Source organism: Maridesulfovibrio ferrireducens, from assembly GCF_900101105.1.
Lineage (GTDB): Bacteria > Desulfobacterota > Desulfovibrionia > Desulfovibrionales > Desulfovibrionaceae > Maridesulfovibrio > Maridesulfovibrio ferrireducens.
Genome location: NZ_FNGA01000007.1, coordinates 1 through 57,671, shown reverse-complemented (window position 1 = coordinate 57,671; position 57,671 = coordinate 1). Strand labels below are relative to the sequence as shown.

General features: G+C 41.9%; 50 protein-coding genes and 1 pseudogene (1 of these 51 running past the window's edge). 32 read left to right on the top strand and 19 right to left on the bottom strand.

Going from position 1 to position 57,671, the window contains the following annotated elements:
- The 4 genes from BLT41_RS16800 to BLT41_RS16785 all read right to left on the bottom strand — a co-directional run.
- Nucleotides 1-548, bottom strand: partial view of a Y-family DNA polymerase gene (locus tag BLT41_RS16800; RefSeq protein WP_092163278.1) — the 5' end (the start) only. It extends 724 nt beyond the left edge of the window; the window shows 548 of its 1,272 coding nt (coding positions 1-548); its start codon is at nucleotides 546-548; its stop codon lies off the left edge, out of view.
- Nucleotides 545-985 carry a LexA family protein gene (locus tag BLT41_RS16795; protein WP_092163274.1) on the bottom strand — a complete coding sequence of 147 codons (441 nt, stop codon included), beginning with the start codon at nucleotides 983-985 and terminating at the stop codon, nucleotides 545-547. The genes BLT41_RS16800 and BLT41_RS16795 overlap by 4 nt, the downstream gene beginning before the upstream one ends.
- Before the next feature lie 155 nt (nucleotides 986-1,140).
- Entirely contained in the window at nucleotides 1,141-2,055 is a 915-nt protein-coding gene (locus BLT41_RS16790) for a DHH family phosphoesterase (protein WP_092163271.1), read from the bottom strand.
- Between the two features lie 164 nt (nucleotides 2,056-2,219).
- Nucleotides 2,220-2,642 carry a universal stress protein gene (locus BLT41_RS16785; RefSeq protein ID WP_092163268.1) on the bottom strand — a complete coding sequence of 141 codons (423 nt, stop codon included), beginning with the start codon at nucleotides 2,640-2,642 and terminating at the stop codon, nucleotides 2,220-2,222.
- A gap of 770 nt (nucleotides 2,643-3,412) precedes the next feature.
- On the opposite strand from BLT41_RS16785, the gene BLT41_RS16780 reads away from it, so the two are divergent.
- The 3 genes from BLT41_RS16780 to BLT41_RS16770 all read left to right on the top strand — a co-directional run bounded on the left by BLT41_RS16780 (nucleotide 3,413) and on the right by BLT41_RS16770 (nucleotide 7,395).
- Nucleotides 3,413-3,985, top strand: a complete 573-nt coding sequence (locus tag BLT41_RS16780) for a TetR/AcrR family transcriptional regulator (protein ID WP_092163266.1) — start codon at nucleotides 3,413-3,415, stop codon at nucleotides 3,983-3,985.
- A gap of 375 nt (nucleotides 3,986-4,360) precedes the next feature.
- Nucleotides 4,361-6,463: a transporter substrate-binding domain-containing protein gene (locus BLT41_RS16775; RefSeq protein ID WP_092163265.1), complete on the top strand. Its 2,103-nt coding sequence runs from the start codon at nucleotides 4,361-4,363 to the stop codon at nucleotides 6,461-6,463.
- Between the two features lie 29 nt (nucleotides 6,464-6,492).
- On the top strand, nucleotides 6,493-7,395 hold the full coding sequence (locus BLT41_RS16770) for a TIGR01777 family oxidoreductase (RefSeq protein WP_092163264.1): 903 nt from the start codon (nucleotides 6,493-6,495) through the stop codon (nucleotides 7,393-7,395).
- Between the two features lie 49 nt (nucleotides 7,396-7,444).
- On the opposite strand, the gene rsgA is transcribed toward BLT41_RS16770, so the two are convergent.
- The gene (gene rsgA / locus BLT41_RS16765; RefSeq protein WP_092163263.1) at nucleotides 7,445-8,494 is read right to left on the bottom strand and encodes a ribosome small subunit-dependent GTPase A; all 1,050 of its coding nucleotides are present in this window, start codon (nucleotides 8,492-8,494) and stop codon (nucleotides 7,445-7,447) included.
- Between the two features lie 219 nt (nucleotides 8,495-8,713).
- Between rsgA and BLT41_RS16760 the strand changes: the two genes are divergently transcribed.
- The 18 genes from BLT41_RS16760 to BLT41_RS16675 all read left to right on the top strand — a co-directional run bounded on the left by BLT41_RS16760 (nucleotide 8,714) and on the right by BLT41_RS16675 (nucleotide 28,486).
- Nucleotides 8,714-9,679, top strand: coding sequence for a serine/threonine protein kinase (locus BLT41_RS16760; RefSeq protein ID WP_092163262.1), 966 nt, complete (start codon nucleotides 8,714-8,716; stop codon nucleotides 9,677-9,679).
- Nucleotides 9,680-9,719: 40 nt separating this feature from the next.
- On the top strand, nucleotides 9,720-10,208 hold the full coding sequence (locus BLT41_RS16755; protein WP_092163261.1) for a universal stress protein: 489 nt from the start codon (nucleotides 9,720-9,722) through the stop codon (nucleotides 10,206-10,208).
- A gap of 24 nt (nucleotides 10,209-10,232) precedes the next feature.
- Nucleotides 10,233-11,219: an ABC transporter substrate-binding protein gene (locus tag BLT41_RS16750; RefSeq protein ID WP_092163256.1), complete on the top strand. Its 987-nt coding sequence runs from the start codon at nucleotides 10,233-10,235 to the stop codon at nucleotides 11,217-11,219.
- A 40-nt stretch (nucleotides 11,220-11,259) separates the two neighbouring features.
- Nucleotides 11,260-11,589, top strand: coding sequence for a DMT family transporter (locus BLT41_RS16745; RefSeq protein WP_092163253.1), 330 nt, complete (start codon nucleotides 11,260-11,262; stop codon nucleotides 11,587-11,589).
- Nucleotides 11,590-11,679: 90 nt separating this feature from the next.
- On the top strand, nucleotides 11,680-12,123 hold the full coding sequence (locus BLT41_RS16740; protein ID WP_092163251.1) for an arsenate reductase ArsC: 444 nt from the start codon (nucleotides 11,680-11,682) through the stop codon (nucleotides 12,121-12,123).
- Between the two features lie 46 nt (nucleotides 12,124-12,169).
- Entirely contained in the window at nucleotides 12,170-13,360 is a 1,191-nt protein-coding gene (gene arsB / locus BLT41_RS16735; RefSeq protein WP_092163250.1) for an ACR3 family arsenite efflux transporter, read from the top strand.
- Nucleotides 13,361-13,555: 195 nt separating this feature from the next.
- Nucleotides 13,556-14,767: an L-serine ammonia-lyase gene (locus tag BLT41_RS16730; RefSeq protein ID WP_092163249.1), complete on the top strand. Its 1,212-nt coding sequence runs from the start codon at nucleotides 13,556-13,558 to the stop codon at nucleotides 14,765-14,767.
- Between the two features lie 77 nt (nucleotides 14,768-14,844).
- Nucleotides 14,845-15,879, top strand: coding sequence for a metallophosphoesterase (locus BLT41_RS16725; protein WP_244512319.1), 1,035 nt, complete (start codon nucleotides 14,845-14,847; stop codon nucleotides 15,877-15,879).
- A 203-nt stretch (nucleotides 15,880-16,082) separates the two neighbouring features.
- Nucleotides 16,083-17,201 carry an FIST signal transduction protein gene (locus tag BLT41_RS16720; RefSeq protein ID WP_092163247.1) on the top strand — a complete coding sequence of 373 codons (1,119 nt, stop codon included), beginning with the start codon at nucleotides 16,083-16,085 and terminating at the stop codon, nucleotides 17,199-17,201.
- On the top strand, nucleotides 17,198-20,137 hold the full coding sequence (locus BLT41_RS16715) for a PAS domain-containing hybrid sensor histidine kinase/response regulator (RefSeq protein WP_092163246.1): 2,940 nt from the start codon (nucleotides 17,198-17,200) through the stop codon (nucleotides 20,135-20,137). Before BLT41_RS16720 ends, BLT41_RS16715 begins: the two co-directional genes overlap by 4 nt.
- Before the next feature lie 627 nt (nucleotides 20,138-20,764).
- Nucleotides 20,765-21,241 (top strand): cytochrome c3 family protein, encoded by a 477-nt coding sequence (locus tag BLT41_RS16710; protein WP_092163239.1) that lies wholly within the window; start codon nucleotides 20,765-20,767, stop codon nucleotides 21,239-21,241.
- 5 nt (nucleotides 21,242-21,246) lie between these two features.
- Nucleotides 21,247-22,386, top strand: coding sequence for a 4Fe-4S dicluster domain-containing protein (locus tag BLT41_RS16705; RefSeq protein WP_092163238.1), 1,140 nt, complete (start codon nucleotides 21,247-21,249; stop codon nucleotides 22,384-22,386).
- A gap of 71 nt (nucleotides 22,387-22,457) precedes the next feature.
- Entirely contained in the window at nucleotides 22,458-23,429 is a 972-nt protein-coding gene (locus BLT41_RS16700; RefSeq protein ID WP_092163237.1) for an RnfABCDGE type electron transport complex subunit D, read from the top strand.
- Nucleotides 23,430-23,432: 3 nt separating this feature from the next.
- Nucleotides 23,433-24,002 (top strand): RnfABCDGE type electron transport complex subunit G, encoded by a 570-nt coding sequence (gene rnfG, locus BLT41_RS16695; RefSeq protein WP_092163236.1) that lies wholly within the window; start codon nucleotides 23,433-23,435, stop codon nucleotides 24,000-24,002.
- A 9-nt stretch (nucleotides 24,003-24,011) separates the two neighbouring features.
- Nucleotides 24,012-24,698 carry an electron transport complex subunit RsxE gene (rsxE, locus tag BLT41_RS16690; protein WP_092163227.1) on the top strand — a complete coding sequence of 229 codons (687 nt, stop codon included), beginning with the start codon at nucleotides 24,012-24,014 and terminating at the stop codon, nucleotides 24,696-24,698.
- A 17-nt stretch (nucleotides 24,699-24,715) separates the two neighbouring features.
- Nucleotides 24,716-25,291, top strand: coding sequence for an electron transport complex protein RnfA (locus tag BLT41_RS16685; RefSeq protein ID WP_092163226.1), 576 nt, complete (start codon nucleotides 24,716-24,718; stop codon nucleotides 25,289-25,291).
- Between the two features lie 24 nt (nucleotides 25,292-25,315).
- A complete protein-coding gene (locus BLT41_RS16680) occupies nucleotides 25,316-27,430 on the top strand; it encodes an FAD-dependent oxidoreductase (RefSeq protein ID WP_092163225.1) in 2,115 nt (704 codons plus the stop codon).
- Between the two features lie 3 nt (nucleotides 27,431-27,433).
- Nucleotides 27,434-28,486, top strand: a complete 1,053-nt coding sequence (locus tag BLT41_RS16675; RefSeq protein ID WP_244512318.1) for an FAD:protein FMN transferase — start codon at nucleotides 27,434-27,436, stop codon at nucleotides 28,484-28,486.
- A 246-nt stretch (nucleotides 28,487-28,732) separates the two neighbouring features.
- Here the strand turns inward: BLT41_RS16675 and BLT41_RS17350 are convergent, their stop codons facing one another.
- Genes BLT41_RS17350 through BLT41_RS16645 form a run of 5 tightly spaced genes read right to left on the bottom strand, consistent with a single transcriptional unit; the run spans nucleotide 28,733 to nucleotide 33,932 of the window.
- On the bottom strand, nucleotides 28,733-29,713 hold the full coding sequence (locus BLT41_RS17350) for an ABC transporter ATP-binding protein (protein WP_139167366.1): 981 nt from the start codon (nucleotides 29,711-29,713) through the stop codon (nucleotides 28,733-28,735).
- Nucleotides 29,662-30,591, bottom strand: a complete 930-nt coding sequence (locus BLT41_RS16660) for an ABC transporter ATP-binding protein (protein ID WP_092163223.1) — start codon at nucleotides 30,589-30,591, stop codon at nucleotides 29,662-29,664. The genes BLT41_RS17350 and BLT41_RS16660 overlap by 52 nt, the downstream gene beginning before the upstream one ends.
- Nucleotides 30,591-31,442 carry an ABC transporter permease gene (locus tag BLT41_RS16655; protein WP_092163219.1) on the bottom strand — a complete coding sequence of 284 codons (852 nt, stop codon included), beginning with the start codon at nucleotides 31,440-31,442 and terminating at the stop codon, nucleotides 30,591-30,593. The genes BLT41_RS16660 and BLT41_RS16655 overlap by 1 nt, the downstream gene beginning before the upstream one ends.
- Nucleotides 31,435-32,385 (bottom strand): ABC transporter permease, encoded by a 951-nt coding sequence (locus BLT41_RS16650; RefSeq protein ID WP_092163216.1) that lies wholly within the window; start codon nucleotides 32,383-32,385, stop codon nucleotides 31,435-31,437. Before BLT41_RS16650 ends, BLT41_RS16655 begins: the two co-directional genes overlap by 8 nt.
- Nucleotides 32,386-32,396: 11 nt before the next feature.
- Nucleotides 32,397-33,932, bottom strand: a complete 1,536-nt coding sequence (locus BLT41_RS16645) for an ABC transporter substrate-binding protein (protein ID WP_092163214.1) — start codon at nucleotides 33,930-33,932, stop codon at nucleotides 32,397-32,399.
- Nucleotides 33,933-34,046: 114 nt separating this feature from the next.
- On the opposite strand from BLT41_RS16645, the gene BLT41_RS16640 reads away from it, so the two are divergent.
- Together BLT41_RS16640 and BLT41_RS16635 are read left to right on the top strand one after the other, a co-directional pair.
- Nucleotides 34,047-34,868: a class I SAM-dependent methyltransferase gene (locus BLT41_RS16640; RefSeq protein WP_092163212.1), complete on the top strand. Its 822-nt coding sequence runs from the start codon at nucleotides 34,047-34,049 to the stop codon at nucleotides 34,866-34,868.
- A 101-nt stretch (nucleotides 34,869-34,969) separates the two neighbouring features.
- Nucleotides 34,970-35,452 (top strand): GNAT family N-acetyltransferase, encoded by a 483-nt coding sequence (locus BLT41_RS16635; RefSeq protein ID WP_092163211.1) that lies wholly within the window; start codon nucleotides 34,970-34,972, stop codon nucleotides 35,450-35,452.
- A 77-nt stretch (nucleotides 35,453-35,529) separates the two neighbouring features.
- Here BLT41_RS16635 and BLT41_RS16630 read toward each other — a convergent pair whose 3' ends face one another.
- The 3 genes from BLT41_RS16630 to BLT41_RS16620 all read right to left on the bottom strand — a co-directional run bounded on the left by BLT41_RS16630 (nucleotide 35,530) and on the right by BLT41_RS16620 (nucleotide 37,869).
- Nucleotides 35,530-36,645: a carbon-nitrogen hydrolase family protein gene (locus tag BLT41_RS16630; protein ID WP_092163210.1), complete on the bottom strand. Its 1,116-nt coding sequence runs from the start codon at nucleotides 36,643-36,645 to the stop codon at nucleotides 35,530-35,532.
- Nucleotides 36,646-36,855: 210 nt separating this feature from the next.
- Nucleotides 36,856-37,134: a hypothetical protein gene (locus tag BLT41_RS16625; RefSeq protein ID WP_092163209.1), complete on the bottom strand. Its 279-nt coding sequence runs from the start codon at nucleotides 37,132-37,134 to the stop codon at nucleotides 36,856-36,858.
- Nucleotides 37,135-37,233: 99 nt separating this feature from the next.
- Nucleotides 37,234-37,869 carry a hypothetical protein gene (locus BLT41_RS16620; RefSeq protein ID WP_092163206.1) on the bottom strand — a complete coding sequence of 212 codons (636 nt, stop codon included), beginning with the start codon at nucleotides 37,867-37,869 and terminating at the stop codon, nucleotides 37,234-37,236.
- A gap of 203 nt (nucleotides 37,870-38,072) precedes the next feature.
- Between BLT41_RS16620 and BLT41_RS16615 the strand changes: the two genes are divergently transcribed.
- Nucleotides 38,073-38,327, top strand: coding sequence for a hypothetical protein (locus tag BLT41_RS16615; protein WP_092163203.1), 255 nt, complete (start codon nucleotides 38,073-38,075; stop codon nucleotides 38,325-38,327).
- Nucleotides 38,328-38,400: 73 nt separating this feature from the next.
- On the opposite strand, the gene BLT41_RS16610 is transcribed toward BLT41_RS16615, so the two are convergent.
- The 3 genes from BLT41_RS16610 to BLT41_RS17535 form a co-directional block, all read right to left on the bottom strand.
- Nucleotides 38,401-39,669 (bottom strand): amidohydrolase family protein, encoded by a 1,269-nt coding sequence (locus BLT41_RS16610; protein WP_092163201.1) that lies wholly within the window; start codon nucleotides 39,667-39,669, stop codon nucleotides 38,401-38,403.
- A gap of 49 nt (nucleotides 39,670-39,718) precedes the next feature.
- Complete coding sequence (locus BLT41_RS16605; RefSeq protein ID WP_244512317.1) at nucleotides 39,719-41,632, bottom strand: ankyrin repeat domain-containing protein; 1,914 nt, start codon at nucleotides 41,630-41,632, stop codon at nucleotides 39,719-39,721.
- A 260-nt stretch (nucleotides 41,633-41,892) separates the two neighbouring features.
- Nucleotides 41,893-42,180: a hypothetical protein gene (locus BLT41_RS17535; RefSeq protein ID WP_170830405.1), complete on the bottom strand. Its 288-nt coding sequence runs from the start codon at nucleotides 42,178-42,180 to the stop codon at nucleotides 41,893-41,895.
- A gap of 84 nt (nucleotides 42,181-42,264) precedes the next feature.
- Between BLT41_RS17535 and BLT41_RS17530 the strand changes: the two genes are divergently transcribed.
- Nucleotides 42,265-42,795 carry a formyltransferase family protein gene (locus tag BLT41_RS17530; protein WP_170830404.1) on the top strand — a complete coding sequence of 177 codons (531 nt, stop codon included), beginning with the start codon at nucleotides 42,265-42,267 and terminating at the stop codon, nucleotides 42,793-42,795.
- 2 nt (nucleotides 42,796-42,797) lie between these two features.
- Here the strand turns inward: BLT41_RS17530 and BLT41_RS16595 are convergent, their stop codons facing one another.
- Nucleotides 42,798-44,063, bottom strand: coding sequence for an MFS transporter (locus BLT41_RS16595; protein WP_092163197.1), 1,266 nt, complete (start codon nucleotides 44,061-44,063; stop codon nucleotides 42,798-42,800).
- A gap of 244 nt (nucleotides 44,064-44,307) precedes the next feature.
- On the opposite strand from BLT41_RS16595, the gene BLT41_RS16590 reads away from it, so the two are divergent.
- Both BLT41_RS16590 and BLT41_RS16585 read left to right on the top strand, forming a co-directional pair.
- A complete protein-coding gene (locus tag BLT41_RS16590; protein ID WP_170830403.1) occupies nucleotides 44,308-47,463 on the top strand; it encodes a transporter substrate-binding domain-containing protein in 3,156 nt (1,051 codons plus the stop codon).
- A gap of 320 nt (nucleotides 47,464-47,783) precedes the next feature.
- Nucleotides 47,784-48,269: a hypothetical protein gene (locus BLT41_RS16585; RefSeq protein WP_092163191.1), complete on the top strand. Its 486-nt coding sequence runs from the start codon at nucleotides 47,784-47,786 to the stop codon at nucleotides 48,267-48,269.
- An 18-nt stretch (nucleotides 48,270-48,287) separates the two neighbouring features.
- Here the strand turns inward: BLT41_RS16585 and BLT41_RS16580 are convergent, their stop codons facing one another.
- Nucleotides 48,288-50,141, bottom strand: coding sequence for a tetratricopeptide repeat protein (locus BLT41_RS16580; protein ID WP_092163188.1), 1,854 nt, complete (start codon nucleotides 50,139-50,141; stop codon nucleotides 48,288-48,290).
- A 386-nt stretch (nucleotides 50,142-50,527) separates the two neighbouring features.
- Between BLT41_RS16580 and BLT41_RS16575 the strand changes: the two genes are divergently transcribed.
- The 4 genes from BLT41_RS16575 to BLT41_RS16560 all read left to right on the top strand — a co-directional run bounded on the left by BLT41_RS16575 (nucleotide 50,528) and on the right by BLT41_RS16560 (nucleotide 56,416).
- Nucleotides 50,528-51,511, top strand: coding sequence for a proline iminopeptidase-family hydrolase (locus tag BLT41_RS16575; RefSeq protein WP_170830402.1), 984 nt, complete (start codon nucleotides 50,528-50,530; stop codon nucleotides 51,509-51,511).
- 106 nt (nucleotides 51,512-51,617) lie between these two features.
- On the top strand, nucleotides 51,618-52,862 hold the full coding sequence (locus tag BLT41_RS16570; RefSeq protein WP_092163182.1) for a phosphatidylserine decarboxylase: 1,245 nt from the start codon (nucleotides 51,618-51,620) through the stop codon (nucleotides 52,860-52,862).
- A 471-nt stretch (nucleotides 52,863-53,333) separates the two neighbouring features.
- The gene (locus tag BLT41_RS16565; protein ID WP_092163179.1) at nucleotides 53,334-54,650 is read left to right on the top strand and encodes a hypothetical protein; all 1,317 of its coding nucleotides are present in this window, start codon (nucleotides 53,334-53,336) and stop codon (nucleotides 54,648-54,650) included.
- A 26-nt stretch (nucleotides 54,651-54,676) separates the two neighbouring features.
- Nucleotides 54,677-56,416, top strand: coding sequence for an ATP-binding protein (locus BLT41_RS16560; protein ID WP_211477673.1), 1,740 nt, complete (start codon nucleotides 54,677-54,679; stop codon nucleotides 56,414-56,416).
- 102 nt (nucleotides 56,417-56,518) lie between these two features.
- Here the strand turns inward: BLT41_RS16560 and BLT41_RS17570 are convergent, their stop codons facing one another.
- Nucleotides 56,519-56,737: a hypothetical protein gene (locus tag BLT41_RS17570; RefSeq protein ID WP_211477672.1), complete on the bottom strand. Its 219-nt coding sequence runs from the start codon at nucleotides 56,735-56,737 to the stop codon at nucleotides 56,519-56,521.
- Between the two features lie 374 nt (nucleotides 56,738-57,111).
- Between BLT41_RS17570 and BLT41_RS16555 the strand changes: the two are divergent.
- Nucleotides 57,112-57,671 (top strand): annotated as a pseudogene (locus tag BLT41_RS16555) (hypothetical protein); the annotation flags it as partial.

Sequence of the window (57,671 nt, the reverse complement as noted above, 5' to 3'; positions counted from 1 at the left end):
TCATTCACTGGAATCTGCTTTAGAAAATCTTCGTTTTTATGCGTGTCGCAAAGTTCGAATACACCGTTTGTCCATTTTTCTTTTTTAGCAAATTTATTGGCAGCCTTAGCAAGGGTTTTTGTAATTCCGAAACCTACTGATACGGGGATTCCTGTCCACTTTAAGACTTTTTGTCTTATTTTTTGTCCTATTTCATTTAGATTTTTTAAATCCTCCCCGGAAAACTCCAGAAACGATTCATCTATAGAATAGACTTCCATTGAGGATGCAAAGGTTGAAAGAGTGTTAACAACTCGTTGCGACATATCTCCATAGAGTGCGTAGTTTGATGAGAATACGCGTACTCCGTGTTTTTCAAAAAAAGTTTTATATTTGAATGCAGGCGCTCCCATAGGAACTCCAATAGTTTTTGCTTCTTGTGAACGTGCGATAACACAGCCGTCATTGTTTGATAAAACTACGGTCGGAGTGTTCTGCAATGACGGGATAAAAACTCGTTCACATGAAACATAGAAATTGTTGCAATCAACCAGAGCTAAAATTTTCATGATCCAGCTTTATGAATGATGTAAGTTACAACTCCCCATATTTCGAAAGATGTTTCTTCAGTTACTTCCAATGCTGGGTAATCTTTATTTTCAGGCATGAGGAATAATTTATTTCTCGTCTGCTTCAGTCTTTTGACCGTTAACTCTCCATTATATACTGCAATTACTATGGAATTATTAATTGCGTCCAAAGCTCTATCTACAATCAGTATATCTCCAGATTCAATGTTTGCGTCCTGCATAGAGTCTCCGTATGCGCGGACGAAAAAAGTTGCGGCAGGGTGGTTGATAAGGTGTTCATTCAAGTCCATTTTTTTATCGATATAATCATCGGCCGGAGATGGGAATCCGGCGGCGACTTCCGATAGAAAAAAAGGAAGCGCGGTCTTATTTTTTATTTCAGGAAGAAAAAAATCAGTACTTTTTATATAATTCATAAGGATTAAAGGTTCTCGTTTTTTTGTTTTCTAAAATTAAAAGATGTGTACTTATTATTAACAAAAAGTGCGAATTGTCAATCTTAACTAAACTCTGAGACCAAAAAAAGAGCCGTCAATTATGGCGGCTCTATGTGTAATTAATTTAGCAGTGACTACTTATTCATAAATTTCGCGATCAGTTCTCCGAGAACTGCATCAGCCTGATCGTGGGGGACCTGACATGTTCCAACTTGCTTGTGGCCACCACCGCCGTATTCCAGAAGTGTGCTACCCACATCAACTTTACAGGTGCGCTTAATAATACTGTACCCGATAGAAAATACTGTGTTTTGTTTCAGTTTACCCCAGATAATCTGAATACTTACATCACACTGTGGGAACATCGAGTATACTGTAAATCTGTTACCTGGATAAATTTCATCTTGTTCACGAAGGTCTAATATCAAAACATTTGCAAAGACTTCTGCTCTGGCTACGAGCATCTCCCGGAATTGTTGATCTCTTTCAAGGTAAAGATCTATACGTTCTTTAACATCTGGCAGTTCAAGAATTTCGGTAATGTTAAGAGTCCGGCAATATTCGATTAAGTTTTCCATCAACTGATAGTTACTTACATTGAAATGTCTGTATCGTCCCAGTCCTGTTCTCGGGTCCATAATGAAACCGAGCATGATCCATCCGATTGGGTTTTCGACTTCTTCAGCTGTCAGATCACCACTATCTACTTTATCAACATAGTATAGCATTTCGTCGAATTTATCGTCGAATTTTTCATGTCCGCCGAAGTATTCCCAGATGACTCTTGCAGCACTTTTTGCTTTTCTGGACATTCCCTGAAAATCAAGATCCATTCCAAGTCGCTCTTCTTCACTGGAATGGTGGTCAAACCAGTATCCGCAACCTTCGATATACGGAACGTTTGCAACGATGTCGTTGGGGTCTCCGGGGTATTTGCCGTCCTGAACATCTTTAGGATGGACAAACATCCAGTTATCCATAATTCCGATATCTGTTAGAAGGACTGCACAAGCTAAACCGTCAAAGTCAGATCTTGTCAAAAGCCGCATGCACCTCTCCCTGTGGGTTAGGAAAATATAATTAAATTTTAGTCAGAGATTCAAGTTAAATAGATTATTTTTATTAAATTAAATTAAAAATTATTTAATTACAATCTGATTTTTAGGAGAAAAAAATACATTTAAAAAATAACTGTGTTTAATCGTTAGTGAAGCTATTTTATTATTAAAACAGGGCAATGCGCGGTGTTCAGCACTTTATGTGTAACACTACCAATGAGTAATCCCTCTAGATCTGATTTTCCTTTTGATCCCATTATAATCAAGTCGCATTTTTCAGTTTCTGAGACTGTTATGATTGAGTTAGTTGTATCTCCGCCAATAGTTTTATCACTAAGTGATATTTTTTCCGCCTGAGGGGCGTCCATGTATTTTTGAAGAATAGCGTAAGAGTTACGGGTTGCTGTGTCTATAGCTTTTTGAAAATTAGGTTCACCCAGTCCGGATGGAACAGGAGGGTGGCAGTGTAACAGGATTACTTTCGCTTCGCACATTTCGGCCAGCTCAAAGCCATATTTTACAGCGTTGTCTGAGTGTATTGAGCCGTCAACAGGGATTAATATTTTTGAAAAAATCATGCTTACTGTCCTCCTATAATTTTTTATACATTACTTGAACCTTGAGTGAGGCGCAACCCGGTTAAGACGTTAATAATTACTTTATAATTTTAAATCCGTAGTTTGTAAGTCGACAATATATAGATCTAGGTTGAATGATCAATCAGTGCTTTTTTAAGGCTATAAATTGTATTTTTATTATATATATTTAAGTTTTTATATGATGTAAGCTGTCTAATTGTATTTTATTAGTCAGGTATAAATAGGGTTTATGTGAAAAAAGTATTTTGTTAAATATTTTTTTACAATTTGTTGACAAAAATAAAAACTGAACGTAGATATTGTCTCAGTTGATGCCGATCAAGATTGATCTGAGCGGATTGTGCAAGGTTTGATGTTGTCTTTTGCAGCTGTAGAATTCCTTCAATTAAGACTGTAGGGGTCTTGACATGGAGTGTGAATGGCGGCGGCAAAAAAAGTAGAAATTTTCTACCGCATTTTACAATGTGAAATAGCTTGGATACAACCTTAAAATGCGACCGCATCGTATTTTAAAGTTGTCAGGCATTGATTAGATCATTTAAATATCACTGTTTAGTTAAGATATAATTGTTAGCAGCAGTTTTTTATTGATCAGTTAGTAAACCCACCTTCAGTTTCCATTCCTTAAAGCAGTAGCCCCTCTTACCAGAGGGGCTTTTGTCTTTTTAGTGTAGCGTTGACGTTTACAAGGGATTTACGTAAAAATATTTTTATTATTATAGATATTAAAGTAAAAAAAGAGATTCTTGATGACAAAAAAAGAAATAGTTTTAAAAACAGCTAAAGAAATATTCGGTGAACTTGGATACAGCGGCACAACCTTTAAGAAGATTGCTGACCGGGCAGGTGTTGCGGTCGGACTGCTTTCACATCATTACGGAAACAAAGAAAAACTGTTCAAAGAAGCCGGATTTGATGTAGCTGAAAGACTTAGTTCTACTCTTCAAGACGAGGTTTTACAGGCAGAGAATGGTTATGATGCTGTATATAGGTTCGCTAAACGTTATCTGGAATTTTCAATTGATCCAGATGAAGATTTTCTCGTTCTTGTTCGCTGTTCACCTTTTAGTGATCTTAAAACGGGAGCGGACCGGGATGCTATGGTCCATAAGTTTGCTCAGATCCCTGTTTTGCTGGAAAATTGTGTTGCACGGGGAGTTCGGGATGGTTCCATCCCTAATTTGTTGGTAGCTGAGACAGCTTCTGTTGTTTTGTGTAACCTTGTAGGTGCAGTCCGAACTAAACTTTTAACTCCATACAGTCCTCCCAAATTATACGCTGAGGCTCTTAAATTTATGATGCGCAGCTTGAAAGCCGCTTAGATTTTAAGAAGACCTAATTAAATAATAATTTGCGTTTTCACTAATTCTTTTTCTAAAAAATGATTGATATCAGCCCACACTCTTTAGTGTTTATATCTGCAGGATATATTTACCACTCCCTTTCTTAGAACTTGTTTTATTGTTATTTTATAGCAGCTTATTCTACCGTATTAATTAAAATATTTATAGTAATTAATATGTTATGGAATGAGTCTGCTCTTTTTTTGTGATCTGGACATCATTATAAAAAAATGGTTTATTGTTATTAAGAGTAGAAATTTAGCTATTCTATGATGGTGTTGTTGTATGTGAAAATGGGTGAAGCAAATTCATGGACAGTTCCGTTGGACCTGTAGAAAGTACTCGGAGATTTTAATGACTTCGAATTTTCACGTCAGAGATTTGTTTATAATTTTTACTTTTTTGCTATGTCTTTTTGTTTTTCCAGCCAAAGTATCTGCTGCTCACATTCTTGTTCAGGGAGATTATAATTATCCTCCCTACGAATTTCTCGATAACGGTATTCCTTCAGGGTTTAATGTTGACATAATGCGTGCTGTCGCTGCGGTTATGGGACTGCGTATTAAAATCGATCTCGGGCCATGGAATGAGGTTCTCAGTTCCTTGAAACGTGGAGAAATTGATGCTTTAACAGGTATGTATTATTCTCCTGAACGTGCTAAATTTGTTGATTTTTCTATGCCTCATAATATTGTTTCTCATGCAATTTTTGTTCGCCAAGGCTCTGATATACGTTCTTTAGATGATCTTTCCGGAAAGGAAATTCTTGTTCAGCGTGGCGACATTATGAACGATTACGTTGTGAAAAATTATCCTGACGCTACTATTGTTCCGGTTCGTTCCCAAATTGAAGCTTTGAAACTTTTGGCTTCCGGTAAGCATGACGTTGCTTTGCTCGGAAAATTGCAAAATATTTTTTGGGCTAACAAGGAGAACATTACTAATATCATAACTGTCGGACCTCCTATTGAGCCGGGTGATTACTGTTTTGCTGTACATAAAGGAGATAAAAAACTTCTTGGGCAGCTCAATGAAGGTTTGTCCTTAATCAAAAATTCCGGCAAATATGATGAAATTTATAATAAGTGGTTCGGTGTCTACGAACGTAAATCTGTGTATCGTGAGTACGCTCAATATGCGATATGGATTTTGACTCCTCTTCTAGCTTTTCTCGCATTTTTTATTTTGTGGACATGGATGCTTCGGCTTCGGGTTAAGGAAAAAACAGAGGAATTAACTCTTGAACTGTTTGAACGTCATCAGGCCGAAGAGGAACTTAGAAAAGTTCAAAGTTATTTAACTAATGTTATTAATTCTATGCCTTCCATGCTTATCGGTGTTGATCAAATGGGTATTATTACTCAATGGAATACTGAGGCTGAGCGTGTTACGGGTTTGTCTCCGAAAGAGGTTGTAGGGCGGTCTTTGGAAATAGTCATACCTTATCTGGGAAAAGAAATTGAGCTTATTCGTCAGACTATAAGCACCCGTCAAGAACATGTAACGCGTAAGCGGAATTGGAAGGGGAGTAGTGAAATTCATTATGAAGATGTGACTATTTATCCCTTACTTTCTAATGACGTTCAAGGAGCTGTTATCATTATTGATAATGTAACCGAGCGCATTAATATGGAACAGATGTTAATGCAGACGGAGAAAATGATGTCTTTGGGCGGTCTTGCGGCGGGTATGGCGCATGAGATTAACAATCCTCTCGCTGTGATTCTTGGGTCTGTGCAAAATATTAAAAGGCGTATTTTTACCGACGTTTTGCAGAATGAAGAGGCTGCAAAGGAATGCGAGATTTCACTTGATAATGTTCGTAATTATTTGAAAAAAAGAGAAGTTCCGCGAATGCTGGATGCAATTCAGGATTCTAGCAGTCGCGCAGCTAAGATTGTGAGCAACATGCTCAGTTTTAGTCGTAAAAGTGATAAGAGCTTTAAATATCATAGTATAACTGAAATTATGGATAGAACTTTAGATTTGATTTCGAACGATTACGATTTGGTGAAGGAATATGATTTTCGAAAGATAGAAATTGTTCGCGATTACGCACCTGATCTTTCTGATGTTTTTTGCGAAGGTAATGAAATTCAGCAGGTTTTTCTTAATTTATTTAAGAATGGAACAGAAGCCATGGCTGAAAAAAAATACAATGGCGAATATCCACGATTTACACTCAAAGTGCAGATAGTAAACAGTATGGTCGTCGTTGAAATAGAAGATAATGGTCCTGGGATTGATGAGGAAAAATGTAAAAGAATTTTTGAGCCGTTTTTTACATCAAAGGGCGTCGGGAAGGGGACCGGGCTTGGGCTGTCCGTATCATATTTTATTGTTACTGATCACCACAAAGGGAGTATGGAAGTTTCTTCTTTGCCGGGTAGTTGGACGCGTTTTATTGTTAAACTGCCTGTCTCCGGTAAAATCGAAGAGCGTGAATCTGTAAGATAATTTCGTTTTAAAGTTCAGCAGGGGGGCTTATGCGAGTTGTTATCACGGGCGGAACCGGGTTTATAGGTAAAAAGTTAAGTAAGGCTCTGGCAGTTAAAGGATATCAAGTCTTTTCTTTAACAAGATCGACAAGAGTTTCTGATATTTCCGGCGTAAGAAATGTTGTTTGGGATGGAAAGTCTTCATCAGGTTGGGAAGAATTTGCAGAAGGCGCTACTGCAATAGTAAATCTTGCCGGGGAAAACATAGCTTCAGGTCGTTGGAATAAGGCTAAAAAAAATAGAATTTTAAGCAGTAGATTAGCAGCAGGACAAGCTGTAAGTGAGGCTGTTGCAAGAGCAAAAGTTCGTCCGAAGGTCGTAATACAAGCCTCGGCCACAGGTTATTACGGCCCAACAGGAGCGGAACCGGTTACTGAGGAGTCCCCGGCTGGCGATTCCTTTTTGGCTGAAGTTGCTAAAAAGTGGGAAGCTTCGACCGCCGGAGTCGAAACGCATGGAGTTAGAAGGGCAATTGTTCGAACAGGTATGGTTTTAGGATGTGGCGGAGCTCTGAGTAAAATGATCGTCCCTTTTAAGTTGGGTCTGGGGAGTTATCTCGGGAATGGTCATCAAGGCGTTTCTTGGGTTCATATTGATGATGAAGTTAGGGCAATTATTTATTTGATTGAAAACAAATCTTGTAAGGGTGTTTATAATTTGAGTTCAACGCACCCTGTAACTTCGAATAAGTTTATGGAAACACTTGGGCAGGTTTTAGATAAGCCTGTTTATTTACGGGTGCCTGCATTTTTTCTTAAGATTATACTCGGTCAGATGGCAGAAGAGGTGCTGTTAAACGGTCAGTTTGTATTACCTGAAAGACTGATAACAGCCGGATTTAACTTTGAGCATCTGGATCTTAAAGAAGCGTTAAGTCATTTTATTGATTAAAAAGAAAAAGGCCGCTCCATATTGGGCGGCCTTTTTTTTATGATAAAAGCTAGCCAATCCATTTAGATTTAGCCTGTTTCTTCTTTTTTCCTGAGCTTGATTTTCTTTTAATTTTTTCAGAAATGTTTTCTTTGTTCTGCTGTGTTTCGCTTAATAATTTAAGATAATTTTTAAGTCTTCTGATATCAATTCTATCTTCATCAAGAGCTTTTTTTATTGCGCAACCAGGCTCATTTGTGTGGCTGCAATCTGTAAATTTACATTCTTCAGTCAGTTCAGCAATTTCAGAGAATGCACTATATACCCCGGCTTCGCAGTCGTGAAGTTGTAATTCCCTTATACCGGGTACATCAATCAATAGCGCTCCGGAAGGCATGACATGGAGAGAGCGTGTTGTCGTTGTGTGACGCCCTTTGTCGTCAGCTAAACGTATTGCAGCGGTTTTGTTTTTTTCGGTTTCGTTAATAGTATTCAGCAGGGTTGTTTTCCCTACTCCTGACGAACCCAGCAGAACCAGAGATTCACCTTTGCTGAACCATTTTTGCAAGCAGTCTACACTGTCTTTGTCTTTAGCATCAACAAGCATAATCGGCATAGTTTCATGCAGCTGTCTTGCTTTAGTTTTAAATTCTTCGGGATCATCAGCTAAGTCCGCTTTGGTCAGAACCATCACAAACTCAATTCCGGCATCGAATGCAAGGCATATATAGCGTTCAAGGCGGTTAAGGTTAAATTCCGTATTGCAGGAAGAGACAATCAGTAATGTGTCGATATTCGCTGCAATTGGTTGAAGTTTAACTTCCTGCCCCGGACTCATCCTTTGGAGAAGGCTGGTGCGTGTCAGTAAACGTAAAGGAACTAATGATTCGCCATCCAATAAAAGCCAGTCCCCGACAGTGGGCTGTTCGTTTAAACTGCCAACTCCGGTTTCAGCTATTTGTAAAAGATGTTCATTTTTTCCAGTAGAAACAACGAGGTGGCCTTTGTGAGTTTTTATAACTCTGGCAGGCAGGGAATTAGCCTGTTCATCGGCAGAGAGTTGGTCTCGGAAAGAGTCTTTCCAACCAAGTTCAGCTAAAGAATATTCATTTTGATTCAAAGAAACCTCTTACAAAATACAAAAATGGGGATAATGATTTATTTTCCAAAATAAAAACTTACGTAACAAATAAATAACAAGCAAGAATCATTTTCAGGGAGTTTTTTAAAGATCGCAGAATATCTTTCTTTAGGTTTTATTTTTTAATGTGTTGTGATATGTTTTAAATAGTTGTTATGCGTAGTTTTTGCTGAATAATACACGACATCGGGAGTTGCTATGAGTAGCGAAGTTCGCGACCTGTTGCGCAAATATTTGCCGGATTATAAAAGTACACGTTTCGGCAAAATTTATACTGATACAACTGAATTTATGAATATTGATCATAGTGATGTTATCAAACTTGGTAATCAGCACTTTCTGGTGCTTAAAAATGAAGCAGAAAGAAGATTTGGACTGGTAGATCCCAAGTATTGGGTGAAGCGTGGAAAGCATTTAGAGTCTGGGCAGCCGCAAATATTGAAATTAGCTTTTTATGAAAAATTCCCCATGAATATAGGGCCGTTTAAAATTGAATGTTATAGAAGCCCACGCAAGGAAGCCAGAATTCTTGAGCTTGTTAAGGGTGATATGCGTTTTATGCAGGGATGCTCAAATAATGATGAAGTTGGTAACAATGTCAGGGTATTAGATATAATTCGCGGTAAACGTCTCGACATTGTTGTTTATAATATTTCTGTCGATCATAAGACATATTTTTATGAATATTTCCCTGATATTTTGGAGAAGTATATCGGATCATGTGAGGCTATTAAATTTTTGCATGACCATGATGAAAAGCACGGGGATGTGCGGCGTGATCATCTGTGGGTTGAAAGTGGAACCGGGGATTACAGGTGGATTGATTTTGATTACGCTTTTGAATTGTATGAAAATCCTTTCGGCCTTGATGTTTTCGGACTTGGAAGCATTCTTATCTATCTTGTAGGTAAAGCTAATTTTACGATGCAAACTCTGCTAGATTTAAAAATTGAACACTCAATTCTCGAAACGCTTAACAGCGGAGACTATTCTGTCGTTATAGGAAACAGAGTTGTTAATGTTCGTAAAATATATAGTTATATTCCGGAATCTTTGAATAATATTTTGATGCATTTTTCATCTTCGAGTACAGTGTATTATGAGTCGGTAGATGAACTGCTGTTTGATATGCGAAGGTGTTTGAAAGAAATTCGTGGCTTATAGCTTTCGGTTACCTGTACAAATTTCGTAGGAGGGTTAAACTGTGAAACTTAATAAGATACTTGTTGCTTTTGATGGTTCCGAAAACTCTTTTAAGGCTGTAGAGTACGTAGTTGATATTGTAAAAAACTGTCCTGTCAGCGCAGTTACAATACTTTATGTTGAACGATTGCCTGATAAAGATATTTTCCCGGATGAAAATTCATGGGTTAAACAATGCGAAGAAAATGAAAAAGAGATTAATCAGAAGCTTGCAGAAGCCAAAAAAATTATTCTAAGTGCTGGAATTTCGTCTGAAATAGCTTTCGTTGAATACTTTGCAAGTTGTCAATCTCCTTTTCATGAAACAGATATTTGTACTACAGGACGAAGTATAGGGATGGATATTTTAAGAATCAGAGAAGAAGGTCAATATGACACCCTTGTGGTCGGAAGGAGAGGAGTCAGTAAGGCTCAGGAATTTTTATTCGGTTCTGTTTCAACAAAAGTTGTTCAGTCTGCAATTGATTGCACAGTATGGGTCATAAACTGATTCTTTTATGGCAGGTGGTGATTTATGTTTAATAAGGGCTTAATTCTTTTAGTGGCATTTATATTCTTAATATGCTCAACCAGCGCTCATGCTAAACCTAAAGTTTTAGTTATTGAAAGTTATCATGCTGAGTATCAGTGGGATATCAATTATGAAAGGGGACTTGAGTCAATTTTGAAAGATGTTGCTGATATTTATTATTTCAGAATGGACACTAAGAGAATAAAAGTTGAGCAGTATGAAGAGAGAGCCGCGCTTGCTTGGGAGGCTTATACCACTTTGATGCCGGATGTTGTTGTTTTAGCTGATGATAATGCTATTAAGTTTTTAGGAAGCAAGTTTATTGAAACAGAAACTCCAGTTGTTTATCTTGGGATTAATAATAATCCACGGAGTTACATTCCGCTTAATAAGAATATTACCGGAGTGCTTGAAAGACCGTTGTATAAGCGCTCAGTTAAATATTTAAAGAAAATATTGCATATCGAAGATGGTAAAATTTTAGTGTTATTAGACACAGGAACAACCTCCAAAGTATTGTGTGATTCTGTATTTGAAGGATGTAAAAGTTTACGTATTGGTGATGTTCAGGTAGATATCAAGCTTATTGGTTCCTTTAATGATTGGAAAGATATTGTAAATCGATCTGATGAAAAAGGTTATTCCGCTATCATACTCGGCCTGTTTCAGACTGTTTATGAGGGTAAGAAGTACGTAACCAGTGATGATATTATGGCATGGACTTATAAAAACACACCGATCCCTCTTTTTGCTTTTTGGGAAATGAACGTTGGTAAAAATAAAACTATCGGCGGATTAGTTTTAAGTGGAGAGATTCAAGGTTCAACAGCAGGTAAAATTGTTTTAGATATTTTGAATGGAGTACCCGTTAATAGAATTAAGCCGATTATTCCGACTCAGGGGCTTTTTCTTTTTAGTTCCTCTGAACTTAAAAAATGGAGAATTGTGCTTCCTCGCCAAATCAGGGATAAAGCTACTTTTGTTGAATAAACATAACTATTTTAGATGATTATATGTAACTGGAGAAAGGATGCTTTATAGCTGGATGATTCTTTTTATTTCAATTTTTGCTGAAGTAAGTGGTACTTTGTGTCTGAAATATTCTCATGGTTTCAGCAGGATAATTCCGACTATTTTTGTTTTTATTTTTTACGGTCTCTCCTTTTGGGGGCTTTCAGTTGTATTGAAAAAAATTGAAGTAGGTATTGCGTATGCGGTATGGGCCGGTATCGGAACGGCAGCCGTTGCTCTTATCGGGATTTGCTTTTTAGGCGAACGAGTGTCTGCGATGAAAATAGCATCACTTATGCTTATTATTGTCGGGGTTGTCGGTTTAAATTTTTCAACTTCAACTCAGTAGATTTAATTTTAAGTTCAACCATTCCAGATTTTTTGAAATGTCCGCCTATCACCCCGCTAAATGTTGTCCTAAATAAGGAACTCTTTATAGATGGATAATAAACTGAATATACTTTTTCTTTGTACCGGAAATTCATGCAGAAGCCAGATGGCTGAAGGGTGGGCGCGCCATATTAAAAGTGACATGATTAACGCTTATTCTGCCGGAATTGAGATTCATGGTCTGAATCTGAATGCTGTGAAAGTAATGGCGGAAGCTGGAGTTGATATTTCGGGACATAAATCCCGCCATATCGATGAGTTCAAGGATGTTCCAATTGATGTTGTTGTTACCGTTTGCGGGCATGCGCATGAAACCTGTCCATATTTTCCCGGTAATTGTAAAGTTACGCACGTCGGTTTTGATGATCCTCCAAAGAGGGCTAAGGAATTAGCGGATAAAGGCGCATCAGAAGAAGAACAACTCGATTGTTACAGAAAAGTGCGTGATGAAATTAAAGCTTATGTTGAAACGCTTCCTGAGAGTTTGAAGTGAAATTTATCATTATAACCATGAGCGGATTTGGGAGGTGTCTTTAGAAATGACTAAGAAAACCTGTTCAGCAAATGATCGGAAAATGACCAGCATATTTGAGCGCTACCTGACGGTCTGGGTGGGCTTATGTATTATCGGTGGTGTTTTTCTAGGCAAAGTCGCACCGGGATTAGCCAAGACACTTGATGGCATGTCGATCAATGTTAACGGTGCTCCGGTTGTTTCCATTCCGATTGCGATCTGCCTCTTTTTTATGATGTATCCAATTATGGTAAAAATTGATTTTGCCAGTGTTATCAAGGCAGGAAAGAGCGGTAAGCCTGTATTTCTGACTCTGTTTATCAATTGGTGTATTAAGCCGTTTACCATGTACGCCATTGCGATATTTTTTCTCGGTTACTGTTTTAAAAGTTTTATCGGAGTTGATGCGGTCGATCTTGTAAAAATGCCGTTTGGACTCGATTTGACCGTCGGTTCAATGCACGGCGCAGGGACTGTTGTTTTGCAGGACGGAATCAAGATGCTGCAAATTCCGCTTTGGCGCAGTTACTTTGCCGGGTGTATTCTTCTGGGAATAGCACCTTGTACGGCAATGGTGCTGGTTTGGGGCTATCTTGCGCGAGGTAATGACGGGCTGACGCTGGTCATGGTTGCCATCAACTCATTGGCGATGTTGATTCTTTATGGTGTACTTGGTGGATTTTTACTTGGAGTAGGTCAACTTCCTGTTCCGTGGCAGGCACTTCTTTTATCTGTCACCATTTATGTGGCTTTACCTTTGTTTGCCGGATATTTTTCTCGGAAGTGGATTATCAAGTCGAAGGGTGAGACTTGGTTCAAAGAAAAGTTTTTGCACGTATTAACGCCTATAACTATCAGTGCATTGCTTTTGACTTTGATCCTGCTGTTCAGCTTCAAAGGCGAAGTAATTCTCGCTAATCCATTAACTATTCTCTGGATTTCAATACCGTTGTTTCTACAGACTGTTTTTATTTTTGCATTAGGATATGGCGCTGCTAAATTTATGAAGTTGAATTACGAGGATGCCGCTCCTGCTGCGATGATCGGAGCATCGAATCATTTCGAAGTCGCAATTGCTACAGCCGTTATGATTTTCGGGCTTTCATCCGGTGCCGCTCTCGCCACTGTTGTAGGGGTTTTAATCGAGGTTCCTGTAATGCTTATGCTTGTTGGTGTTTGTAAGCGAACAGCCGGTTGGTTTCCACAGAAAAAATAAATGTTTAGTTGTCCTTTTTTCTAATTACTTAAATTAGCTTTGACCTAATTCATTTTACCGTTATTATACGAACGGATTCGGAGTTAATATGTATAATTTAACCCAATTTATTGCGTATTTATGAATGCATTAATTCTGTTATAGTATACGAAATAATGAAGTTTACGCCTTGCTTAATATTATAAGGAATAGAAAATGGAATCATTAAAAGAACTATATCGCATCGGGGTCGGACCTTCTTCCAGTCATACTATGGGGCCGAGGATGGCTGCTGAGCGTTTTCTTGAAAAACATCCGACAATTCCTTTTTTTCGCGTAACTCTTTTTGAGAGCCTTGCCGCAACAGGAAAAGGACATCTTACCGATTGGGCAGTGATTTCTGTGCTTGGTGAAGAAAAGACAGAAATAGTCTGGAAGGCGGAAGAAAAGATGGTTGAGCATCCTAACGGTATGCTCTTTGAAGCTCTAAATGAAAGTAAAGAAGTCGTTGATTCGTGGAAAGTATACAGTGTCGGCGGTGGAGCCATTCGGGAAGAAGGTAAATGTTCATCCAGCATTGAACCTGTTTATAAGGAGCAGTATATTGCAGCAATCATGGCTCACTGCGAAGATAAAGGGATAACATACTGGGAATATGTCGAGCAGTGCGAAGGTTCTGAAATTTGGTATTTTTTGCGTAACATATGGATTGCAATGGAAAAATCTTTAGAGCGCGGTCTTGACGCTGAGGGCGTACTTCCCGGTTCCATCGGACTTAGGAGACAGGCCAAATCATATTTGCGCCGGACACATCTGGCTAGTCATGATATGCAGTTGACCGGGCTTACTACAGCCTATGCGCTTGCAGTTTCTGAAGAAAATGCTGCTGGCGGTGTAATCGTAACTGCTCCGACCTGCGGCTCCTGCGGTATTGTTCCCGCGACCCTCAGATATCTCAAAGACCTTTACGATTTAAAAGAAAATGATCTTATCCGCGCTTTGGCAACTGCTGGATTATTCGGGAATGTAATTAAAACGAATGCTTCAATATCTGGAGCGGAAGTAGGGTGTCAGGGAGAGGTCGGTTCAGCATGTGCCATGGCTTCCGCAGCGGCAACTCAGTTGATGGGTGGAACTCTTCGTCAGATAGAATATGCGGCGGAAATGGGGCTTGAACATCACTTGGGACTTACCTGTGATCCCGTTGACGGATTGGTGCAGATTCCCTGTATCGAACGTAATGCCTGCGCTGCAACTCGTGCATTGGCCCGCGCACAGATGTCTATTCTTTCAGACGGCACTCACAGAATTTCATTTGATGAGGTTGTCACAGTAATGAAAGAGACCGGACACGATTTACCTAGTCTTTATCGTGAAACTTCAAACGGCGGACTTGCTAAAGCTTATAATGCTCGCTGTAAGTGCTAAAGTTTATGTCTTTTTACGTTAAAGCTACACTAATATATTTCTTCTGCTATTTTTATATACGGCTGTGGATTTGCCGTATGTTAAGCGAGAAGCCTAAAACTAAGCGCGGAATTCTCATCCTTACCGATGTTATGACTGCTTCGTTGCCTCTGACTATTTTTTTTAAAGCTGATATTCCATATGCCACCAAGCTTTTCCTACAAGGAACCGGATATACATGGGCCGCCATTATTGCCTGTATGGTTCCGCTGGGACTTTGTATCGAGCCTATCCGGTTCGGTATGAAGCTTATGGCTCCGGATTTTATAATACCTAAAGTTAAAATTTTCGCAGGCTTATGTCTCCTTTCGGCTCTTATGGCTATAGGAGGTTATATTAATGCCACATCTCCTGTTATTCGTGAGCTTGAATTTGATCTAAGAAGTAGTAATGCGACAGCCGGGACAGAATATGACATTGCCGCAATAACAGATCTTCATGCCGGAAAACTTATGAGCCGCGCGCGGGTTGGTAAGATTGTCACATCCATTAATCAGATGACGCCCGATATAATCCTTTTAGTTGGTGATATTCTTGATGATCGAGACGCAGAACTTAGCGGTGCTGTTAATGAACTTGCACGTTTGAAAGCACCTCTGGGAAAATATGCGGTTCTTGGGAATCATGAATATTATCTAGGTGACAAGTGGGCTGAAAAAATACTTGAAGAGCAGGGGATTACTGTTCTGTCTGACGAGGCTGAATCTGTTGATGGCAAGTTCTTACTTGTCGGGCGCAATGATTTTTCGGCAACCATTCGTAATAGTACTAGAAAATCATTAATTGAAATTATTCCGGATAATAATGATTTGCCCATTGTTGTACTCGATCATACACCTCGCAAACTTGAAGAAGCTGAGAAGGACGGGGTTGCTTTGCAAATCTCCGGACATACTCATAATGGTCAGCTTTTTCCGTTTAATTTCATAATTGATAAAATCTATGAAAAGGGATGGGGACCATTTCAAAAGGGTAAGACTTGGTATTACATCAGTTGCGGTGTCGGGTTTTGGGGCCCTCCGATGCGTACTAACAGCCGTCCTGAAATTTTGTTGATTCACATTAAGATTTAGTTATATTTTTTTCTAAAATTCTGGGTGATAAATTTATACTGTTAAAGGCGCGAAAATTTTTTTTCGCGCCTTTAACTTTATTAAGCATCTATGCAGAATTCTTTGTATAAGTTATTATTAGATCCGCAAATGTGAACAAAATAAGTTTGATTTGCATGAGAGTCATGCTATGGTACTAGATACATTACTAATGTGGAGTATACATGCAAATAAAAGTGGATCCATCAGGCACTGTTCAAAATTTTCAGGACATACTTTTAAGTATGAAACAAGATCCTACTATTACGGGTGTTATTGTTTTTGCCTGCCATGCGAATGGCTTCACTTCAGAGCAGCTTGACCCTATTTTAACTGAATATTCCTTACCTGTGATCGGAGGTGTTTTCCCTTCTATTTTTCATAATATTGAAAAAATGGATAAAGGAACAGTCGTCGTAGGGCTGACATGCCCGTTTAGTACGCATATTGTGAAAGGATTAAGTAATTTCAAAGCCAATTATAACGAAAAGTTAGAGCAAACTTTTGCCCAGAATAAAATGCCACCAACTTTACTTATTTTTGCGGATGCGATGGCTAAGAGAGTTTCCTCGTTTGTTCAATCTTTGTTTGAAGTTTTAGGACTGGAAATAACTTATATAGGCGGCGGAGCCGGGTCTTTGGATTTTAATCAGGCTCCATGTCTTATGTGTAATGAAGGGTTGTTAGTTGACGCGGCAATTCTCGCAGGAATTGATATTTCCAGTTCTATCGGCGTAAAACATGGCTATCGTCCGGTTTGCGGCCCTTTTAAAGTCACTGAATCAGATCATAATGTTCTTAAATCGTTGGATTGGCAGCCAGCTTTTGAAGTATACAGGCAGGCGGTTAATGAGCATTCAGAATACCATATGAGTATTGCAACTTTTGGCGGATTATCTAGAAATTATCCTTTCGGGCTTGCCAGACTTTTTGCAGAACCTGTTGTTCGTGATCCGGCAGTGCTGGATGAAGAGGGTAATATCGTTTGTGTTGGAGAAGTTCCAGAAGGTTCTTTTGTCAAGATTTTGCATGGAAATCCAGACGATTTAATTGACGCCGCATGTCAGGCTAAGCAGGTCGCCATTGATAATCTGGAAGGAACAGCATCTCTGAGTTTATGTATAGATTGTGTCTCGAGATTTCTTTTCTTGCAGGACGATTATAAGCGTGAACTTTCCGTTGTTCAAAGTGAAGGTGTTCCGCTTGTAGGGGCTTTAACTTTGGGCGAGATTGCTAATATTGGGCAGGAATACTTGGATTTTCATAACAAGACTGTTGTGGTTGCGATGCTGGAGAACGTATGAGCATACGTATTCAGGAGCAGATCCTTTTGGATTTGGCAATGGCATTTGGAAACAGTTTAGATTTGAAAGAGGTTCTTTCAGAAGGAATGTCTGTTTATCTGCGTCGTCTCGGATGTATGTCCGGGGTTGTTTTTATGGAGAAGGAGAATAGTCAGGAATCTCTTCGGCATGAAATTGTTTCGGTTATTCCTAGTTTAGGGCAGACACATAAAGCTATAAGTTCTTTTGTTGATATGATTATGGTTTGTTCGAATCGTAAAGAGTTAGATGAGGTTCGTTTATCTCTTCCTCTCCATAAAGTTGTTGATAATCGCCATGCGTACCTTTTTAATTTGCCGGGATTCGGTTTTGTGGCCCTGCTTAAAAGTGGTGAGCCGTTTAAAGATTCGTTGATAAAGTCTTTGTTACCTTTAAATACGAAGATAGCGAATGTCTGTCTTTCATGTGTCAGTTACCAGCGCTATGCCGAACTTAATGCTGAGCTGCATCGAGAAGTCGCCGAGCGCAAACAGGCTGTGCAGGAGCTTGGTGCAAATGAGCGTCGTCTCCGCGTTATTTTTGAACATTCTCCTCTCGGCATGATTCATTTCGATGCAGATGGACTTATTGTTAATTGTAATAATCAGTTTGTCCATCTAATGGGGTCAACCAGAGAAAAGTTATTAGGATTTAATACTGCACGTGACAGTTCTCCAGAAATGGGAGTTGCTCTGACTAAAGCTTTATCCGGTGAACCATCCTGCTATGAAGATTTTTATACCTCTGTTACGGGAGGCAAGCGAGGCTATCTGAGAGCTGTCTTTAATCCCGTCACTCCCGAAAAAGAATCGTCAGAAGTAATCGCTATTGTGGAAGATTTTTCAAAGCGCAAACAAGTTGAAGAATCATTGTTACAAAGTGAAGCCCGGCTGAGCACTATACTTTCTTCTATTCAGGCCGGAGTGATTCTTATTGATCCGCAAACCCGCATAATAACGGACTCCAATGAGGAAGCATGCAGGTTGATCGGGCTGGATCGTGAACAGATTATAGGTCGTGTCTGTCATGATTTTATTTGTGCGGCAGACAAAGAGCAGTGTCCTGTGCTTGATTTGGGACAAGAGGTGGATAAGTCAGAGCGCATTCTTGTTACAGCAACAGGCAAAAATCTAACTATTCAAAAAACAGTCAGTACTGTCGTTATTGATGGTAAAGAGCAACTTCTTGAATGTTTTGTGGATATTACTTCTCGCAAACAGGCCGAGAAACAACTTCTTCAAGCCAAAGAAGATATTGAACAATACGTTATAAGTTTGGAAACCACGAACAAACAGCTTATTGAAACAACGGCTTCACGTGACGAGTTAGAACAAGAAGTAGCGGATCGTAAACTTGCTGAAAGACGACTCAGAGAGAGCACGCAACTTTATGAGGAGTTGGTAGAAAATGCTGCCAGCATTATTTTGCGTCTGGATCAAGTTGGTCGCGTAACCTTTTTCAATGAATTCGCAGAAAAATTATTTGGCTATTCACGCGATGAAATTTTAGGTGAATGCATCGTTGGAACCATAGTTCCTGAAATGGAGAGTTCTGGGCGTGATCTGCGGAAGATGATTAATAGTCTCTTTGATAAGCCCGAAGATTTTATGATCAATGAAAATGAAAACATGCTTAAGGATGGTAGCCGTATCTGGGTGAATTGGTCCAATAAAGCATTATACGGTCCTGATAATGAGCTGATTGAGATATTGTGTATAGGTTCTGATATTACTGAGCGTAAGAGAGCTGAAAAAACTTTGAAGCTGGCTAAACAACAGGCAGAGGCTGCAAATAAAGCTAAGTCTGAATTTTTAGCTAATATGAGCCATGAAATACGTACTCCGATGAATTCCATCCTCGGGGTGGCGGATTTGCTTACTGAAACAGAATTGACCGAAGAGCAAAGCCGTTACATAGCCCTTTTTGAATCTGCTGGAAAAAGTTTGTTGTCCCTGATTAATGAGATTCTTGATTTGTCAAAAGTAGAAACAGGACGGATGGAACTGGAGTCTTTATTCTTTGATTTGACGGATGCAGTAAAGGAAGTTGACTCAATCATGGCAATTGCTGCCAAAAGTAAAGGGCTTGAATTTTCCTGTACAATGGAACCGGATTCTCCCAAATTTATTTTAGGTGATCAAATCCGCTTGAAGCAGATTTTACTGAACATAATGGGTAATGCAGTAAAATTTACTGAGCATGGTTCTGTCTCTATTAATATCTCGTCCATTCCAGCAAGAGATAATAGCAGACTTTTTAGATTTAGTATTTCGGATACGGGAATAGGAGTGCCACAAGAAAAATTACAGACTATTTTTGATAGCTTTGCTCAGGCCGATTCCTCTACTACACGTAAATATGGCGGAACAGGATTAGGGCTTGCCATTGCCAAGCGGCTGGCCGAGTTGATGGATGGTGAAATTTTAGTAGAATCAGAAGTCGGCAGAGGTACAACATTTCATTTTGTTGCCCCGTTTGAGACCTGCTATGAAATAGATCAAGGAGTTTGTTTTAAAGAGGAAAAGTTTCATTTTGTTAATTCTGGTGCCGGTAAAAAAAGAATTCTTGTAGTGGAAGACTCAGAAAGTAATCGTATGCTTATTGATTTTTACCTTGAACAGTCTGAGCATGAAGTTGTTCTGGTAGAAAACGGGCTGGAAGGATTAAATGCCTATAAAAAAGATGATTTTGATATAGTGTTTATGGATATTCAAATGCCGGTTATGGATGGTATTGCGGCAACTAAAGCGATTAGAGATTACGAAAAAGAGCATTTATTCGATCCAAAACCTATTGTAGCTCTTACAGCTAATGCTTTTAAAGAAGATAGACAACGCTGTTTCAATGCCGGGTGCAGTAGTTTTTTAGCAAAACCTATTAAGAAAAATGATCTTTTGATGATAATTGATAGTTTTTAAATTATAGTAAGTAAGAATGATAATAATGCATATTGCTCTCTATATTTCTTTGTCTTAAAAAAAATACCTATGTCTGATTTATCGGAATAGGTTCATACATCTGTTATTACTCGCCTTTTGTCTTCCTCCTTCTTCACATAGTCTTGTTTTTAGGAATTTGAGCTTAACTTCAGAAAAGAAATCTCGCTGCTTAATCCAGCCTTTTTTTCTTTTCTGAGTCTTTAGTCATGACTAAAATATAATTTTATCTTGTTTTTTCAGTTACATATATAGTTTTTATGATTCAAAAAAATTAATTTCTATGAATGTAGCATAATCTTTGCATAATTACAGTGCTGGATGGGTAATCAATCTCAAAAAGAGATAATCTTGATTAAAAGACGGACATGGTTAAAGTGTTAGTTCTTTAATAGTCTCGTTTTTTCAGGCTAAGTGATATTTTTTTAATTATTTTGATTGAGTTTTTAGTGAAAAACTGATTGATTAACCAATCTGTATTGCTCTCTGTGTATAATTTAAAAGTTTGAGGAGGATGAAACTGCATTCGAAGCATAACTCTGCTTTTTATTGTCAGTTTCCGGCCTTTGGGTCTTAATCGTGAATTATTCTAAATCAAGGATTGGTTCGTTGAACAATAGATATATCCCACTAACTTTAATTGTTGCTGTTTTGTCCCTTGCGGCTGTAGCGGGTTTTCTTTTCATTCCCTCTGTTCAGGGAAATCCGGTTCGCGTTGTCATGGATAACAGCGGCGGAAGAGTGATCTTTACTCATTTAAATCATGCTGAAGAGTATGGGTATGAGTGTGCAGATTGTCACCATGACGACATTGGTCAGGAGCTACCTATAGCTTGCGGGTCCTGTCATCCTGCTGCGTTTGATGAAGAGTTCAAAGCGCAGCACCAAAAGAATTTCCCCAGTAAAGAAGCATGTCTGCGTTGCCATGATGATATTCCCACAGGTCCTTTGGCAGAAGAGGATAAACCTGACACTGAGAATATCCCTTTGAGAGCGGATGCTTTCCACGGGCAATGTATGAGTTGCCATGAGTCAGACGGTGGGCCTTATGGTGAAGATTCCTGCTACAAATGCCACGCGAGGTAGGTTAGATGCTTAAGATTCATTATTCACTCGAATCAGATGTTCTGAACATAATAAATGATATCACCGCACCCTCTGAGATCAATATCCGGGTGCGCAACCTTGTTCTGAAAGCAAAGAAAGGGCAGAGCGTTGCCCGTGGCGAGATAATTGCTGAACATCCGTCAAAATTCGGCGGCGCATACCATGCTTCCGCTTCCGGCAAGGCAACAAAGGTTAATTACCATCACCTGACCATAAAATGTGATTGTGGTGAAAATTCAGTTGAACCGGTTGATGTGCAGTCTATGGGGCCTGGAAAAGACCTTCTGCATACTTTGCAGCAACTGGGCATTGATATAGCCCCGCTTTCTTCCCACTGTGACAATTTAGTCATAAACGGTCTCAATCCTGAGCCCGGTATTTTTGTAGCCGAACTGCTTCTTGAATGTGAAAAAGAGATTCTTGAAACCGGACTCCGTCTGGCTGAATCCTTGATCACTCCTATACATACAATGTTGGCGGTGGCGCGCGGGACTTCTTATTCTCTTTCCGGAACTGAATCTGTTTCGGTTAAGCCTAAATATCCTAATTCTCTTAATGCTCTCGTAATTAAAGCTGTCACAGGAAACGAGTTTTGTGACGACACCAAAATTATGAGCATTATGGACGTTTACAATCTCGGTCTGGCCGCCAAAAACGGTCTGCCTGTAACTGACACCATAATGACCATTTGCGGACATAATTACCGTGTGCCTTTGGGAACACCAATCCGTCATCTGCTTAATGAGCTGGATATACCTGTTAAGTCCGGTGACAAGGCTGTTCTCGGCGGACCTTTCCGCGGTGAGGCTGTCTATAGTCTGGATGAAGGCGTGAAAAAGGGTGATCACGGATTGTTTATTATTTCAGCAGGTGAATTTCCGTCAGTTGAAGATACAACCTGTATCAACTGCGGCGAATGCGTTTTGAGCTGTCCTGCTCGAATTCTCCCGAATCTGATCAGCCGTTATGCGGAGTACGAGAAGTTCGAAATGGCGAAGAAGTATGATCTGGACAGTTGTTTTGAATGCGGTCTGTGTTCCTTCAATTGTACGGTCAGACGACCCATCCTGCAATATATCCGTTTTGCCAAGGATCAACTCAGGGTCAGCGGTAAGGCTGAATAGTCTTAGTGGCATGACATTAGTCACCGGATTAGCCGGTAAAACATACAAGTTTTCGATTTAAAGGTTAAAATATGACTCCACCAGTAATTAAAGCAATGTCGAACATTGCAGTCAGGCTCACGGTTTCGCCTGCTCCTCACTGGCGCAGCAGACGTACTTTGACGAAGATGATGCAGTATCATCTTCTGGCGCTGCTGCCTGCACTGATCATGGCTTTCAATATGTTCGGCTTGTCTGCACTTTCAACTGTCGGCCTTGCGGGATCAGTGGCTGTAATCACTGAAGCTATTTGTCTCAAGATGCAGGACCGCGACATCAATGTAGATAATTTCACAGCATTATATGAAGGCATTCTTTTTGCCTTTCTGCTTCCGGCAACTGCACCATGGTGGGTAGTGGTTTGCGGCTCTGTTCTGACTATCGTCATGGGCCGCACGGTCTTCGGCGGATTCGGTACCAACCCCATTTGTGCACCACTTGTTGCCTGGGCGTTTTGTCGTCTTTCATGGCCTGCTGCCATGGATATCGACCTGAATCTTTCCCATTTCATTATCAACGCTCCCTTAGATCAGCTTAAATTTTTTGGTCTCGAGAGTCTTGATCAGTTCAACTACATGGATCTTTTCCTCGGGCAACAACTCGGCGGGCTTGGTTCTTCCCAGATAATTGCAGTTCTGGCGGGAGGAATTTTCCTCATTACTACCGGTTGGGTGCGGGTTTTTATTCCCGCGGCTTTTTTAGTCGGAGTGGCTGTAACTTCTGGAATTTTCTGGATAATCGATCCTGAAATTTACGCAAATCCTATATTCCATCTATTAACCGGATCAGTAATGTTTGGAGCCTTCTTTCTGGCCCCTGATGTTTCCTCCAGTCCTGTAGGCAAAATTCCGCAAGTTCTTTTCGGACTGATTGCCGGAGCCATGGTGATAATTATTCGGGTCTACGGTGTTTATCCTGACGGTGTGCCTTTTGCCATAATGGTGGCAAATCTGCTCACTCCTCTTTTGGACAGGGTTCGGCCAAAACCTTTCGGAGGCAGATAAGTCGTGCGTGAAATAATATATATGCTTGTGGTTCTGTCCGTAATCTGCGCGTCCTCCGGGGCTTTGCTGGTTAACTTGAAACAGGCCACTAAAAGTCAGATTGAGCAACAGGTTTTGACCTATGTTCAGGGGCCGGCTCTCCTTTCAGTCCTTGAAAACCGTGACAATGATCCAATTATGGAACGTGTGAAGGTAAAGGATGTGACTATTTTCCCCGCTGTGAAGGATGGTAAGCTGGTCGGCATTGCCCTTGAAACTTTCGCATCCGGTTATTCCGGCAACATCGGGGTTATGGTCGGGTTTGATGTGCAGAAGGATGAACTTCTCGGTATCGGCATCACTACCCAGACAGAAACACCGGGGCTTGGAACACGTATCGTGGAACATTCCTTTACCCGTAAGTTCACGGCTCACGGTCTTGATTCCATGCAGGTGACATCCAAGGGTGGCGACATCGACGGTATTTCCGGTGCGACATATTCTTCTGTCGGAACTGTGGAAGCTGTACGCAAGGCCATTAAAGTTTATCAGTCCATCAAGCCTGAGATCAATATGATCTGGAAGAATTCATAAGGAGACTCCATGAGCCGTATAGTCAAAGAATTTATCAAGGGACTCTGGGTAGAACTTCCTCCGTTCAGGGTGCTTTTAGGTCTGTGTCCCACACTGGCGGTTACTTCCACTGCGGAAAACGGACTGGGTATGGGAATAGCTGTCCTTTCTGTTTTAACCATGTCCAACATGATCATTTCATGTCTTAGAAAAATTATCCCTGCGAAAGTTCGTATTGCTTGTTTTATCGTAATTGCAGCGTCTTTAGTTGTTGCCGTTGAGTTGCTCATGCAGGCTTACGTCTATCCGCTTTATTTAAAACTTGGCATTTTTGTTCCGCTTATTGTTGTAAATTGCCTGATTTTGGGGCGCGCTGAAGCTTTTGCTTCTAAGAACGGGGTTCTCTTGTCCGTTGCGGATGCACTCGGTATGGGAATCGGTTTTACTGTGTCACTGACTTTTCTGGGCGCACTTCGCGAAATGCTGGGAAATGGAACCATCTTTGGAACTCAGGTTATGTGGGAATCTTTTGAGCCTGCGGCCCTTATGAGTATGGCTCCCGGGGCATTTATCGGGCTGGGAGTAATTCTGGCTTCCATGAACGCCCTGAACAGGTACCTGAGTCGTAGAAGGGGTGAGGCTCCTCCTGAGTTAATGAATTCCGGCTGTGCCTCTTGCGGTGCCTGCGGCGGCATTGAAAATCTCAACGCTAAATAAGAGAAAGGTTTATTAAAATGGAATATTTCCTGCTGTTTATCTCTGCGATTTTCATAAACAACATTGTACTGGTTCAGTACCTCGGGGCTTGTCCCTTCATGGGAACCTCCAAGTCTACAGATGTTGCGATGGGAATGGGTGGAGCAGTTATATTTGTTGTTCTGATGGCTACAGCTCTAACTTGGCCCCTGCATCAGTATGTGCTCATTCCTTACGGTCTTGAGTATTTACAGACCATTGTTTTTATTCTGGTCATTGCATCACTTGTGCAGTTTGTTGAGATGTTCCTCAAGAAAGTTCTTCCGCCTCTATATAAATCACTGGGGCTTTTTCTGCCGCTCATCACCACCAACTGTGCGGTGCTCGGTGTGGCAATTATGGTACAGCGCAACGAATACTCATTTATCAAATCTATGATGTACGGGTTGGCTTCAGGTATCGGCTTTCTGATTGCTCTGGTTATTATTTCGTCTATCCGGGAAAGACTGGATATTGCTCCGGTTCCGTATGTTTTCAGAGGTGTACCGATCGCTCTGATTATGGCCGGTGTCATGTCACTGGTGTTTTTCGCTTTTCAGGGAATGGCCGCTTAACCGGACAATCAAGGATATATTAAAATGGTAACTTCTTCTATTCTGATTCTATTTTTACTGGGTCTCACCGCGGCCTCTGTTCTGGCTGTGGCATCAAGAGTTCTGCACGTGGAGGAAGATCCGCGTATTGCAAAGGTTGAAGGCTGTTTTCCCGGCGCAAACTGTGGTGGTTGTGGTTATCCCGGTTGTTCTGCTGCTGCGGGAGCAATTGTTCAAGGCAAAGCCGGTCCTGAAATATGCGTTGCGGGCGGTGCTGAGATTGCAGAAAATATAGCATTAATCATGGGCGTAGATGCTGCATTCAAAGAACCCAAGATTGCAAATAATATCTGTACAGGCGGTTCTCGCGCAAATTTACTGTTTGACTATGAGGGCGTTGAAGATTGCCGCGCTGAAGCATTGCTTTACGGCGGCGAAAAAACTTGCGGGCTTGGTTGTATAGGGCTTGGCTCTTGCGTCAAGGTTTGCGGTTTTGATGCTATCCGTCTTAATGATGACGGTATCCCTGTAGTAGATATGAACGTCTGCCGCTCCTGCGGTAAATGTGCCGATGTTTGTCCCACCGGAGCCATCCGTATCAGCGGTATGACTATGGACCTTCTGCACCTTAATAAAATTGACGACTGTCTGGCTCCTTGCATGCAGAAATGTCCGGCTCAGATAGACGTTCGCACATATATTCATCAGATGAAGCTCGGTGACATGCGCGGAGCACTGCTGACCATTAAGGAGCGTAATCCGCTTCCGCTGGCAGTGGGGCGTCTTTGTCCTGCCCCGTGTGAAACTATCTGCCGCCGTAATATTGCTGATGACGGCGTTGCCATCCACTCCTTGCATCGTTTCGTTGCGGACTGGGAAATGAACTCCGGTTCACGCCTCAAGCTGGATTGTAATCCGGCTACAGGTCATAAGGTTGCGATTATAGGCGGGGGACCGGCAGGTCTTTCCTGTGCATATTTCTTGCGCCGTATCGGCCATGAGCCTGTCATCTTTGAAAAGCGTGAACAGATAGGTGGTATGATGAAGGGGATTATTCCTGAATACCGCTTGCCTGCAAAGGTTGTTGACTGGGAAGTTCAGTCTATCCTCGATCTTGGAGTCGATGTGCATACCGGAGTTGAATTCGGTAAGGATATTACTATTAAGAGTCTTGAGGAAGAAGGTTACGAAGCAATCTTTATTGCAACCGGAGCATGGAAAGTTCCTGCACTTAAGCTTGAAAATATTGAAGCCGAAGGCGTTGTGGATGCCATTACTTTCCTTGATCAGGTTGGTAAGTCCATAACAGATTTAAAAGGCAGAAAAGTCGTTGTTATCGGTGACACCAACACTGCTATGGATGTTGTTCGCAGTGCAGCCCGTCTTGGTTGCGATGTAACTTCATTAATAGATTGTATTCAGCGTAAAATGTCCGCCAACAAGAACGAAGTTAAACGTGCTGCTGAGCTGGGCAGTGATCTTAAATTCTTGACAAGACCGACCCGTATTCTTGCCGAAGACGGAAAAGTCCGCGGCATTGAATATTGCGAAGTTCAGTATGATGACCCCAAGAAAGCTACAGGAATCCCTAAACCTGTTGAGGGAACTGAAACAGTTATAGACGCGGATCTGATTGTTGTCGCAACCACACGTATGATAGATACCACTCCTTTTATGGATGAAGACGGTGCGTCTTGTTTTGCTATAAATAAGAAAACAGGTGGAATCGAAGCAGATACTCTTTCTTTGCAAACCAAATACCCCAATGTGTTTGTCGGTGGGGAAGTTCACTCCGGTCGCAGTATTCTTATTCAGGCGGTAGCTGATGGAAGACGGGCCGCGCGTGGTATTCACCACTTTATCACCGAAGGGGCTATTCCCGAGCCGAAGAATCCTCAGCTTCGTGTTATCCCGGAAACTATTCTTAAGAACATGGCAGTGACCTATACCATTCCTAAAATCAAAGTTCCGGAAATTTCTGTTGAGGAACGTAGATTTACATTCAAGGAAGAGGTCAAAGGTTCCATTGTTTACGAGGCGGCCCGTAAAGAAGGCAGTCGTTGTCTCCGTTGTGGATTGACCTGCTACGACGCTGAAGCCGGTGCTGAGTATGCTCAAGATGCTGATGTGCAGAAATTCTCTGAGCTGGACAAGGAGTAGGGCGTGCCTAAAAATAGTTTTTCCAGACGTTCATTTATGAAAACTCTCGCTGCAACTGGAATCGGAGCGGCATTCGTATCAACTCCGGTTGCTGCAGCTATGCGCATCGCCAGTGCTATGCGTATAGGCGACAGGCGTTATAAAGTCAGCGAAACTCGTTTTCTCATGGGAACTTATGTAGCCATTACAGCTCTGCATGAATCAAAAAATGCGGCAGAACAGGCTACAGCCAAGGCTTTTGCTGAAATTGATCGCCTTGCAGCATTGTTTGACCGTCATCAGTCCAACACACCTGTATCCGTACTTAACGAAACGGGCAGATTAACTGATGTGGCTCCGGAATTATTTTACGTTATGAAAAAAGCTCAGACATTCAACAGCTGTTCTAAAGGTGCTTTTGATGCCACGGTTCTTCCTGTTGTGGAAATGCTGAGCAAGCATGCCAATCCTAAAGGACAGATAAATCTTACCAGAAACGATCTGGATGATGCGCTGGCTCTTGTAGATTCAGATGCACTTAAAATCTCTAATAGAGAAATTAGTTTCGGCAAGCAGGGCATGGCTGTGACTCTTGATGGCATTGGCAAAGGGTTTATTGTTGATTGTGCCTCTGAAATTTTGTCTGCAAACGGTGTGGTCAATCACCTGATTAACGCAGGTGGTGACATTCGTGCCGGTGGTGAACGCTCTAAAGGTCAGCCTTGGATTGTTGCTATTGAAGATCCTGCTAAAAAGGGAAATTACCCTGCTGTAATTCAACTTAAAGATGCGGCCGTTGCCACTTCCGGTGGATATGAAGTTTATTTTGATGCGGACCGGTTTCATCATCATGTAGTTGACCCGCGCACCGCCGTATCCCCCACACAGAGTTTGAGTGTTTCAGTCACCGCTCCCACTGTTATGCAAGCGGACGCACTTTCCACTTCCGCGTTTGTTATGACTCCTCAAAACAGCATTAATTTTGTTAATGAACAAAAAAATAGTGAATGTTTGATAGTCAATGCTTTAGAAAAAAAATTAAGTTCTAAAAATTGGAATTGTATGGTAAGAGTTTAGTAATCTCTATTTTTAATGATTAATTAAATAGCGTGTCGTTGACTGAAAGCAAGTGACTAACCTCCTCAATCCCTAAGTCGCTTGCACCTGTAAAATCGGAGTAACCTGTACTCCGGTTCTGGGCATCTGCAGGTCAAATCGGAAAACGGCAATCTGCATAAGGGAAGACCAACCTCACTTCCCACGACCCCTTAAGCGGGTCGGAAGCTCACTCTTCCGGCCCGTTTAACTTTTGTTTCAGGCACTTTAGTAACAGCATCTAACCATGTGGTCTTTATTAATTTCCCGAAGCGGTGGAAGTTCATTTGTACATGATTTAACTGAATTTATGCAGCGAGGATGAAACGGACATCCAGAAGGAGGAGTTGAGGGGCTAGGCGATTCTCCCTTTAATTTGATTCTTTCAGAACCCGGCTTTAGTCCTAGTACGGATGAAACTAGAGCTTTAGTATAGGGATGGCATGGAGTGTCTATTATATTTGAAACGGTTCCATACTCTACGATGTGTCCGTAATACAGCACTGCCACATAGTCAGCCATGAGTCGCATCGATCTCAGATCATGTGTAATTAAAATAAGAGACTTGTTGTTTTCTTCAACCTTTTCTTTAAGAATTGATAATACATGGGCTTGTATCGACCGATCTAGAGAAGCTGCCGGTTCATCTGCAATAATTAATGAGGGGTCAAGGCTAAGAGTGCGGGCGATAGCTATTCGCTGGCGTTGTCCGCCCGAAAGCTCATGCGGGTATCTGTCTAGAAGGTCGCGTGTAAGTTTGCCTGTCTCCAGAGATTTCTCAATGAGAATATCCCGGTTACCATTTATTGTTCGGGTAATTTTAAAAGGTTCAAGCAACAAGTCGCGGACTTTCATAGTAGGATTCAAGCTTGCAGTTGCATCCTGCGGAATCATTTGAGTATCATTGCGGAAAAATGATTTTTTATTACTGAAAATATCCTTTCCATTGCAATACACAGTTCCGCTTGTTGGTTTTTCCGCGCCAAGAATAATTCTCCCGATGGTTGTTTTACCTGATCCGGATTCCCCTATTATTGCTAGACATTTGTTTTGCGACAGAGAAAAAGAAACATCTTTCAGTGCTTGATTTTTTGTTCGGCGTATGAGCCCTGTTGTGAAATTTTTTCCAATACGTTCAACTCTAAGTATTTCATCAGCTATCTGGGACATCGCACACCATTCTGCATTAGCGGCTTTTGGATTGAGCATAAATTTTCAGCTTCAGGGCATCGAGGATGAAAACGGCATCCTTCAGGGGGACACGTGAGCGGAGGAGGGCTGCCTCCGATTGGGCGGAACCTGTTATGATCAAATGTCTTCATCAAGGCTTGCACGTATGGATGGCGGGGAGACTTGAACACCTTATGCAACGGTCCTGTTTCAACGATTTGTCCAGCGTACATTGCCGCAACATTTCCACAAAGTTCCGAAGCAACATCCAGATCATGAGTAATGAGCAGTAGTGACGCGGACAGTTCATTTACTACATCTTGAATAAGCTCGATAATTTGTATCTGCACTGTCGGATCAAGGGCTGTCGTCGGTTCGTCCGCAATCAGCAGTTTGGGCTTGGCAGCAAGGGCTATCGCGATCATTACGCGTTGAAGCATACCTCCCGAAAATTGATGCGGAAATTGCCGTGCCCGTTTTTTAGGATCTGAAACACCGGTTCTGGCGAGTAGTTCTTCTGAACCATTGCGAGCTTGTTTTCTGGTGAATCCCTGCCGTCTGATAACCTCAGAAATCTGGTCTCCCACACTCATAACCGGGTTAAGACAGGATGCCGGAGTTTCAAATATGATGGCAATATCTTTGCCGCGGATTTGTCTTATTTCGGCAGGTTCGAGATCAAGTAAATTCCTGTTGTTAAACAGTACTTCCCCTTCGATAACCGCAGAAGGCGGCAGGAGGTTCAGTATAGACAAGGCTGCTACAGTCTTGCCGCAACCGGATTCACCGAGCAGGCAGCAGTGATCGAATCTGCCGATAGAAAGATTAAAATCATCAACAACCGAAACAACTCCTGCTTCCGATGGGAATTTTATTGAAAGATCCTTTATTTCAAGAAGCGGGGAAGGATTTTTCATTATATTTCCTCCAACTGTGGGGACGAAAGAGCTTTCTTATAACAATGCGGATCAAGCATATCCCTTAAACCTTCACCCGCAAGAGTAAATCCCATTGCAGAAACAGCAATGCAGAGTCCCGCAAGAAGGGGAATGTGAGGAGCTATTGCTAGTGTCGGGAGCCCTTTACTCATCATTGTTCCCCATTCGGGAGTGGGGGGCTGTATACCAAGACCCAGAAATCCAAGCCCTGCTATGGCAGTTACTTTTCCGCTGACACCTATGGTTGCAATTGTCGTTATCTGGGGCCAGAGCTTAGGAAGGACACAAGTCCTTATGATATATATTCTTCCTGCTCCCATTGCCCGCACTGTTTCAACATGGAGTCCGTTCATGGCGGTACGGGTTATACTGCGGGCAACCCGAGCGAATTTGGGCCATCCGGGGATAGATATTGCCAGTATGAGCCCTGTTAATCCCGGTCCTGTAATAGCAATGCACAATAGTGCTGCAACAATTCCCGGAAAGGCAAAAAAACAGTCCGTTATGCGCATGATCAGCCCGTCCAGTCTGGGAAAACATCCCGCTGTTATGCCTACCGCCATACCTATCAATGAAGTGATTATTGTAACTGTCAACGCAAGTCCTATAGAAGGACGAATCGCATAAATAAGCCTGCTGGCTACACATCTTCCCAGATAATCAGTTCCGAGGGGATAGGTTGAGTCCGGTCCTTTCAGGCGATGTCTGAGATTTTGTTCTAATGGATTATTGGGAACAATCTTAGGTGCCGCAATGCCTGCCGCCACGATTGTTGAAATTATGAGTAGTCCTAGAATGAATGACTTGCTGATGAAGCGAGGCTTAAACATTGGCAGTTCCTTCAACTCTTGGGTCCAGTAACAGGTTTAAAAGATCCGTGATAATGATGATCAGCACGTAGGCAGTTCCGATGGTAAGGATACAGCCCTGCACTACAAAGATATCGCGGGATCGGACCGATTCTACAAGCAGCCGCCCCAGACCGGGCCAGAGAAATATTGATTCAACGACAACAGCCCCTCCGACCATATGTCCGGCTTGAGCCCCCATATAATGCAGTACTGGCGGAAATGCGTTCTTCAGTGCGTGCCGCCCGATGATTACAGTTTCACTTAAACCTTTTGCCCTTGCTGTAAGAATATATTTACCCCGCAGACTTTGCAGCATTGAGGTTCGCATCAGGCGGGCTGTAATAGAAGAGTTAATCAGGGCCAGCGAGGCCGCCGGAAGTATAAGGTTATACCAGTTCCCGTATCCGGCCACGGGAACAAGATGCAGGTGCAGTGAAAATATAAAGATAAAAATCACAGCAAGAAAAAAGTCCGGTATTGACGATAGAACAAGCGAAATTCCCAGCGCGATTTTGTCTATTGTTTTTCCGGCATGTACTGCCGCAGCCGTTCCTAATGGAATGGCAATCAGTGCTGTAAGCAGTATTGCGGTGGAAGCAAGGAGCAGGGAAGGGATTATTGCCTGCGCTACTTCGGTTGTAACTGCCTGCCCTGATTGAATTGAATATCCAAGGTCTCCTTTTAATGCTCGTGTCAGCCAGCAGATATACTGGACAGTAATAGAGCTGTTGTAACCCAGTTCATCCCGCATTTGCATAATTGCCTCTTGAGGCGGGGATTCTGTTTCCATCAAATGGACGAGTGCAATTTCAGCAGGGTCGCCCGGAAACATTGCCAGAGACAGGAAAGTTGCGACGCTGACCCCGAAAAGTACGGGAATCAACGTCGCAACTCTAAGAATAGCTGATTTAAAAATAAACACAGAGCTACTGTCTAATTCAGTTCAATTCTTTCAAGATGAAAGCACTGCTCAACAGGATGCATCACGTATCCTTTAACATTAGGGCCTACTGCATCTATGTTGGTATAGTAATTCAGATATGCCATTGGAGCATCTTCAAGCAGGATAGCCTGAATCTTGTCATAGATTTTTTTGCGTTTGTCAGTATCAAATTCGTGGCGTCCCTGAGTTAAAAGTTTATCAACTTCAGGGTTATTGTAATGATATGCTCCCCATCCCGGCTTTACTGTGAGAGTAGAGAAGTAGTCTGCATTCAGATTGTAATCAGGGTCCGAAACAAAAAGCAGATTGCGTCCTACAAGGAACATTCCGAAATCGCCACTATCACGAATCTTTTTGGCTGCATCCGATTGTACAACAACAAGATTAGTCTTGATACCGACTTTCTGAAGTTGGCTCTGCATTACTTCCGCAGTTGGAGGAAGAGTTGCCCTTTCAGTGTAGGTGACGAGTTTAACTTCGAACGGGGTTCCGTTTTTATCGATTATTCCGTCCCCGTCAGTATCTTTCCAGTCAGCTTCAGCAAGAAGCTGTTTTGCTTTTTCCGGTGAATATGGGAAACCTTCAAGCTTCGTGTTTGCCCAGAAAATTACCGGAGGAAACAATGAAACTGCCGGTTCTCCGATACCTTCGAGAACATAATCAACAAGGTCTTGACGGTTAATGGCATAGTTTACCGCGAGTCTTACTTTTTTATCTGTGAAGGGCCCCTTTTCAAGGTTGAATCCGACAATGCGTGTGCGTCCGATAGGCTTGGTCTGAATTTTTTTGCCATAGCTTTTGAGAGAAGCAATTGCTTCAGGTGGCAGGATTTGCGCAATATCAAGCTCTCCTGACTTCATCATGGCTGTGCGGGTCATTGTATCAGGAATACCTTTATAAATTACTTTATCAACCTTTGCTTTCTGCGGTCCCCAATATTCGTCAAACCTTTTGGTAGTTATGGAATCTTTGAGTTTGCATGATTCAAAAGCAAACGGGCCGGTGCCGACAGGCTTGATAACTTTTCCGTTTGCATCAAAGGAAGACGGGGCCAGTGCGGATGCTTCACCTTTAGAAAGATATGCAGGGAGCGGGGCAAACGGTTTGGATGTTTTGATTTTTAATACAAGGTCATTTTCAGCTGTAATTGATTCAATGGGGATGGACTTCAGGAGAGATCCGACTTTCATGAGTCTCTTCAAGTTATCCACCATTATTGGAGCTGTTAAAAGTGTTCCATCGTGAAATTTTACACCTTTTCTCAGATTGAATGTCCATGTCAGCTTATCGTCAGAAATGGACCATTTTTCAGCTAGAAGCGGTGTGAATTTAAGATTGAAGTCCACTCCTACCATAGATTCAGTTATGCCTATTCTTTGAAAAACGTAGCCGGACTTGTGGACATCCAATGTTTTTGGGCCCCACGGAGAACCGACTCTAAGCGTTCCTCCATCAGCATACGCCGATGCGGCAATTAAGATTAGTAGAGCTGTAAGTAAAATTGATTTTAAATTAATACATTTCATCTGGGCTATCTCCTTAAAAAATTGCTTTGACAGTGACACGATATTTAAATTAATAAAATTTATCAAGCAATAAGTCTTTATTTTTATATACTTAATTAAAGGGAGCAAGAACCGATGAACGAAGTCAAGTTACAGGATGTCGATTGGGTTAAAGAGTGGCGTGAAAATATGAGCCAAATGAATGAAATCAGTAGTGTTGATTACTGGAATGGTCGCGCTGATGACTATGACGATTTTATCTGCACTTCAGAATTTTCTTATGGATATGAAATTGTCAGGATACTTGAAGATAATAAAGTTCTCGGGCCGGATTTATCCGTGCTTGAAATTGCATCCGGTGTCGGGGCCGTTACAATTCCGCTTGCACGAAAAGCTTTGAAAGTAACCGGTATTGAGCCTGCTCAGGAAATGGCTGCAAGGCTGGCGAAAAACTCCAAAGCGGCTGGAGTTGATAATATTGAAGTGAAACTTATGACCGGGCAGGAGTACGCAGAAGGTGTCCAGTCATCAGATCACGGGTTGAGTCTTTTATGTCATGCTTCATGGCAGTTTCCTGAGATAGCCGAGATTGCATCGATGATGGAGAACGGGAGCAGTGAATGGTGCTGTATTTGCGACACTGCGCTTGATCGTGATTCGGAAAGTGCCAAATTACAGAAAGAATTAGGTGTTGTTTCAAGTTCATTTGATCGGGTGGAAGGTCTTTATAACGGCCTTAAGGTTTTAGAGCGAAAGCCTAAAATAAAATCCTTTGATTATACTATGAGAAGATCTGTTGATTCAGCATACAGTATGCTCACCAAAGTTTTATCTAAGCAGCGGGTTCCCACTGAGAGCGATGTTAAATTGATTAATGATCATATCGAACGGCATTCTGAAGATGGTGTTTACAATGAACCGGGTAAGATGAGTGTGATTTGGTGGCGCAAGGAATAGGGTTTTAAAGTAGAGACTTTACAAAATAGCTATTATGCCGTTTCTTAATAATTATATGCTGCGTGTAACGTAATTTATTTTATATAGGAGCCATTTAATTAATGAAATATATTATTGAAGAAATTCAACAAGTTCATGATAGTGATGTTTGCCGAATCATCAAAAAAGTTGGTGCAGAGTATGGCGCCATTGGTGATGGTTTTGGTCCTTCAGATCCAGAAGTATCCTCAATGAGCAAGTATTATAAGGATGAGAACAAAAGTGTTTATTTAGTTGCTACCATTGAGGGAACTGTTGTGGGAGGCAGTGGACTTGCACCATTTAACAATAGTCCCGACGTGTGTGAACTACGCAAATTATTTTTACTGCCGGAAAGCCGCGGGTTAGGTATTGGTAAAGATTTGATGCAGAGGTGTCTAAATTTTGCCCGTTCCAAAGGCTACAAGCAATGTTATTTAGACACATTATCTAGTATGAAATCAGCAATAGTACTTTATGAAAAACTTGGTTTTACACATTTGGAGAAACCTCTGGATGGCACCATTCATGGAGGCTGTGATATCTGGATGTTAAAAGAACTGTGAATCCTTCCCAAAACAAAGATACCCCCTTTGCTATTCTTCTGAATAACAAGGGGGGTATTTAATATTGTAATTCTTCTTTATTGTTCGCGACCGATTTCTTTTCCATTTTTAAAGGTGGGGTATGTCCATCCTCCGGGCAGGTTCGCTTTGGGGGCTATGAGCGGTGTGTATAAATCCGGGCGTCTATCCCTGAGGTAATTGTACTTGGGCGCAGGGTGGGTCATGCCGTAGTATTCTGGGATACAATCCGATATCAACAGGGTGTCCTGCTGGTGTTTCGCTCCGATGATCACATCTCCGTGGGGACCGATAATGATGCTGTTGCCGCGATAATGCCATTCATCATTTCCGCGTTTTTCATAGCCTGCGCGGTTGGCGTAAGCGAAAAATACGTTATTGGCGTAAGCATATGCGGGAAGCATCACAGTGGAAATGTCGGGGTAGGGAACTGCACTTCGTTTGCCGTTGGGCAGTCTGTAGTAGCAATCTGCGGCAGTGGGCCCGACAATGAGCTTGGCGCCATTGAGAGCAAGGATCCGCGAGAGTTCCGGGAATTCATTTTCATAGCAATTCAGCACGCCCACGGGAAAACCGAAGGTTTTAAATACTGGCGGAGGTTCACTGCCGAAGGACCAGTTGTCACGTTCCTGTTGTCCGTATAAGTGCGTTTTTTTGTAACTGGTCACCAATTCGCCTTTTTCATTGATCACTGCGATGGAATCGAAATATAGAAATCCGTTTTTGGTTTTGACCTTCTCGGCGTATGGGACGAGCATCGCCATATTCAACTTGGCGGCTATTTTTTTGGCTCTGGTGATGCTGGGGCCATCGGATAACTCTGCCACCTTTTTTGCTTCATCCGGGCTCAGAGTATAACCGGTCACGTAGAGTTCTGGAAAGGCCAGAAGCTGAACTCCTTGAGCTTTAGCCATCTGTGCAACCTTTTCCAGCCGATTCATATTCTTGAGACTTGCGCCGGGGCCATAGTCGGCCTGAGCCTGATAAATGCCCAGTCGGAGTCCCTTACCTTTAGGCGGCAGGGTTTGATAGACCGAACTTTGAACCATCAGCTTGCGATAGCCGTCCAATACGGTCTGGTCATAATCCGGGGTGCAGCAATCCGGAGTGGGGGCACCGGCAAACGCTACGATCGGCAACAGCATACATAATAATAAGGCGATAAGAGTCTTCATGGGGTCGTCTCCATCGTTATTGGGGGACGGGAGATTTGCCTGTCCTCCAGAGAATATACAGATTCTCTTATTATATGCACTTTAATCGAGCTGTTTGTCCAGCCTTCCATTGTTAAGGAAACTAATCATGTGGTTGGCACATGGCTTGAGCCGTCGTCGATTATTTGAGACAGGGTTTCGGCTACGGACAGATTTGGGATGCCGAAAGACTTATTTTTTCACCCAGCCCCGAGATTCCATACAAGCATTATAAGTACTCGTTGCTTTGTGATTTTCTGAAAATTTAACACGATCACTTGTTAACATTCTAGATCCATTGTCATTCTTTGGTCCGATAGGATGTTGCTGTGCGGTCCTTTTAGTACAAAATGTCCTGTCTTCTTTATACCTTTTTTTTGCCATCTCCGGGTCAGTAATGTTGTGGTTATGCCACGAGGAACAGCCGCCGAGAATTGTCAGCAATGCTGCAAATATAATAAATTTTTTCATATTTAAGCTCCGTTAGGAAAGGTAAAAAGACCTAGTTATCAATTACGAGAACTAGGTCTTTTCGTTTTTGCTAAAATCAAAGGAAATAGCTGATACGGATTATTTCTCAGCAGGGAGAGTAAAAAGTTTCTGCAAATAGTTAGTAAATCCCATATTTACACCCTGACCGCATTGGGCAAAGGGACAGCCCAGTTCGTATGGTACTTCGATAGGCTCTGGAGCTCCGGAATATATTACAGCATTCTGCTGATTTTTATTTTGTTTAACGAAAAGTTCCACGACTAAATAGCATGCATTAGGACTGTTTTTTGCCCGTTCAATTCTAGGAGACCATTTGTTGACTACTACTGGGTAATTTCTAAATGAAGGGCCGTACGATAAGTCATTTGAAAATCCGACTTGTTGTGATGCTTTGTGAGCAAGCGCCTTAGGTGAAATAGAACCGATGCGAGCCTCAATTAGATAGTCAACTTCGCCATACGGTTGATATTTGTAGCCCATACCGGCTAAAGTTTTAATTGCGTTTTGCACAATAGGTAGAACACCTGTCTTTACAAGTTCCGGGTTGCCGTTTCCTTTTAACTGAAAAAGAACAACTTTTACGTTAAAAGTTCCAAGGGCAGGAGAGAACGCAGACATCGGTGCAGGGGGAGTAATTGTGCGAGTGGAGCAGCCGCCCATGCAAATTATAATAAACAGTGCCAAAAATTTAATCACAGTGAAATTTTTACGCATAATGATCCATTTGTTGTTCAAGTTTAAGTTAAAGTAATCGATTAAGTTTTATGACATTATATAGATACTGGCAATGAAGATATTATATTTTTGCATTATATTGATCTAGTTTAATGGTAAATCACCGAGCATCTTTATTAACCTGATAGTGTGTTCCAAATTGCTACGCGGTGACCAATTAAAATAGTTATTGTGGCAGTATTTTGTTTATTATTAAGAAAATTTACAATTTAATTGGAACGCAGGTTGATTCCACTTCTTATGGTTCCATTACGTTATTGATCAGCAGTTACGAGAGTTCTTGTACTAATTATGAAAATGAAATTTACGATGAAAGCGCATGGCTTGATTTGCTTGAAACGAGTTTGACTCGCAAATATGCCGCGCTGGATGAAATGTTATCATATTATTCAAATATTGAAAGTCAGCTTGAAACTTCACTTGCAAGTTTAGAATAATACTATTGCCACCCAGTTCTTTATGGAATGGTGAAGGAGGGCGTAGTACAGGTTGTCAGCTGTCTGGATTAGTCTACTGAAAGTCCACGCTGTGTATATCGTCACCCATAGTAACGTTGGCTACGACTTTAGGAGTTTGACTTATGATTTTACCTCGACGAATAACGTAGAGCCTCGTTGGGTGAAGGCGCATAGCTTCCATCTTTGAAGTGGCTTGAAGCACCACTATGTCGGCGTTGCAACCGGAGGAGAGTCCGTATCCTTCAAGATTAAGAGTTTTGGCGCCATTGATCGTTATGGCATCAAAGAGAGATTCCTGCTGGTTTACGCCTGTCATGTGCAGAGCGTGAGTTCCCATATGCGCGACTTCAAGCATATCATGGGTTCCCATGGGATACCACGGGTCCATAACATCATCATGTCCAAGTGATACGTTGATACCCTGAGCCATGAGTTCGGGAACACGCATTAGCCCGCGCCGTTTAGGGTAGGTATCGTGTCGTCCTTGAAGATTCATGTTTACCAGCGGATTGCACACACAGTTCATTTGCGCCTCAGCCATGAGGGGCAGAAGTTTTGAAACATAATAATTATCCATAGAATGCATACTGGTCAAGTGAGAGCCCGTGACACGCCCCTGCAAACCGAGCCGCTGAGTCTGGTAAGTCAGCGTTTCAATATGGCGAGAATGAGGATCGTCTGATTCATCACAATGCATGTCCACCATCAGACCGCGCTTTGCCGCTATCTCACAGAGCAACTCTATTGATTTACGACCATCGTCCATAGTTCGTTCAAAATGCGGAATGCCGCCTACCACGTCCACCCCTTTGTCCAAAGCTCTTTGTATAAGGGGTAGTCCTTCATTACAGCGAAGTACTCCGTCTTGTGGAAAAGCTACAAGCTGGATATCAATGAACTCTTTCATTTCTTCACGGACTTCGAGCAAAACATCTACAGCCATGAGAGTCGGGTCCGTTGTGTCTACATGTGATCTGATGGCAAGATTTCCTTTCGCAATGGACCAAGTAATTAGCTTGAGGGCTCGTTTCTTAAGCCCTTCGGGCGTCAAATTGGGTTTAAGTTCTCCCCAAATTTTGATTCCTTCCAGCAGAGTGCCTGACTGGTTCAGACGAGGCATGCCCATGGAAAGCGTGGCGTCCATGTGAAAATGTGAATCCACGAAAGGAGATGTAACGAATTGTCCTTCTGCGTCAATAAATTCAATGGCCTCCGCTTTAATTGCTGCGGAAATTTCAACAATTTTTCCATCATTGCAACCGATGTCAACAAGATTTTTTTGTCCATCGATAGTGGCGTTTTTGACGATAAGGTCGAGCATGAGATTTCCTTAGTTGTTTGTTTATTGAATATTCGTATAAAAAAGTTTTCTATTTGATCTTATTCAACCGTATTTTATTGTCGATGATCAACATGCCCTTCACCAATTTCCACTTCATGGATGTTGGCGGAGCACCCACTGGATTCCAGATCATAGTGTCGCCATTGAACGTATACGTCCCTTTCTGGGCGGCTATTGTCGCTTTCATGGTCCCTTTGGGAAATTGCTTTAGAATTTCCGGCGTTAACTTCGAATTAAAATTGAAGTTTCCGTTCTTGTTCAAAGCTACGGTGTAGATGGCCTGCGGAAGTCCGTCCTGAAAGCCCCTCCAAGTACCGATAAGCGCATCCACGATGACACTCTCCCGGACGATGGGGGAGGCGGGTTTGACCCCTTGTGATTTGAGTAGTTTTGCGCTGTCCTTGTTGCCCGCACGATTGGCGTAGCTCATGACCGTTTCGCCAGCGCCATTCTTCATTTGAGCATCCGCACCCTTGTCCAAGAGTAGTTTGACAAGCTTTTCATTGCCCGCGCCGGCCGCAAGCATCAACGCTGTCTCGTCCTTATCGTTCACAATGTCGAGCTTTGCGTCTTTGCTGATCAATAAGGCTGCCCGCTCGTACCCTTGCGATGTGTTGGATTGCTGAGCTGCGCTCATAAGCGCGGTATTTCCGTTTCCGGCCTGAAAATCAACGTTGCCTTTGCCGGACAAGAGGGCCTTGATGATCGCAAGGTTGGCTTTGTGCTTGAAAGGATCAGGATTCGAAGCGGCTTTTATCAGCGGGGTAACAAGAATGTTGGCGGTTGATTTCGTATTAATATCCGCGCCAGCATTGACGAGCACCCTCACCATGTCCGCATCTGAATGAATCACGGCGACGATGAGCGGCGTGGACCCGGTTTTATCTACAAGTTCAAGTTTAGCGTTGTGCTCGATCAGGCATTTTGCCATGTCGATATGATTCGCGCTTGCGGCCACATGTAACGGAGTTCTACCCGTGTCCAGACTCTTCAAATTGATGGAGGCACCATTTTTCAGCAGGAGATTCGCGCAATCCACAAAGCCAAAACGTGCTGTAAGATGCAGCGCGGCACATCCTCCATTGTTATTCACAATCTTCTGCAAGTCTAACTTCGGATTTAAGGTCAGAAAATTTTGTATGAAATTGAACACGGTTTTTGCATTATCGTCACCAAGCAGTAAAATGGCATCCATGAGTGGGGTAATTCCACTATGGTTGACATGGTTGATGTCCGCACCGTTGGCAAAGAGGTAATCAAGCACTTCACGATTCTTGTGAAGAAACGTAGTTACGAGTACGGACGAACCATGATTGTCCGCAATGTTGATCTTCGCACCATGTTCGTGCAGAAACTTTAAAGTCTCAAGGTCTTCGCATTCGGAAATAAACCAAAGTGCAGTTTGGCCATTCTTAGTCTGCGCGTGGATATTAAGCCCCGCTCCTTGGGTGACAAGCACCTTGATTACGTCGGCATGATCCCGTTGCGCGGCTTTTATGAGTGCGGTATTACCCCGCGATTCAGGGGTGCTGTCCGTCCGGTCCTTCTCGTTTGGTTTGGCACCTTTCTGCAACAAGATACTGACCATCTCCGCCTGTCCCATGTGCGATGCAAGGATGAGCGGCGTACGCTCCCATTCGCCCCAAGCGTCATAACTCACACTGCGCTGGTTTACGTTCACTCTGGGAGACTGCAAGATCAGCTTTGTAATATCTGTATTCTCGTTTCGTAGAGCCCAGCACAGCATGGAATCGCGGTCATAGATGGCGTTCACATCTGCTCCGAGCTGAATGGCAGCTTTAGCCTTGGCGAAATCGTTTTGGTTGATGGCTCTATACAGAGGTGGCCGAGTATCTTTATTCCCTTTTGCGAAAAGCGGAGTTGCCGCACACAATATAGATAACATTATCACCGATATCTGAAACACATTCACATTTCTCACAGGTCACTCCGTAATATTCAGATTGGTGCTTAATCGCTTTCGTTCGTTTGCCGTTTTTCATAGCCTTCATATAATTGTATATAGTCTCTCCACCTCTATAAGACAACAGAATCCACAAGCCGATCTTTACTTAATGCTTTGCAATATATTCCGGTATTCTTGCATGGTTCTTGGCATTGTGTTTGAATGGGAACTACAAAGGAGGGGTGGAAAATATGGAGCAAGACGCCATGGACTACGAAAAAGATTTACTGATCAAGCTAAAGGTCGACAATCCGGGCAGGGAAATTTTTCCCCTTCCAGAATGTAATTGGGGACACAGCGTGACGCCAGCTTCCGATGAGAATCCTACGAAAACCGGCAATGGACTTAAGGTTCTGATTATCGGTAGTTGGACCTTGGGCATGCTGGCTTTCGATGCGGTCAGGGAATTGGAGCGCGAGCGACCGGACAAGGTGAACATCGTCGGATTCGTGACCGACGACCCGCTTGATCCGAATGCCCGGATATCTGAGCATAAGCGGTTTTGGAATTACTACGCCAAGCATCGTCAGGAACTCTATGAATTTCATATTTTGGAAGAGGCGTTACGTTTCGGCGTGCCTTGTTTTACTGGCGAGGTGAAGAGCGATGTGTTTCGTTCCCTGCTAGCCAAATGGAAGCCCGAAGCTGTCGTAGTCGCGGGATTCGGTCAGCTCATAGACACCCCCATCATACAGTATCCTGACTACGGTATTTACAATGTTCATCCCGCAGACTTGCGAAACGGATATGGGGCTGGACCGGACCCGTGGGGGGATTTGGTGACGCGGCGAGCACAAACCATGAGGGTTTCCATCCACCAAGTGAGCGAGGAAATCGATGCCGGGTCGGTGGTCGGAGTTTCTCCGTCCGTCAATGTCCGTCTCGCAGAAGGAGAGTGTACGGACGATGTGCGTCTGATCGGGGAAAAAACATTCATGCCGGTTAAAGCGATGGTAGAGGAACTTGTGCGGAGGCTTTGCAGTAACTGGGAGTCCGACTGTCCTTGCACCATTAATCGTATGGACCTCGAGTCCTGTTTTTCATTGCCTGAGAAGGAAGCCCTAATGCGGCCTATCGATCCTGAGAAGCGGGGCACTCTTTTACCCCTTTCTCCTCTCTGCGTCCGAGATACTGTTTAAAGCTATTCTTCCCGCGTTAGCAATGCGGCCACGAGAGCAACAACAGCGCAAGCGAAGTAAGCTTGAAAAAGCGTAGCGTAATGTTCTGATGTGCCTGTTAAAACCGTATGGCCCTGTGTTTCAAGGAGCCATCCTCCCGCTTGTTGCATGACAGCTCCCCCAGCCAGAAAGAAGAAGTTGGCGAGGCCTGTTGCCGTTGGGGCAAGATCGTCCGCAAAGGCATTGCGGACCAAGGTCAGAGGCAGGGGCGCGGCGGCCATAGTGGTCATTCCCAATAGTCCAAACCAAACAAAAAGCCCGGTCGGCGTCATTGGATTGCCAAAAGCGGTTTCGGCCGTCAGCAATACTAGGCCGAACGCGGCAAGAACAAGTACTTTCTTACGGGATTTCAGAACCCGCTCCGCAAGGAAACCGAGGAGCGGCCCACCTAGGATCATACCTAGAGCGAGCTTGGACAAGACGTGTCCGGTCCGAATTTTGTCGAACCCGTGAGCGTGCATAAGCCAAGGGCCTCCCCAGAGTCCACCAAAGGAAATGAACACCCCCAAAGCCATAAATGCCCAGATAACAGGCGGCCAGAATGCGGAAGTGGACAGCACTTTCAAAGTCCGAGCGGAACTGGAACTCTCCTTGAGAGGTTTCAACCGTTCGGGTTCAAATATTTGGGGGCGGTCACGCACGATGAGCCAAGCGAAGGCGACAAGACACAGGGATAGCCCTCCAACAATCATGAAGCTGCCACGCCAGCCAAGGACATGATCGAGATGACTAAGGGGGGCGGCTCCGGCGTATACTCCGAGCCCCGCTACGGCGATAAGCAAGCCAACCATGGTGGTGAATTCTTCTTGCTTGAACCAAGCCGACAAAATTTCGAGCACTGGCACTAATACCATGGCCGCGCCAACTCCGACAAGAAAACGACATCCGAGAGCCATCGGCAGGTTGGTGGCAAAGGAGAAACCGACCGCTCCGATGCCCGCCAGTCCGAAGAAAATGCAAAGGGTCCTACGGGGGCCTAGTCTTTTTGTAATCGGCCCGGCCACGAGCTGGAGCAGTGCGTATGGGAAAAAAAAGGCCGCGCCTAACAATCCAAAGGAAGAACCCTTGAGATTAAGGTCACGCATCAGGTCCAGAGCGAGCACAGCCGGGGCTTGGCGCTGGAAGTACACGAGCAGGTAGATAAACGAGACCACGGCAAAGATAGTCCAGCGGCGGTGGCTCGATGAAGGAGGGGGACTATCGGAATGCAAGGGAAGGAATTTACTCATAATTTTAAATAAATTATCATGCTCTGTCTGTCCATGTAAATCGTCCTGGATGCTGTGCTGTTTTAAATTTGTCTCGCCAGTGATAAATGATATACCTTTTCTTGCAGATCTATTTAAAAAAACGTAAAGGCTTTAGTAATAAAATTATGTTTTTACTTTATAAGGTACGGTTATGTTTATCTATCACCAATGTCGATTTGTCATATTCACTTGTGTTTTAATTCTTTTGCTGAGTTTTCAACAAGTGCAGGCCAAGGATAAACTTGTTGTCGTTATTGATAGCAACTACGCACCTATGTCCCTTCTTACACCTGCGGGTGATCCCGCTGGTATTCTTGTTGAAATGTGGAGGATCTGGGGAGAGCAGACCGACACAGAAGTTAACTTCGTTGCTGGGACTTGGGAAGAGACTTTGAATATGGTCAAGACCGGAAAGGCAGATGTTCATTCGGGATTATTTAGAAATGATCAACGGGCCGCATGGCTGGATTTTTCAGACACCTTACACTCAATTAAAAGCGCATTTTATCAGAATACAAATTCTCAACCATTTTCAATGGATAAATTGGACGGTAAAAAGTTTGGCGTGGTAGCTGGAACTTATCAGGCTGCTTATTTGCGGGAGAAATTTCCTGACATTTCGATTATTGAAAATGACGATCATGATGCTTTAATAACAGAACTTATTGCAGGTAAGGTTGATGTTATCTTTGACGAAGTTACTACTGTTTCAAGGATATTAACCCGAATGGGATGCGATGGACTTGTTAGCCGTATACCGGATTCTACGACAGCTAACACAGTACATGCAGGTGTGTTGAAAGGAAACACAGAATTATTAAATCGCATCAACAATGGTTTTAGACATATTAAACAAGATAAGCTTTCATTAATTGATAAACGTTGGATAAAAAACCCTGAAGATCGTTTTTATCAGAAGAATAAAGCTGGGTTCGAAGTTGTGCTTACCGACGAAGAAAAGTCTTATATTCAGAAACATCCTTCATTATCTTTGACCTCAACTCCAAACTGGCCTCCATTTGAAATGAAGCAGGATGATTGTTCCTATGCCGGTATCGCAGCGGATTTTACTCGTGTCGCTGCGGGCAAGGTCGGGCTCGATATAAATCCTGTTTTTGATACAAACTGGCAAGCTCATATGGAGAAGCTGAAAACAGGAAAATTGGATGCAGCTCCGGGATTGAATGAAACTCCAAAGCGTCTTAAGGATTTTGTTTTCACTAAGCCATACATAGAATATTATTCCGCCATATTCACTACGGCGGATCGTGAGGATGTCTTTTCGCCTGAAGATCTGGCAGGAAAAACGGTAGCTTTGGAAGAGGGATATGCCATTGCACGAAATCTGCCCACTGATCGCCCGGATATTAAGATGTTGCTTGTTAAGAGCACACAAGCTGCTTTGGAAGCTGTAACAACAGGAAAGGCTGATGCGTACATTGGTAATCAGGTTGTAGCTTCTTATCTTATCAAAAAATTTACCTTGCCCAATCTAAAACTTGTTAGCCTCTGGCGTACTGATCTTCCCGGTCAGCTTCGTATTGCCGTGGATAAAGATAATCCCGTATTAAAAAATATTCTCCAAAAAGGACTTGACGCTATAACCAAGGAAGAAAGGGAAGCTATTCTCGCAACCTATCTTGATGCTTCAGGTTTTCAGCAAAAAGTTTTTTCGCTTACCAAAGAACAATGGGCATGGCTTAAATCCCATCCTCAAATCAAGCTTGGAATAGATCCTCAAAGTGCGCCCTTTGAGTTCCTTGATGAAAACGGCAAGATGCAGGGGATTGCGTCGGAATATATTGCATTCATTCAGGATAAGTTGAAAGTGGATATGACTCCAGTTGATGGTTTGAACTGGAATGAAGTTCTGCAATATGCCAAGGAAGGGCGTTTGGATATTCTGCCGTCGATTGCGCGGACTCCTGCCAGAGAAAAATTTCTACTTTTTACAGAGCCTTATATTGAATTTCCGATCGTTATTTTTTCTTCTAAAGAAGCCCCTTTGATAAGTAAGCTGGATGACATTGTACATGGCAGAATTGCTGTAGTTGAAGGGTATGCCGCCCATGAATATATAACTTCGGATCATCCTGATTTTGAGCTTGTTCTCTTTCCTACAGTCCCTGAGGCAATCACAGCACTTACTCTCGGTAAAGTTGACTGGTTTATCAATGACTTGGCTACCAGTAGTTACGTTATTGAGCAGAAGGGAATAACCAATTTGAAAGTGGCAGCCGCAACTGAATATGTTATGCCCCTATCAATGGCTGTTCGTAAGGATTGCCCTGAATTACTTGAGATTGTTAACAAGGCTTTAAGTGTTCTTTCAGATGAAGAGGCTGAAGAGATCAAGGGCAAATGGCTAGCTCTAAAGTTCGAGCACGGCTTGGATATGTATACCGTTATGACATGGGCATTACCCATTACTGGCGGCGGTCTTTTGATCATAGGCCTGATCGTGTTTTGGAACAGAAAGCTCGGAAGTGAAATTTCGGAAAGGAAAAAAGCGCAATCAGAACTGGCTGAAACTTTAAGCTCTCTTGATAAAAAGAATACAATGCTTGAAGGATTGTCTACAAAGCTCGCTAAATACCTGTCTCCACAGGTGTATGATTCAATTTTTTCGGGTAATCGTGATGTGGTTTTATCCACAGAGCGTAAGAAACTTACGGTCTTTTTCTCCGATATAAAAGATTTCACCCAGACCACAGACGATATGCAGCCGGAAGACCTTACCGCCTTGCTCAACCATTATTTCACAGAGATGTCTGCCATCGCACTTGAATATGGTGCTACCATTGATAAATTTATTGGTGACGCCATGCTTATGTTCTTTGGCGATCCTGAATCAAAGGGTGTAAAAGAAGACGCCGAACTTTGCGTGCGTATGGCTATCACAATGCAAAAGAGAATGGTTGAGCTTGAAAAAGAGTGGAAAAGTATGGGATTTGATAAACCGTTTAAGATGCGGGTGGGTATTAATACTGGATATTGCAATGTTGGTAATTTCGGTTCTGAATCGCGCATGGATTATACTATTATCGGAGGTGAAGTTAACCTCGCAGCCCGTCTTGAAGGGCAGGCCGATTCTGGCGGCGTGCTTATGTCCTCAGAAACATATAGTTTAGTCAAAGACATAGTAAACGTTGAAGAGCGCAAGCCAATAGATGTTAAAGGTATTCGTCGAACTATCCAGCCTTATGCTGTCCTTTCAATCTGCGGAGAGGATGAATCCTGTGTCGATTCTGGCAATGTTATCAGCTATAAAGAGCAGGGCGTTGATCTTTCCATAGACCTTAACCTGCTATCCCAAGAAAAGCGGAAGAATCTTTCACAGCGTTTAAATGAAATAGCTTTGTCTTTGAAGGATTCTTGAACTTTCGAATCTGTAATTCTTTCGTTTAATTTAAAATAATTAAATATCTAACCTAATGTTATGCCTTTTATTTTACAAGCTCCTCCAATTTGCCGAAGAGGCTTTTTGTTAATCCTTTACATTAACTTTTAAATATCCTTCCGATTATTTCGCCGCTGTAGTAGATTAATAGATGTATACGTATCTTTATAAGACGGAATCGTAGTGATCCTGTTTGCTTTTTCTACAGTGAAGTTATTTCGCCTAATGAAAACAAATCGGCCTTAAAAATGTTTTGGAAGCTCTGCCCTGAACAGGTTAATTTTAAAGGAGTTCTGCCCATGTTAAGAATAGTACAGTCCATTCTTCTGTCCGTGCTTATATTGGCAGTTTTCATGTTTTTACCCGGGTGCAGGAAAAACATTCCCCAGACAGCTACTTCGGTTGTAGAAAAAGTGGAAAAAGATCCAAATTTTATTGAAATATCGGACAAGACAGAAGCTTTTTACAAAGGTTTTTTTCAAGTTGTCGGACGTGGATCAGGAGAGAATAAAGCTATGGCGTTGCTGGCTGCCCGTTCCGTTGCACAGGCCCGGCTGGTGGAGATAATAAACGGCGTTGAAGTTGAACGGCAGACTCTTGTGGAAAAGGGAAGAATCAAGAGCGACCAACTGCGCTTGAAAAGCAGCGGAGTGATTCGTTTTGCTTCTGTCTGTGGTGAACGATATAATCCAGCGGAAAATACTGCGGAAGTGTGTATGCGCCTAGCGTTGCGCACTGGTAATTTAGAGGATATTGTGGAGTTTTTAATCGATAATGTTGAGTGATGGGTTGCTGCGTTTCAGCTACGGGCAAAGCCCTTCCTTGCGGGCGATACCGAGCAACTTGCAGTCTCCCAGTTCACAGGCCCGGCGGGCATCTCTGCAGCCTGGTACACTTTGTCCTGAGAGAAGGTAGGCCAGTCCGCGACGATGGAAGGCATCCACATAATCAGGATTGATTATAATTGCCCTGTTAAAATCCTGAATTGCCTGCTGATACTGATCAAGGTTGGAATAAGCGATTCCTCGGTTTAAGAAAGCCTGCGTATATTTTGGGTCGATTTCGATAGCACGGCTGTACCCTTCAATTGCCCGCTGATATTGCTTTAGCACAGCATATACATGTCCGCGATTATGATGGGCTTTCGCATAATCAGGATTCAGTTCGATGGCCTTGGTTAAACTCTCTATTGCCTGTTGATATAGCCCCATATTGTAATAGACGAGACCTAAATTATAATAGGCTGAGACATACTTGGGATCAATTTTTAGAACGCGGTTGTAATCATCTACAGACTGTCGATATTTCCCCATATGCATATACACACTTCCGCGATTGCTATAGGCGATCACATCCCGTGGATTAATCGCCAAAGCCCGGGTATAATCATCTATCGCACGCTGAGGCTGGCCGAGATAATCATATTCAAGGCCGCGATTGGTAAAAGCCTTATAATAGTCTGGGTCCAGCTGAATAGCCCGGTTATAGTCATCAATGGCTTGCTCATGCTGTCCGAGATTAGAATAAATTTTCCCCCGGTTATAATAGGCGTAAGAATAATCCGGAGCTATCTCAATGGATTTGGTATAATCTTCAATGGAACGTTGATGCTGCCCGAGCTTGGCATAAGCATGCCCGCGATTTAAATATGAACCGGGATCATCAGGATCGAGCTTAACAGCATGGTTTAAATCTTTTAGTGCTAGGTCGAATTGCCCAAGGTTAATATAGACAGTACCCCGGTTGTAATAAGCTGCGGCATAGTCCTGATCGAGTTCAATTGCCCGGCTGAGATTTTTGACAGCACGTTGGAACTGCTCCATTCCTCCATAAGCCACTCCGCGATTTGTATAAGCTATGGCATTATCGGGATCTAGTTCAATAGCCTGACTGAAATACGCAATAGCTTTATACGGATCGGAGTACTTACCATCATTCCATAATGCTGATCCCTTTAAAATCCAGCCTTCCGCCTCCAAAGCCTTTCCGGCTTTGGCAAAATCACGCTTCATGGCCTGCTTTTCTTCGGGGCTTTTCTTAAGTTTGTTGTTTGTTTTTTCCAGCTCATCAATCTTAGCCAACAAGCTTTGGTTCTGTTCCTGAACTTTCTTATATTTTGTCAAGAGTTCACGGTCATTGAGAAGCTTCTTCACCCGCTCCCTAAGGGCGGAAGGATCAACCACGATCTTGACCACGGCCTCCATGCAGAAGACATTGCCATCCATGAACTGCCGCTCGCTGATCACCTCGGTCTTAAGCACTCCCACAGCCAGTGCCATGATTTCATTCTGCTCAAGCTTGCCTTCTTTAACCAAAGTCATGGTTTCAAGGTAGGTTCCGGCCTCCTCCAGAGCATCCCGCTTGGCCCGGCCGACGGCAAACTTCCGCGCCTCATCAGGTGAAATCTGACCTGTCACATGCTGGCGCACGGTCTTTTCGACCACGGATTTACCGTTGCTTACGATTGCGGATTCGTCAGACTTTTCAACAATAGATTCAACGGGTTCTTTAACGGTTGTTTTAGTTTGCTCCATGCCGACGGCGGTATCATTCTTTTTTTCACCTACGACTGGCCCGCTTTGATGCGGAGCACCACATCCCAAAAGCAAAGACAGGACAAAGATCAACAGGACTGATCGTAATATGTTTAATTTCATGACCGCATCCTCCGGTAATTCACTGCGCCTATAAAACAAAGAGTTCTAACTACTCTAACAATAAATGAGCACGGGAGAAATAACAAAATGAAATCAAATAATAAGTCCTGTTTTTCCTTGCAATGACTTGGCTGCACCTTCAAAATTTATGACCAATTGTTGCCTTGAACTTCTAATTAAAAACACGTGCTTTTCTCGCACTTGGATGCTACTTTTCTACGGCTTCAAAAACATATCTAGGTATCAACGATAGCAGTTGGGAAAAATCTGAAACATGAGGGTTTATGATATATATAATCAATCACAGGCGTTTGTTCTGTTGGAGCGTATTTTGTACGTTAATTATAGTGATGCTGATCGGTTGCGTGTCACGGGGCGAAAAAGACATGAATAAAGAGCAAGCATACATAGACAAGATTTTAACTGAACCTGCATATGATAGCGAAGGGTTTGTCGATTACACTTATGAAGGTCATACCTATAAATTATGGTACGGCAGAATTGGTTCCGGCAGCGCACCACCTGCATTGGTTCTGCACGGCGGCCCTGGAGGTAATCATCACAATCTCGTAGCGTTTCAGGCGTTGAGCGATGAACGTCCTGTAATCTTCTACGATCAACTTGGATGCGGAAACTCAGAACGTCCGGATAATCCGGCCTTGTGGAATGCGGAACGATATTTTGATGAGGTGAAAGCGGTTCGGGATGGTCTGGGCTTGAAGAAATATCATTTGATTGGTCATTCATGGGGAACCGCTCAGGCTGTTGGATTTGCCGCCAAACATCCCGCCGGTATATTGTCCATTTCTCTCCATAGCCCAATATTGAGCTTCCCTTATTATATCACTGATGTTGCCCCGGCGCTTAAGCAGGGCTTGATCTGCCTGAATGGAAAAGGCGGACAGGTGATAGATGATTATGAGTTGAGAGGGGTAGGAACAAAGAGCGACTACGACGAAGCTTGCATGGAGTTCACTAAGAAACATGTTACGCACACATGGCCATTACCAGAGGCAATGAAGAAATTGGGTGCTGCACGAAATTCAGCAATTCACGACACTATGGTTGCCGGCGGTTCGGAGTTGAATGTGCTGGGAAATATAAAAACAATCGACGTAACCACGCAACTGTCCAAGTTAAATGTTCCTATCCTTATGACTTGTGGAAGTGACGATTTGTGTACGCCAGCATATACTAAATGGCAGTCTGAATTTGCCAATAATCCACAGTATTACGTCATACAGGGAAGCGCCCACATGACTCCTGTGGACAAGCCATTGGAACTCATCGAGCGGCAACGGGTGTTTTTAAAAGAATTTGGTTCGCGAGTCAGTCATGAGATACGGGAAGCATCCGTTAAGGATAATTAAATTTTATTATGATTGTATTTAGCAGTGTATCTCTTTAATCTCCCCCATAATGTTTTTTTTGTTTGATTAAGGCTGAAATTAACTTTTATTCTGGGGGGCGTGAGCTATGAAAAACAGTTTCCGTATACTTGCATCTGTCTTTTTATTTATGGTTTTACTTTCCATTTCAACCATATCTACTGCAGCCGCAAAAATATCCATTCCTGACGATTGTCCATGTAAAGGGTCGATTACAAATCTTATTGATGCGTACAATAGTGACAAGGTCTTTAAGGTGCATATTGATGAAGCATTCAAAAATATGCAGCCCGTCCCGGAAGGATACAGGAAAGGTGGAAATCCTTGGATCGGAAAATCTTTTGCCGACCTGATTCCATTTTTTGTGGAGTGGAGTTCATTTCTACCGGAAGCAAAGGGCAGTGAGGATAACGCACTTAAATATATCGAACAGATGGATCTGTTTGCGTATAAAAATCCATTTGGACGGGTGGCTTTTCAAACTTCGCCGGGAGTTGAGATTTTTAACCGTTTTGCGACTGAACGCGGTGAATTTCTATCCAGCAAGGCTTCGATAAAAAAAGTAGCCAAATGGCTCGCTGATCCTCGCATTGAAAAAGAAGAATATGTCCTGCCTGACCCCACAGCTGCTGACGGCGGATTTAAGTCTTACAATGATTTTTTCTCTCGTAAGTTTAAAGATATCAGTAAGGTCCGTCCGCAGACTATGCCGGATCGGGATTATATAATTTCCTCACCGACCGATGCCACTGTGAATTCCATTCCTGCAAAAATTGTAGACGGAACCACTAAGTTTAGGACCAAAGGTACTCAGGAACTGAATATTAAAGAGCTGCTGGAAGGATCACGCTATTGGAAGAAGTTTGTAGGTGGCACGGCTCTGTCTTGTGTCCTGATGCCTAATACTTACCATTATTACCATGCTCCAGTCGGCGGTCAGGTTCTTGAAACCCGCCTTGTGGATGGAGCATTGATTGGTATGGAAGAGTTTGTTAAATTCGCTCCGGCTCATGGCAATGTAGGTGCTCCCGGAGCAAGTTTCGGTGCCTTTGAAAGCTATGCGCGCGGTTATTTTATCATTGATACCGGAAAATACGGTCTGGTAGGAGTTATTCCGGTAGGGCTCAGCACTGTTGGGTCAGTTGTGTTCGAAGACAAGTTTCTCAAAGCGGACGGTCCTGTAGCGATTAAGCGCGGTGATGAACTGGGACATTTCCTTTATGGAGGGTCTCTGGTCATTTTGGTTTTTGAACCCGGACAATATGGTTCCGATGCGATTAAGGTTCGTTTGGGAAATCAGATCGGTATTTTTGATACCAGCTCAAATAAATAGTGTTTGAGAAATTAAAAATAAATAGAATATGCAGGGCCGGAAACAATATTGTTTCCGGCCTTTCTTTTTGAGAAATTCCGCCTATGCGGCCAGAATTTATAATTGGAAAAAGTCAATTGCGTCGAAGATTTATCCCCCCAACTTTTTCACACTGTTTTACATTGACGTTTTACGGCTTTTGAAATGGGGCCTTTTAAAAAATGGTGGAGGCGGGTCTATCGAATTGGTGGTGTAAGATGTCGGGATGGTTTGTTTTTGTTTTGTGTGGGGATTGGGGGGCTCGTGGGGGTACTCAAAGAAGATGATTTTTTATTTTAGAGTTATAAAATTGTCGATCTTCATGGATTTTTTAAATTTGATTGCTTGCATATTATAATGTTGATAAATGTAACCCGTTGTATGGGATGTTAAATACGTATGTTTAAAGTTATATGATTTATTTGTAAAGTTTGTTTATCGTAAGGGAAGGAAATGATTAGAGAAGCTGATTATACGATTAAAGGGTTCTTGTACCAGTTTAATAAATCCCTAGAAGAGATATTATCTAGTAAAAATGGGGAAGAAATTACCATTGAAGGGATCATTGAAGATATTGACGTTGTTTCTGAAGCAGAAATACGCGCAATTCAGTGCAAATATCATGAAACGAAACAGTTTAAACTTTCTGATGTGTACAAACCAATATTACAAATGATGGTCAATTATGTTGAAAATGATAATAAAAAAATAAAATATATTTTATATGCACATTTTGCAGATCAAGTACAAGGCGTTATTAACCTAAGCAAAGATGACTTTAGTAATATTATTTATACACAAAATTTATCTTATATAACAAAATATATTTCAAAGTTGATTCCACCAAAAGATCCCGAAATAGAGAGTTTTCTTTTGAAGCGAAAACGCACTGCGGAAGAAAACAAGAGTATTCGTGTATATTATAGTGAAATTAGTGTTGATGATTTGCCATTTTGCATTAGCGAGTTCACTAATCCTGATTTATTTGAGTTCATAGTAGGGTCAAAGTTTGATGATTTAGTGGTCGTTGTTAAGCAAAAGATGTGTGAAATTGGAGATTTTTCAACAGATGATGTAGAAGATATTTTTTATCCTAACGCAATTCAACGTATTGCTGACACTAGTATAATTCATAATCATCAATTTAGAGTTGTCGAAAAACAATCTTTTATTGATAAATTAAGAAAAAGCAAAAAAACTGCAATTACCAGATGGACTAAAGAGCTATCAACTTACAACTCTTTGTTAAAGAAAAGAAGGAGCCAGTTAAAATCTCATTTACAACAAAATGATAGGGTTCGATATGTAGTGTTTGATGTATCTAGTTTTGAAAAATTTGACTCTGAAATTGTCAGTTTTATGGTTGAATTTGTAAACAAATATAATAGCAAGAAACTGCACAGACAAACTCCATTGTTTGCGTTTGATGTTAGTTCTACTTCTGTGGACCTTAATGATATTTTTCGCAGGCTGTATGCAAAAAAGGTCGAATGTGCATCTGGATACATTGGAGATAAATTTTTTCAAAGTAAGTTTTTAAAGGAACCCAAAAGAATTTCAAAAGATAAATGGGTTGAATTTAAGCTTCGTCTGTGTGTGTTGAGTGATGATACATACAAAGCAATTAATTCAAGAAAATGTGAAGATTTTTATCTTGTCGGATCAGTGAATTCGGAAAAAATAGATTTGTTGGATATTAATGTCGAGCGACTTGAAGTTACAAGTTTTAAAGAGCTTAGATATTTGCTGCATATGAGTTCGGATTTATAAAGAGTACTTTAACGAAAGGAGAAGTAGTGTCTGTAATTGGAATTGTAGTAGAAAGTGCGCCAAGCATAATTATGGTGCAAATGGATGATGATAAAACTTTTGAAAAAAATAAAAATGAAATTCAGATAGGTAAATATATACAGGTAGAAGAGGGAAATCATAATTTTGTAATTTGTGTAATTCAAAATATCAAAATGCACGAAGATAAATATTTAATTAGTTCACAGCCGATCGGTTTGTATTCTGAAGGTAGATTCATGCAGGGCGCAGTGTTGCTTCCTTCTCCTACTGAAAAGGCATATATAATCGATTCTAAAATTTTGAATTCAATATTTAGTAAAGAGGGTGACTATTCGTTTGAGCTCGGTCGATTGGTACAAAATAATGATATTAAACTGCATATAAATGGTAATACTTTTTTTAGTAAACATATTGCTGTAGTTGGTTCTACTGGATCAGGTAAATCCTGTACTGTTGCAAAAATATTGCAAGAAGTAGTTGGTATTTCAAAAAGCAAAAATATACATAAAGATGACCAAAAAAATTCACATATAATTATTTTTGATATTCATTCAGAGTATAGATCGGCTTTTTCAATTCATAATGAAGAAAAATTTAATTTAAACGTACTTGATGACGACAAGCTTAAGCTTCCGTATTGGTTAATGAATTCTGAAGAACTAGAATCCATGTTTATTGAAAGCAATGAACAGAACTCTCACAACCAAGTGTCTCAATTTAAAAAAGCCGTAATATTAAATAAAGAAAAACATAATCCTACATTAAAGAAAATAACTTATGATACTCCAGTGTTTTTTGAAATTACTGAAGTATATAACTATATATTCAATATAAATAATGAAGTTATAAATAAGATTGAAAATGAAGAACAACTTCCAAAACTAAGTGATGAGACTTTAGTTACAGATACAATTAAATATTTTGATGATAAATATAGCTTTATTACGCCTAGTACAGCTAAAGCAACTAAAGCTAGTAATGGTGCTTTTAATGGTGAATTTAATAGATTTTTATCGCGTTTAGATACAAAGATTAATGATAAGAGGCTTTCTTTTTTATTAAATCCTGTAAAAAGTGATGGAACAGCTTATCAAACCGATGATTTTAAGAATTTATTACAACAATTTTTGGGATATCTAGACAAGTCAAATGTAACAATCATTGACTTGAGTGGAGTCCCTTTTGAGGTTTTGAGTATTGCTGTGAGCCTAGTCTCTAGGCTCGTATTTGATTTTGCATTTCATTATTCAAAACTCAAACATACGTCTGATTTGTTGAATGATGTTCCCTTTTTGATTGTATGTGAGGAAGCCCATAACTATATTCCTAAAAGTGGCGGGGCTGAATTTAAGTCTTCAAAAAAATCTATTGAAAGGATCGCAAAAGAAGGTCGTAAATACGGATTAAGTTTAATGGTGGTTAGCCAAAGACCTTCTGAAGTTTCTGATACAATTTTTTCCCAATGTAATAACTTTATAGCACTTAGACTTACTAACATTAATGATCAGAATTATATTAAAGGATTACTTCCTAATAATACTAGCTCTATAACTGATGTGTTGCCAACTTTGTCTGCTGGAGAATGCCTAATTGTGGGCGATTCGACTCCAATGCCTTCAGTCGTTAGAATGGAAATGCCTGATCCTGCACCAAAGTCCGAAAGTATTAAATTTCATAATAAATGGAAAGAATGCTGGTTGGATATTACTTTTGACGAAGTAATTAAACGTTGGAAAAAGGAATAGCAATTTAAGGTTTGCGTAATAATAACGATTCTTTATCACACAATAAAACCGGAACCATCCACATTGGACAGTTCCGGTTTTACTCGTTTAAATTCTTTTAAATCAAACACACAAAAGAAGCTCTTCGCAGGTCCTCATTTTTCTATCAATTCGGGTAACAAGCTTATCATCCTTTGTAGTTTCAAGGCCTAAAAAAACATCGCCATTGCGGCGAATACCCGCGCATTCACCGCAAAGCAAAAGTATTACAGGCAGATCATCAAGATTTTTCAACTTCACCCAAGTAGTTACCAGTCTCCAGCCTTTTATTACCCAGTACATAGCCTTTGATAGCAAACTAACACAAAAATTATGTAGCCCATTTCCTGAACTGAGTGGCGCGACAGAATTGTAATGAGCAATATAAACCATAATCAGCGAGTGTGCTTGTTTTTGGTTTTGCTTGGTTATCCAGTTTTAAAGGTTATCTATTTCTGCGGTAACCTTTAAAACAGGAGTTTACTGTGCTTGTAGTTAAATTATTCTACACAAGGTCGTAAATTGTATACAATAAGGCACATGAGTTGTTAATTATGAATTAAAAGTTGTGATGCAATATAATACAGTGTAATATTTTATTAAAAAGAGGCATCTTTAAAGTATCAGAAATCGCTTTTCAATAAGAATTGTTGGCTTAATTTATTCAGGAGTTAGCCATGGCAGATGAAAAAGATAACAATAAGGAACAGCAGGAGTTAGACGAACTTACTGTTTTACAGGAAACTGAAAAGCGTGATCTTTCGGCTGAAGAACAGGCTGGCATTGAAGATGTTGAAAGTGCAATTCCTGAACAGTCTGATATGGCCGGAACAGTTTTGGTGGATAGTGGAATTGAGAAAGATGCTTTTGCTACCGAAATACCAGTAGATTCTTCTCAACCCACCGATGCAGATGCTGAAACTCTTGATCAAAGTAGATATACTCCTAGAGCAAGCGATGACCTTGCGTCAGTCCAAGAAGAGAAGGATATATTTCAAGCTGTAGAATCTGAAGATATATCACCAGTTGTTGATGGTGAAGATGTAAGAGTTGTATCATCTCCACATGAACAAGGCGTGGGTGGTTCTGAATCTGAGGATTTAAATGTTTCTGTAAGTGGACCCGTTGAATCTGACACCACTGACTCTGTGCAAACTGAACCCGAGCCGACTCCTGAACCAGCTCCCGCGCCTGAACCTGTTGAAGATATTTCTGAGCCTATTGTTGAGCCCGAGCC

Bases quoted from the DNA above. Each gene is read 5' to 3' on its own strand.
- BLT41_RS17570 (WP_211477672.1), bottom strand. From the start codon at position 56,737: ATGTACTGGGTAATAAAAGGCTGGAGACTGGTAACTACTTGGGTGAAG.
- BLT41_RS16795 (WP_092163274.1), bottom strand. From the start codon at position 985: ATGAATTATATAAAAAGTACTGATTTTTTTCTTCCTGAAATAAAAAAT.
- BLT41_RS16685 (WP_092163226.1), top strand. From the start codon at position 24,716: ATGGAATATTTCCTGCTGTTTATCTCTGCGATTTTCATAAACAACATT.
- BLT41_RS16725 (WP_244512319.1), top strand. From the start codon at position 14,845: ATGTTAAGCGAGAAGCCTAAAACTAAGCGCGGAATTCTCATCCTTACC.
- BLT41_RS16705 (WP_092163238.1), top strand. From the start codon at position 21,247: ATGCTTAAGATTCATTATTCACTCGAATCAGATGTTCTGAACATAATA.
- BLT41_RS16620 (WP_092163206.1), bottom strand. From the start codon at position 37,869: ATGCGTAAAAATTTCACTGTGATTAAATTTTTGGCACTGTTTATTATA.
- arsB (WP_092163250.1), top strand. From the start codon at position 12,170: ATGACTAAGAAAACCTGTTCAGCAAATGATCGGAAAATGACCAGCATA.
- BLT41_RS16565 (WP_092163179.1), top strand. From the start codon at position 53,334: ATGATTAGAGAAGCTGATTATACGATTAAAGGGTTCTTGTACCAGTTT.
- BLT41_RS16775 (WP_092163265.1), top strand. From the start codon at position 4,361: ATGACTTCGAATTTTCACGTCAGAGATTTGTTTATAATTTTTACTTTT.
- BLT41_RS16570 (WP_092163182.1), top strand. From the start codon at position 51,618: ATGAAAAACAGTTTCCGTATACTTGCATCTGTCTTTTTATTTATGGTT.
- BLT41_RS16785 (WP_092163268.1), bottom strand. From the start codon at position 2,642: ATGATTTTTTCAAAAATATTAATCCCTGTTGACGGCTCAATACACTCA.
- BLT41_RS16635 (WP_092163211.1), top strand. From the start codon at position 34,970: ATGAAATATATTATTGAAGAAATTCAACAAGTTCATGATAGTGATGTT.
- BLT41_RS16645 (WP_092163214.1), bottom strand. From the start codon at position 33,932: ATGAAATGTATTAATTTAAAATCAATTTTACTTACAGCTCTACTAATC.
- rsxE (WP_092163227.1), top strand. From the start codon at position 24,012: ATGAGCCGTATAGTCAAAGAATTTATCAAGGGACTCTGGGTAGAACTT.
- BLT41_RS16740 (WP_092163251.1), top strand. From the start codon at position 11,680: ATGGATAATAAACTGAATATACTTTTTCTTTGTACCGGAAATTCATGC.
- BLT41_RS16730 (WP_092163249.1), top strand. From the start codon at position 13,556: ATGGAATCATTAAAAGAACTATATCGCATCGGGGTCGGACCTTCTTCC.
- BLT41_RS16585 (WP_092163191.1), top strand. From the start codon at position 47,784: ATGTTAAGAATAGTACAGTCCATTCTTCTGTCCGTGCTTATATTGGCA.
- BLT41_RS16770 (WP_092163264.1), top strand. From the start codon at position 6,493: ATGCGAGTTGTTATCACGGGCGGAACCGGGTTTATAGGTAAAAAGTTA.
- BLT41_RS16580 (WP_092163188.1), bottom strand. From the start codon at position 50,141: ATGAAATTAAACATATTACGATCAGTCCTGTTGATCTTTGTCCTGTCT.
- BLT41_RS16780 (WP_092163266.1), top strand. From the start codon at position 3,413: ATGACAAAAAAAGAAATAGTTTTAAAAACAGCTAAAGAAATATTCGGT.
- BLT41_RS16715 (WP_092163246.1), top strand. From the start codon at position 17,198: ATGAGCATACGTATTCAGGAGCAGATCCTTTTGGATTTGGCAATGGCA.
- BLT41_RS16595 (WP_092163197.1), bottom strand. From the start codon at position 44,063: ATGAGTAAATTCCTTCCCTTGCATTCCGATAGTCCCCCTCCTTCATCG.
- BLT41_RS16655 (WP_092163219.1), bottom strand. From the start codon at position 31,442: ATGTTTAAGCCTCGCTTCATCAGCAAGTCATTCATTCTAGGACTACTC.
- BLT41_RS16660 (WP_092163223.1), bottom strand. From the start codon at position 30,591: ATGAAAAATCCTTCCCCGCTTCTTGAAATAAAGGATCTTTCAATAAAA.
- BLT41_RS16575 (WP_170830402.1), top strand. From the start codon at position 50,528: ATGAATAAAGAGCAAGCATACATAGACAAGATTTTAACTGAACCTGCA.
- BLT41_RS17350 (WP_139167366.1), bottom strand. From the start codon at position 29,713: ATGCTCAATCCAAAAGCCGCTAATGCAGAATGGTGTGCGATGTCCCAG.
- BLT41_RS16640 (WP_092163212.1), top strand. From the start codon at position 34,047: ATGAACGAAGTCAAGTTACAGGATGTCGATTGGGTTAAAGAGTGGCGT.
- BLT41_RS16745 (WP_092163253.1), top strand. From the start codon at position 11,260: ATGCTTTATAGCTGGATGATTCTTTTTATTTCAATTTTTGCTGAAGTA.
- BLT41_RS16760 (WP_092163262.1), top strand. From the start codon at position 8,714: ATGAGTAGCGAAGTTCGCGACCTGTTGCGCAAATATTTGCCGGATTAT.
- BLT41_RS16610 (WP_092163201.1), bottom strand. From the start codon at position 39,669: ATGCTCGACCTTATCGTCAAAAACGCCACTATCGATGGACAAAAAAAT.
- BLT41_RS16750 (WP_092163256.1), top strand. From the start codon at position 10,233: ATGTTTAATAAGGGCTTAATTCTTTTAGTGGCATTTATATTCTTAATA.
- BLT41_RS17535 (WP_170830405.1), bottom strand. From the start codon at position 42,180: ATGCTTGGCGTAGTAATTCCAAAACCGCTTATGCTCAGATATCCGGGC.
- BLT41_RS16630 (WP_092163210.1), bottom strand. From the start codon at position 36,645: ATGAAGACTCTTATCGCCTTATTATTATGTATGCTGTTGCCGATCGTA.
- BLT41_RS16625 (WP_092163209.1), bottom strand. From the start codon at position 37,134: ATGAAAAAATTTATTATATTTGCAGCATTGCTGACAATTCTCGGCGGC.
- BLT41_RS16680 (WP_092163225.1), top strand. From the start codon at position 25,316: ATGGTAACTTCTTCTATTCTGATTCTATTTTTACTGGGTCTCACCGCG.
- BLT41_RS16790 (WP_092163271.1), bottom strand. From the start codon at position 2,055: ATGCGGCTTTTGACAAGATCTGACTTTGACGGTTTAGCTTGTGCAGTC.
- BLT41_RS16700 (WP_092163237.1), top strand. From the start codon at position 22,458: ATGACTCCACCAGTAATTAAAGCAATGTCGAACATTGCAGTCAGGCTC.
- BLT41_RS16720 (WP_092163247.1), top strand. From the start codon at position 16,083: ATGCAAATAAAAGTGGATCCATCAGGCACTGTTCAAAATTTTCAGGAC.